We start from the raw sequence: 57,243 nt of genomic DNA, 5'->3' as shown, positions 1-57,243 counted from the left end.
CGGATTGGCCGGGCCGGTCATTTTCCAGCGTGATCGGGGAGGTGGCATGGGCGGGACGGACGCTGGTGAGGGTGAACAGTGTGGCGAGCAGGAGCCCGGTGAGGGCGAGGCGGCCCTGCCGCTCCGGATTACATCCGCAAACGGTCAAAGTCTTTCACGTCCTTCTTAATGAACTCACGAAGCCGTTTGATGATCCGGGCCTCCAGCTGTCTGGTCCGTTCCTTCGTGATGCCATATTTGGCGCCCATATCCTCCAGCGTGAGCGGAGTTTCGGACAGGATGCGATTGCGAAGGATGTCTTCTTCCCGTTCGTCGAGGGTCTTGGTGAATTCTGCTAGTTTGCGCCGGAAGAGCGCCTTCAGTTGGGTATCGGCCAGGCGTTCGTCCGCCGGTTGCTCGTGCGCGGGCAGGATGTCCATCAGTGTGCCGTCGTGCTCCTGGCCGATGGGTTGGTCGAGGGACAACTCCCAACTGCCGAGGCGCTGATCCATCTCGATGACATCGCGTTCGCGGACGTTGAGGCGATCAGCCAGCAGTTTGCTGTCCGGAACGAATCCTTCCCGTTCGAGTTTCGCCTTCTCCTTTTTCAGGTTGTAAAAGAGTTTGCGTTGGTCCTGCGTCGTGCCGACTTTGATCAGCCGATAGGTATTCAGCAGATAGCGGAGGATGTAGGCCCTCGACCACCAGGCCGCATAGGCGTAAAAGCGCACGTTTTTCGTCGGATCAAATTTCTTAATCGCCTGCAGCAGGCCGACGTTCCCTTCTTGGATCAGGTCCATATGGTCGGCGCCGGTGTGCAGGTATTCGGAGGCGATGGAGACGGACACGCGCAGATTGGCCAGGATGAGCTTCATCGCTGCATCACGGCTTCCATACCGCTGATATTCCTCGAAGAGGCGTAACTCTTCTTCCTTGCTGAGATAGGGGTAGCGGCGAATTTCCGTCAGGTACTGCTGCAGGGTGGTGACGGGGACCAGGGACGTGCTCAATGGCGCGGACGACGTCTCCTTCGACGGGTGCCGGTCGGCCGCGTCATGCTCTTCCGTGACCTCCTCGTCCGTCGGCTCCAGGACTTCGGGTTCGAGCGCGTCGTCGTCCAGTTGTGCCTCGATGTCGGAATCTTTCTTGTGTTTCGGCTGTGCCATAGCGTGTCGATTTGCGCGGTTCAGGGCTGACTATACCAGATGTCGGGTGTCAGGCAACAAGGAGACGTGGCGAGACCCCCTGCGTCCCTTGCGTCTCCGAAAGAACGCCTCGTATAGTGCGTGAACGTTGTGAGTGCGTCGACAGGTTCCGGTTGAGGCCGGCGGTGCCGGAGAATGTGTCGCCATGAGTCTGAATTCCGTCAAGGCAGCCCTTCGTAGCGGGCATTGGCCGACGTTGGTCGGCGCCTGGTTGCATCTGACCGTGAGTTTCATGGTGTGGTTGTTGCTCGGCGCCCTGGCCGTGGCGATTGGGGATGCGTTGCATCTGACCGCGGGGCAGCAGGGCGTGCTCGTCGCATTGCCGCTCCTGAGCGGGGCCATCCTGCGCGTGGTTGCGGGCTGGGCTTGCGATTGGTTTGGCGCCAAGCGAACCGGATTGCTGGTGCTGGGGCTTGAGCTGGTCGCGATACTCTGGGCTGCGCTCGGCGGGACGAGTTTTGTGGAACTGCTCGGCATTGCGCTGCTTTTGGGGGCCGGCGGGGCTAGTTTCGCCGTCGCCATGCCGGTCGCCGGTCGGGCCTATCCGCCGGCCCATCAAGGTCTGGTTCTTGGGTTGGTGGCATCCGGGAATATCGGGACCGTGCTGATCCTGTTGCTGGCTCCGCGGTGGGAGCCAATGTTGGGATGGCACGGGGCCTGCGGAATTCTGGCCTTCCCCGTTGCGATGGTCTTTGGTCTGTTTGCGTTCGTGGTCCAGGAAGTCCCGCGGGAAGGCTCTGCCGCAGGGGGAGGCTGGTGGCACGAGGCCTGGGGGATGATGCATGTGCGATCGGTGGCGTGGTTGTGCCTGGTTTATGCGATTACCTTCGGCGGGTTCGTCGGGCTGACTAGTTTTCTGCCCGTGCTCTTGCATGATCACTATGGCAGTGACCCGATTCTCGCCGGTAGCATGGCCGCGCTCTGTGGATTGGTGGGGAGCCTGATCCGCCCGGTCGGAGGGGCGGTGGCGGATCGATGGGGCGGGGTGCCGGTATTGGCCGGCGTCTTCGTGTTGCTGGCGCTGATCACGGCTCTTGCCGGATCACTGCCCGCGCTGCCCTGGGCGCTGGCGGTCTTGGTGGTGACGATTGCGGTGATGGGGTTCGGGAATGGCGTGATTTTTCAGATCGTGTCGGAGTGGTTTCCACGGGAGATCGGTTTGGCGTCGGGGCTGGTGGGTGCGGCCGGAGGGATTGGCGGGTTTCTGGTGCCGATCGGATTCGGCCTCTTGCGGGAGGGTACGGGGACGTTTGTGTTCGGTTTTGTGTGCCTGGCCGCGGCCAGCGTGATTGCGGCGATGACGGTGAGCCCTGTCCTGAGGTGGGGCCCACCGGGGGGCGCCCCGACACCTACCGTCGGCGGTTTTTCCCGTTGACAGGGGCGGTTTGAAAAGAGTTAGCTGGGCCACCCAATGCAGGCCGGTCCGTAGAGATTCGGGGGAATATGGCGACACCGTTCGATTCGATCGAAGACGCAATCAAGGATATCAAAAAAGGGAAGTTCATCATCCTCGTCGATGATGAGGATCGGGAGAACGAAGGCGATCTCGTGATGGCGGCCGGGAAGGTCACGCCGCAGGCCGTCAACTTCATGGCTAAACATGCCCGCGGCCTGATTTGCCTGGCGCTGACGCCGGAACGGGTGGAAGAGCTGCAGCTGGCCCCACAAGCGGTGGAGAATACGGCCACGTTTGGGACGGCGTTCACGGTCTCCATCGATGCCCGTAAGGGAATTACCACCGGCATTTCAGCGGCTGACCGCGCCACGACGATCCATGTCGCAATCGACCCTCGCTGCACACCGGCGGACTTAGCGCGGCCCGGGCATATCTTCCCCCTCAAGGCGCAAGTGGGTGGGGTGCTCAGGCGGGCGGGGCAGACCGAGGGGTCGGTCGATCTGGCTCGGTTGGCGGGGCTGTATCCCGCGGGCGTCATCTGCGAGATCATGAATGAGGATGGCACGATGGCCCGCGTGCCGGAGTTGGCCAAGTTTGCCAAGTGTCACAAGTTGAAGATGGTCACCATCAAGGCCTTGATCGAGTACCGGATGCATCGCGAGACCTTCGTGCGGCGGGCGGCCAGCGCCTTCCTGCCGACGACGTTCGGCGACTTTGAAGCGATCGCGTTCGAGAATGACATCGACGGCGCGACCCATATCGCCCTGGTGAAGGGCAAGGTGGATCCGGACACCCCCATGCTCGTGCGGGTCCATTCCGGCTGCCTGACTGCGGACGTATTGGGGTCGCTGCGTTGCGATTGCCGCGAGCAGCTCCATCGGGCGATGGAGATCATCGAAAAAGACGGCCGTGGAGTGTTGCTCTATCTCAACCAGGAAGGGCGTGGAATCGGTCTCTTGAACAAAATCCGAGCCTACGGATTGCAGGATTCAGGAAGCGATACGGTGGAGGCGAATCTCCAGCTTGGCTTCAAGGCCGACTTGCGCGACTATGGTGTCGGCGCGCAGATTCTGGTGCAACTCGGGCTGCATCGAATTCGCCTGATTACGAACAATCCACGCAAAATCGTCGGCATTGAAGGCTATGGCCTGAAGGTTGTCGAACGGGTGCCGATCGAGATCCCTCCTCGCGCCGCCAATGAAAAATATCTCCGCACGAAAAAGGCCAAGCTCGGTCATCTGCTGAAAAAGGTCTAGCCTGTCGCTGCGTCTCGTTCCCCGCCGCTCTCTCTAGAAACCGACGACCTGATGCGGCCTGAAACGAGTAGCCATTTGGGGATGATTCCAGGTATGATCCCCCTCTTTCTTCGACACACGCAGAGTCCATGAGACGTCTCACTCGGTGTTGCATTCCATGAAGCTTCGTAAAGGCTCCCAAGACGCGACAGGCCTGGCGGTCGGCCTCGTGGCGAGCAAGTTCAATAAGTTCGTCACCAGCCGGTTGTTGACCGAGTGTGTGAAAGCCTTGAGGAAAGCCGGGGTGGCGGACGACGCTGTGGAGGTTGTCCGGGTACCGGGTGCGTTTGAAATTCCCTTGGTTGCCCGACAGCTGGCTCGGTCTGGTCGGTTCGATGCCGTCATTTGTCTCGGTGCCGTGATTCGCGGCGATACGCCCCATTTCGAATACATCAGTCGTGAGGTCACTCGGGGCATTCTCCAGGCCTCCATGGAATCGAATGTGCCGGTGATTTTTGGCGTGCTGACGACCGACACCGTGGCGCAGGCGCTCGAGCGAGCGGACCCGGAGAAACTGAACCGCGGGGCCGATGCCGCCAAAACGGCGATCGAAATGGTCAACGTGATGCGGTTGCTCAAAAAGGATGTGACCGGGGACGTGCCGCCTGCTGCTGTCTCCGCGCGACGGGTCGGGCGTTCGGCCGTGAGGGCGAAACGCTGACCAGCGTGGCACTATGGCCTCTCGACATCAAGCCCGGGAACGGGCCGTACAAATTCTCTTTCAATACGATATTCATGGCCGGCCAGGTCCATGGCTGGACGACTTTTGGGTCCAGTATCCGCTTACCGAGGAATTGCGGACGTTCGCGGAGCGGCTGGTGGCCGGCGTCCGAACTCATGTGAAGGAGTTGGATGCGCTGATCGGCTCGTATGCGACCAATTGGAAAGTGGACCGCATGCCGATCATCGACCGGAACATTTTGCGCCTGGGCTGTTTTGAGTTGCTGCATGTCCCTGAGGTGCCGGCCAAGGTCACGCTGAATGAAGCGATCGAACTGGCGAAATGTTTCGGTGATGAGGAAGCGTCGAAGTTTGTGAACGGGATTCTCGACAAGGTGTTGGGGAAGGATGCGCGATTGGAACGAAAACGTGCCTTCCCGGAACTGCCGGTGGTGGGTTCCGACAGTGATGTGACGCGTGAAACGTGAAACGTCGTTCGCGGGGATTTCCCCTTTGGACTTCTTGACCGAACGACGCTTCACGAGCGACGAATAACGAGGAAGAGATGATCGATCGATATACTCGCCCCCGGATGAGCGCCATCTGGGATCTGAGGCATAAATATGAGATTTGGTTGGAAGTGGAACTACAGGCCTGTGCCGCATTTGAGTGGGCCGGTCAGATTCCGCGAGGTACCAGCGCCAAGATCCGTAAAAAGGCCAAGATCGACGTGGCGCGCATCGCCGAGATCGAAAAGGTCACGAAGCATGATGTGATTGCTTTTCTCGAATCGCTCATGGATTCCGTCGGGCCCGAGCATCGGTTTCTGCACATGGGGCTGACTTCGTCCGATATCGTGGACACGTCCCTTGCGGTGCAAATGACCGAAGCGCTGGACCTGATTCTCGAAGATCTCGACGAGTTGATTGCGGTTTTGAAGAAGCGCGCGCTGGAGCACCGCCATACGGTCATGGTGGGCCGGTCACATGGCATCCATGGCGAGCCCGTCTCGTTCGGCTTCAAGTTGGCGATTTGGTACGAAGAGGCCTGCCGGCACCGGACGCGGCTGCAAGCGGCGAGAAAAGACATTGCCGTCGGTAAACTGTCCGGTGCGATGGGAACGTTTGCGCATCAAGGCCCTGAAATCGAAGAGTATGTCTGCGCCAAGATGGGGCTGGCCTCAGATCCTGTTTCGAACCAGATCGTGCAACGCGACCGGCATGCGGCCTATGCCTCCGCACTGGCGTTGCTGGCCGCCACCATTGAGAAGATCGCAACCGAAATCCGCCACTTGCAGCGGACGGAGGTGCTGGAGGCGGAGGAGTACTTTTCAGAAGGGCAGAAGGGGTCCTCGGCGATGCCGCACAAGCGCAATCCGATTGCGTCGGAGAATCTGTGCGGTCTGGCACGTCTCGTACGCGGCAATAGTCTGGCGGCGCTCGAAAATGTGGCGCTGTGGCATGAACGGGATATCAGCCACTCTTCAGTGGAGCGGGTGATCATGCCTGATAGCACTATTCTGGTCGATTACATGTTGGCTCGCGTCACGGACCTGGTGAAGAACCTGGTGGTGTACCCTGAGCGCATGCAGCGGAACCTCGACTTGACCGGGGGACTGGTGTATTCGCAACGACTCTTGCTGGCCTTGATCGACAAGGGGGCGCAGCGCAAAGAATCGTACGAGGCGGTGCAACGCAATGCCATGACCGCCTGGAAAGGCGGGGTTGGATTTCAAGAATTGGTTCGGCGTGATCCGTTCATCACGACTCATTTGAAGCCGACCGAGATCACCGCCTGTTTCGATCCCATGTATTATCTGCGGCATCTCGATCAGGTATTCCGCCGGGTCTTCGGCGCCCGTGCGATTCCGGCGAGGCGACGCCGAAGGAGGCGCTCATGATGCCCAGGCCCATGATGAGAATAGTATTAATGGTGGCGCTGATGTTCGGGGCGACCGCCTTGCCGGTTCAGGCGACCGATCGGGATGCTTTGTTGACCCAGCCTGGTATCTACGGCACCTTCGCCGCGTTCCAGATGGATCACGACTGGTGGGATCTCACTGGCGAAGCGCGTGTCATCGCCGTGTCTGAGGTCAAGGGATTGATCGAGCAATTCTCGCATAAGATCGTGATCGAATCGTATCTGCTCCGCGGCCTCTCTGACCATGCCGACTTGATGTTCCGCGTCCATGCGCATGCCTTGTCGGATACGCAGCAATTTCTCGCCTCTCTGCTGGGTACCCGCTTCGGGCGACATCTGGTTGCCACGAGCTATTTGCACGGTTTGACCAGGAAGGCGACCTACGTGCCCGGGTTTCCTGAGGACATGAAACAGGAATTGCTGGCGCCAGGCGAGGGCGGCACCAAATCCTATGCGATCGTCATCCCGATCAGAAAAGATGCTGATTGGTGGGCCCTCGATCAGGTGAGCCGTGGAGCGCTCATGCAGGAGCACACGCAGGCAGCGCTGCCGTATCGCGCGACGGTGAAACGAAAGCTGTATCACTCGAGTGGTCTCGACGATTTCGACTTCATCACCTACTTTGAGACAGACAAGCTCGAAGACTTTCAGTCTCTGATCCGTTCGCTGGAGCAGGTGAAAGAGTATCGGCATGACCGGCGATTCGGTCATCCGACGTTGTTGGGCACGATCAGGCCGCTGGATGACATCTTGGAGTTGTTCGCGCGGTAGTAGGTGGAGGAGCGGAGATGGCTGGCGAACCAACGGGGACCATGATTTACGAAGGCAAGGCTAAGAAGATTTTCGCGACCGAGCGGCCGGATCAGGTGTTGCAATATTTTAAGGATGACGCGACGGCCTTTAATGCGCAGAAACGCGGGACCATCGTCGAGAAGGGCGTGGTCAACAACAAGGTGTCGGAGCGCGTGTTCCGACTCCTCGAACAGCATGGCATCGCGACCCATTTCATCGAACGTGTCAGCGATCGCGAGATGCTCACCAAGAAAGTCACGATCGTACCCGTTGAGGTCGTGGTTCGGAATGTGGTCGCGGGCAGTTTGGCCAAGCGGCTGGGGCTGAAGGACGGCGCGGCGATCGAGCCGGCCATCATCGAATTTTATTACAAGGATGATGCGTTGGGAGATCCGTTGGTGAACGACGATCATCTGCGCCTGCTGAATGTGGCCACTCCGGCGGTGCTGCGGGAGATGCGGGAGTTGGGCCACAAGATCAACGCGGTGTTGCTGCCGTTTTTCAAAGAACGGCGAATGCTCTTGGTTGATTTTAAGCTGGAGTTCGGCGTGTTTCACAATCGCCTGATTCTGGCCGACGAAGTGTCTCCCGACACCTGCCGGTTCTGGGATCAGACTACGAAGGAATCGATGGATAAGGACCGGTTCCGCAAGGACTTGGGAAAGATCGAAGAGGCCTATCAGGAGGTGTTGAAGCGGGTGTGTGGATGAGCCGGTTCCTGCAGCTCTTCCTGAATTACGGCTTAGTGCTGGCGATTTTGGTTTGGGCCGCCACGGTTGCGATGATGGCCTACCATCTCGAGGAGTCGCCCTGGCGTTGGGCGTTCATTCTGCTGTCGCTGGCGGGGCTCGGGACAGTGGGCGTCATTTTCTGGATACGCAGATACGTGAAGAGCAGTATGAAGGCACTGCAGCAGGCGGGAAAGATACAATGAAAGCCAAAATTCATGTGACGTTGAAGCAGGGAATCTTGGATCCGCAGGGGAAGGCCATTGAACACGCGTTGGACTCGCTCGGATTCACGCATGCCGCAAATGTGCGGGTAGGCAAGTACATGGAAGTGGACCTGAATGAGCCGGACCGCGCCAAGGCCGACGCGCAAGTGAAGCAGATGTGCGAGCAGTTGCTTGCGAATACGGTCATCGAGGACTATCGATACGAGCTCCAGTGACATTTCCGGATGGAAAGCGTGGGCTGCCGCTCGCGCGGCGGATGGCTACGGAGGCTATGCGTGCGAGAGGCGCGGTGCGAACGCGGTTCGTGGCCTCGGTGCAAGAATTGGTGAGGTAGGTGGGATGAACATCGGCGTCGTGGTATTTCCCGGCAGCAATTGTGATCACGATTGCGCGTACATCTTTAAAGATGTTTTGGGCCAGTCTGTGGAGATGGTCTGGCACAAGGAAACGCTGTTGTCAGGGCTTGATGCGATCGTGTTGCCGGGCGGGTTTTCGTACGGAGACTATCTGCGAACAGGTGCGATTGCGCGATTTTCTCCGGTGATGGGAGCCGTCAAGGCATTTGCCAACAAGGGCGGCCTGGTGATCGGCATCTGCAACGGTTTTCAAATTCTCCTCGAGGCCGGTTTGTTACCCGGTGTGATGCTGCGCAACACGTCCCTGAATTTCATCTGCAAGGATGTATATGTGAAAGTGGAAAATGCCGCGACCCGGTTCACTCACCGGTGTGAATCCGGTCAGGTGTTGAAGCTCCCAATCGCTCATGCCGACGGCAACTACTATACCGATCCGGTTTCGCTCGGGGGCCTCAAAGCCAATGCGCAGGTGCTGTTCCATTATTGTACTGAAGACGGGAAGGTGACGTCCGCGGCAAATCCGAACGGCTCGTTGGATAACATTGCCGGTATCATGAATGCCGATGGAAATGTGCTGGGAATGATGCCTCATCCGGAGCGAAACGCAGAAACGATCCTGGGCAACGAAGACGGACGGTTGATTTTCCTGTCCATGTTGAGTGCGTTCGGCAAGTCCGAGTTACAGAGCAGGCTGGTTCGGGCCTGATAGGCCTGCGGATGTGCCGTGACCCCGGACTCGCCGTAACCCTCTATCCTTGAGCATGTGTAACGTATGAAAGCCTTTGTTGTGACGCCGGCCATCCTCGAGCAGCATAAGCTGAGCGAGGAGGAATACAAAAAAATTCTCAGCATTCTCGGACGTGAACCCAACTGGACCGAGCTGGGTATGTTCTCCGCAATGTGGAGCGAGCACTGTTCCTACAAGAGCTCGCGCATCCATCTGAAGAAACTCCCGACGACCGGGCCGCGAGTTGTGCAGGGACCGGGGGAAAATGCTGGCGCGGTCGATATTGGTGACGGCCTCTGTGCGGTGTTCAAGATGGAGTCGCACAACCATCCGTCCTTCATCGAGCCCTATCAGGGAGCGGCGACCGGGGTCGGAGGGATTCTGCGCGACATCTTTACGATGGGGGCCCGGCCCATCGCGCTGTTAAATTCTCTGAGATTTGGGGCGTTGGATACTCCAAACACGCGCCATCTCCTGAAGGGGGTCGTGGCGGGCATTGCGGGCTACGGGAATTGCATGGGAGTGCCAACGGTGGGAGGCGAGATCGTCTTCAACGACATTTATGCACTGAATCCGTTGGTGAACGTGTTTTGCCTGGGCATCGCGAAGAAGGACAAGATTTTTCTCGGAAAGGCGGCCGGCGTGGGCAATCCGGTGATCTACTTCGGATCGAAGACCGGACGGGATGGGATTCACGGCGCGACCATGGCCTCGGACTCGTTCGATGATGCGGCTGCACAGAAGCGACCGACCGTGCAAGTCGGCGATCCCTTCACGGAGAAGCTGTTGTTGGAGGCGTGCCTGGAACTCATGGCCGGTGATTGTCTGGTCGGGATTCAGGACATGGGCGCTGCGGGTTTGACGAGTTCCGCTTGTGAAATGGCTTCCCGAGAGGGGACCGGCGTTGAATTGGAGTTGGCGCACGTGCCGCGCCGTGAGCCGGGCATGACTCCATACGAGATCATGCTGTCGGAATCGCAAGAGCGCATGCTGATGGTGGCCAAGGCTGGTCGTGAGGAGGAGGTCATCACGGTTTGTCGTAAGTGGGACTTGGACGTCGCCGTGATCGGCCGTGTGACCGATACGGGCAAGGTTGTGCTGAAAGAGAATGGGCAAGTGGTGGCGGAGATTCCAGCTAAGGCTCTGGCCGATGACGCTCCACGATACGACCGGCCCAGCGCGCCACCAGCGTATCAGGATATGTTGCAGGCGCTGAATTATGACGCACTACCTGACGTGAAGGATGCCAACGCAGCATTGCTCGCCCTCTTGGCCTCGCCCAGCATTGCCAGCAAGCGCTGGGTGTACGAGCAATACGATCACATGGTGCGTACCAACACCATGGTGCGTCCAGGATCGGATGCAGCGGTCTTACGAGTGAAGGGCACGAACAAAGCGTTGGCGCTATCGGTCGACTGCAACGGTCGATACTGCCTGCTGAATCCGTATGAAGGCGCCAAGATCGCCATCGCAGAGTGTGCGCGCAATCTGGCCTGTTCGGGAGCGGAACCGATCGGTGTCACGGATTGCCTGAATTTTGGTAATCCTCAGCGGCCGGAAGTCATGTGGCAGTTGGTGCTGGCCATTGAAGGTCTTAAGGATGCCTGCGAGGCGTTTGGTGTGCCCATCGTCAGTGGAAACGTGAGCCTGTACAATGAGACCAACGAGCTGTCGATTTATCCCACCCCGATGATCGGCATGGTGGGTTTGATCGAAGAGGCTGAACGCACGGTGACGCAGTGGTTCAAAACTTCCGATGACGTGATCCTTTTGCTGGGACGGACGCGTGAAGATTTGGGTGGGACGGAATATCTCAAAGTAATGCACCATCGCGAACAGGGATCGCCGCCCCTGCTCAATCTTCAGGAGGAGCAGGCGGTGCAGGCTTGTACGATTCGCCTGATCCGCGCAGGGTTGCTGCAGTCAGCTCACGATTGCTCTGATGGAGGACTCGCCGTCGCCCTGGCCGAATGTTGTATGTCAGGTCCGAATGGGAATTTGGGGGCTATGGTACAATTGTCAGTTGATGGTTTGCGCCGCGATGCCGTGCTCTTTGGAGAAAGTCAGTCTCGCATAGTGCTGTCGGTCAAACCGGAACAGGCTGAAACGGTCTTGAATCAGATCTGGGATGCCGGTGTGCCTGCCGCCAGAATCGGCACCGTGGGCGGCAGTCGATTTGTGCTCCGTGTGGAGGGTGATCAACGCACAGAGGGCTGCACCATCGACCTTTCTCTGAACGACCTGCATGATCGTTGGGCGTCAGCTATCCCTCGCGCGTTAGGTCAGGACTAGGATACCGCGTCATGGCCAAAGAGTTACCGATGTTTGCTTCAGACAAGCTTCACGAGGAATGCGCCGTCTTCGGCATCTACGGTCATAAGGAAGCCGCGAACCTCGCCTATCTTGGCCTCTATGCGCTTCAGCATCGGGGGCAGGAAGCGTCCGGCATCGTGTCGAACGATGGCGAACAGTTTCACATTGAAAAAGGCCAAGGGCTTGTCGCCGATATCTTTTCGCAACAGGCGTTGTCACGGTTGCCCGGCACGATGGCCATTGGGCACAACCGCTATTCGACGGCGGGTGGCGCAGGGTTGAAAAATGTCCAGCCCCTGAGCGTCAACTTCGCCTTCGGGAATCTTGCGGTGGCACACAACGGCAATCTCATCAATGCCACCATGCTCCGCAGTGAGCTGGAAGCCTATGGTGCAATCTTCCAATCGACATCAGACACCGAGGTCATCATTCATCTGATTGCTCATTCGCGGGCGGACACGCTTCTTGACCGGGTGATCGATTCGCTCACGCAAGTCCGCGGCGCATTCTCCGTGGTCATCATGACGGATCAGGGAATTGTCGCAGCCCGGGATCCCCATGGGTTTCGGCCGCTCTGCTTGGGACGTTTTCGCGATTCCTGGATCGTGGCCTCCGAGAGTTGTGCATTTGATTTGCTTGATGCCGAATACGTGCGAGAGATAGAGCCTGGCGAGTTGGTCGTGCTGGATCATCGGGGCGTGACGAGTTATAAGCCTTTTGCTCCGACCAAGCCGGCCATGTGCGTATTCGAGTTTGTGTATTTTTCCCGTCCTGATAGTCGCATTTTTGGTGGGGGGGCCGTGTACTCGATTCGTAAGGCTTTTGGGCGGCAGCTCGCACAGGAGTCTGGGGTATCGGCAGACATCGTGATTCCGGTTCCGGATTCGGGAGTGCCTGCCGCGCTGGGGTATTCCGAAGGGTCAGGTCTTCCCTTCGAAACCGGACTCATTCGAAATCATTATGTCGGGCGTACGTTTATCGAGCCGGAGCAGTCGATCCGTCACTTCGGGGTCAAGGTCAAGCTGAACGCGGTTCCCGAGGTGCTCCGAGGCAAGCGAGTCGTCGTGGTCGATGACTCATTAGTTCGTGGGACGACGAGTCGAAAAATCGTCAAAATGCTGCGCCATGCCGGTGCCAAAGAAGTGCATATGCGTATCAGCTCACCGCCGATCGTGTCTCCCTGCTTCTATGGCATTGACACCCCGACCAAGAAAGAACTGATCGCCTCCAGTCATACGAGGGAAGAGATCCGCAAGTACATCACTGCTGACAGTCTCGCCTATCTGAGCCTCGACGGCATGGTGAGCGCTGCCCCAGGTATCCCCGGGCAGTATTGCGATGCCTGTTTTACTGAGCGCTATCCCATTTCTTTTACCAGGGCCGAGGAACTTCAACTCGGGCTGTTTGAAACGTCGCGCTGACCGCATTCCTGGGTGTTTCAGAAGATCGTCTGGACTTCCTTCTATGCCTTGTTAGACTGAGGCATGCTGTTGTTCAGAAAATATCGACTGATCTTCGGCATCGGATTGGTCATGTGTGGAGTTCGACTAGCCTTGCGCTTGGTTAGTCTGAAACGGTTGCTCCATTGGCTGGCCTGCAAACCAGTGCCGGTATGCGGTAGCGAGACATCCATCGAGGATGTGGCCTACTACCTTGATCGGTGGCTTGGGATGTTTCCTTATCATCCCAAAGGGAACTGTTTCCCGCGTGCTCTTACCCTCTTCTTCTACGCTTGTCGCGCAGGAATTCCCGTTCAATTTCATTGTGGCGTGATGAAGCTTGATCACCACCTCGAAGGACATGCGTGGCTGACACTCAATAATCGTGATTTTCTCGAACCATCCCCTTACTGGAAAGCCTTCACGGTAACTCTCACGTTTCCCCGCTCGGTTTCCCCGGAGATCGACCAGGACTTATAGTCTGGTTGGTTTCAGTCCTCTCTCCGACAGCATCTGGTTGTCATCCGTTGCGTTGTGTGTTGCGAGGCTCGCGCTGCCAGCCAAGGTGAGCCTGGTGCCTTCTGGACTCACGCTACTCGCGGTGCAGGATGTGTCCCCCTCTAAAGTGCCAGCCAGCCATCCTCACTGGTAATAGAGAAGTCGTGAATGGCCAGATATCTTTGCAGTCGTGAAGAGGCATTTAGCGAGCCCTTTCTTGAGAATCAACATCTCGCTCGAACCGGTTCGGAAGAGAACCACCTGCATTGTCACGACGTGCGTTCTGCCGAACCCGCAGATACTGGAGGTGCACTATGTCTGTTGAGGTACCTATCTGTGTTGAGGATCAAGCCGATCTATCCCGCTTGTTTCCTGTGCATCACGAAGATGTGCACGGGGCGGTTCTTGATGGGGAGTGTGTGTTGCTCAATCTGAGCACAGGCCGCTACTACACGTTGAATGCTGTCGGTTCGTATGTGTGGGAACAATGTACTGGCAGTCATTCGTTAGCGCAGGTACTTTCTTCCATTTCTCAACATTTTGATGTGATGCCTGATCGGGCTCAGTCGGACGGCCTGGATCTGATTAACCAGCTTTGCCAAGAGGGATTACTTCATACTGAAAGGAGGTGAGTCGGATGGAGCAACAGAAGAAAGTGACGTACGTGCAGCCGCAACTTGTGAAACACGAGTTGTTGCGCGACGTAACGGCGATTCAATTATCGCGCGTAGTCGGACAACAGCCTGCGTAATAAGTCAGGCGTTTTGTGCGTGGCGGGGACTGGCCTGCAATTGCAGACAGTTCCCGCTACGACTGAAGGAGCACTGGGCGAGATGAACGTTTGATAAGGAGCGAGATCAATGTGTGCGATGTCGACAATGAATGAGATTCCGCTGTCTATTCATGACACGAAGATGACATTCACGACGAACTCACCTGAGTTGGCGCATTCAGTGGAGTCGTTCCTCCGGTATTTCAAATGCGAGACGCTCACGACTCAGCGCATGCTGATGCAGTTCGATGCAGTTCATCGACGAAGCGACATTCCTGTACGGATCTCCCCGGAAGCACAGTTGCTGCACAGCGGGTCCGGCCTCGTTATCGGTACAGGGAGTCAAACCACCTGGTTATGCGATGTCTATTCAGATCGCGGTGCGTTGATTGCTGACTTTCATGACGAGGGTCTCGTGGTGATCGATGGCCGCGCTCTCTCTGTGCAGGGGTATCTCGTGCGTCCTGAGATTATGGCGCCGGATATCCGGAATAGTTTCGTGCATTTCGCCATGACTGAACTATTGAAACGAAGGGGGGTCTTTACCTTCCATGCGACGGCTCTCGAATACAATGGGAACGGAGTGCTGATTCCCGGATTTAGTGGGCGGGGGAAAACGACTTCCTTCCTCTCGTTGCTGCGATCTGGATATCGCTACCTCTCCGATGATCATCCCTTCTTTCGGGTAACCGACACCGGCGTGGAACTACTTCCCTATCCGCTAAAAATTAACGTAACCAATCAAACCATCTCGTTTTTCCCTGAATTGCGTGATGCACCCTCTGCGGTGATCCATCCAGGAATTCCCAAAAGTTACTTCTACGCGGAGGATCTGTATCCCGGTCCGCTCGGGCAGCCCTGTCCTCCCAGAATTATTCTGTTTCCTTCCGTTATAGATGCTCCCCACAGCTGCCTTGAACCCCTACCGAAACCATTAGCTTTGGAGATGATTCTTCCGCATTCACTCCTTGTCTATGAGCCAGAGATCGCGCGGCAGGAATTCAAAGCATTGGCACGGCTTGTACAGCAAACTGACTGCTACCGGCTTCACTTCGGTCGTGACGTCATGGACTTGCCCTGGCTGGTGACGCCCCTCCTAGACAAACATTCAACGAAGAGGCCAAGCTGAAATGGGACAGCAGTCGGGGTCTGCATCCGTCAGTCGGAGATCGCTACGGATGGGGGTTGGTGGCCGTAAGGGAGGCGAGTCGTCGACAGCCTTATCTCGGATGCATGCGGAGGGGCGTTTGCTCGTCCTCTGTGCACGAACGACGATGAGTGAGTTCGCCCGCGTTGAAGTGGGGGACCTGGTTTCTGATGGCATCAATTGGGACATCATTTGGCAGCTTTCACGGGTGCATGGGGTAGCCTCGCTGGTGTATCGCAATTTGGTCACGATCTGTCCTAAGGCGGTACCCTCAACAATTCATGAGGCCTTTCGTCGGCGCAATCAGGCGAACGTGCTTCTGAACACGCTCCTAGCAAGAGAACTCGTGTCACTCGTCGATGCGTTAGCTGCCAAAGGCATACGAGCGATTCCCTTCAAGGGGGTGACACTTGCGCAGATAGCCTATGGCGATATCAGCCTGCGTGAGTGTGCAGACATTGATTTGATCGTGGAGCAGGAGGCGATTCCTCAGGCGAGAAAAGTTCTGTGGTCTCAAGGCTACCAGCTGACCAGCCGCGATACCGGGAAGGGAGAGGAGTCTGAAGAGCCCTATCATTTTTTTCAGAAGAGAAACGGTATTGTCGCCGTCGATCTGCAGTGGGTGATGGCTCGTCAACACTTTGGGTTCCGGCTTGACCGAGGAGAGTTCCGGGGAAGACTGAAGCCGGTACATTTGCCAACAAAATCGGTGATGGGACTGGCTCCTGAAGACTTGTTGATCCTGCTGTGCGTGCATGGGACCAAACATGCTTGGGAGCAGTTGAAGTGGATTTGCGACGTCGCCGAACTTGTGAGGCGCCGGCCGGCATTGGACTGGAGCCGGGTATTGTTTCAGGCAAGGGAGTGGAGGTGTCGACGGGCAGTATTACTCGGTTTAAGTTTGGCGCAGACCTTATTCGATACCGCGTTGCCACGTCTGGTGGCTCAAGAGATCGAGGCAGACAGGGATATACCCGCCTTGATGCAGACCATGCCCAAGCAGTTGCTGAAGAGTCCAGAGCAGGGCATTGATGAGAGCTGCGCAGAAGCTCTGTATATGATGGTCAAAGATTCTCGGTGGGAGCGCTGGAAGCTTGGTGTAGAGTTGTGTCGGGCCGAGACCGACGTGGTAAATCGCTCTTTGCCCTGGTTTCGCTACCAACATCAATTGAGTATCCTCTCCCACTGTCTCAAGCCAATTCAGCGACTCGTCGCCAAGTGGGTCCTTTTCGTTCGCATGCGAGAAGTGATTGTACGGTGGCTTCAGAGCTCCGGTTGATGGCACGGCGCCGATAACCCTCTTCCTATTCTGTGTCAACAGGTCTTCGGTTCTTCCTTCCGTAATGGTTGCTCCAGAAAAAAATCGCATGCTAGGATGCCTAGCATGCTGGGTAGTGCCTAGTGCCGCTTGGAATTGGGCAGTATCGCCTAGTTGGATACTTTGTATTTCTGCGAGGAAGGAGGCCCTGATGAAACGCGTTCTGATTGCCCTCACGATGGCACTGGTTCCGTTGTGGGCCTACCATGTAGCATTCGCTGCCGGGTTTTTCAAAGTTGGGGAGCCTGCCCCGGCATTTACGCTCACGTCTATCACTGGCGATGTCGTCTCGCTTGAGCAATTGCGCGGGAGGGTCGTGGTCTTGGGCCTGTTTCATATCTGTGACCCCTGCATGATGCAAGGTACGAATTTGCAGAAGGTGTATGAGGCGATGGCTGAGAAAAATATCGCGGTCGTCGGCATCAATTCATCGGGAAACTCGAAGCGAGACGTGGGTGAATTTTTGAGCGCGTTCCCTGTGAAGGTGACGTATCCCTACCTCCTTGATCCAAGTAAGACCACCGATAAGCTTTATGGCGGCGGCAAGTTTATCCCTAACGTGTATGTGATTGACCAGCGAGGAGTAATCAGATGGCAACGTGTCGGGAATATGGAACTGGCCGGTGCCGACGTCATTATTCAAGAAGTTGAAAAATTATTAGCTTCCGCCCCTATGGGGGGCGCAGGGGCGATGTAGTGGGGAGCAGGATTTATGGATGAATGGGGTGAAGGCAAGCAGAAGTTTCTTGAAGTCGTGAAGGGGCTTGATCCCTCCGTGGCTGTGGTGATTCCGACAAAGCCGACGAACAGTATGTTCCTTATTTCTTTGACCAAAGGTTCAAATCGGAAGTTTATCACTGTGTCGGAAGACGATATTATCGATCTCCCGGTTGAAGCCGGCATATGCGCGAAAGTTACGAAGACTTTGCAAGATGCGATGGTCGCTTTGTAGTTTGCCGGGGGGAAGGACGCACAAGTGAAACAGGTTCTGCCAGGGATTTGGCAATGGTCGTGGTTTTCCGAGGAGAAGCAGATTGATTTCAACGGGTTGTTTCTCAACGTGGGCGAGCATCGCGTATTGATCGATCCGCCGCTTCTGACGGCCGAGGCGAGTACGCTGATTCGGCGGCAAGGAGGCGTGGACTATATTATCGTTACGAATCGGGATCACCTGCGCGAGGCTGCTACCTATCAGGCTGAATTCCGCTGTCAGGTACAGGTACCTGAAGCTGATCTGGCTCAGATGGACATCAAGCCGTCCAAGACGTTTAAAGATGGTGAGTTGCTACCAGGAGGGATTTGGGTCGTACAGCTCAAAGATCAAAAATCCCCAGGTGAGTCAGCCCTATTTATTCAGCAGGGAAAAGGGGTATTGATTGTCGGTGACGCGCTGATTGGTAAGCCACCGGGCGCACTGAGTCTCCTGCCTTCCGAGAAATACAAAGACCCGCAGGCGGCTAAAGAGGGGCTCCGGCGCTTGTTAAAATATAATTTTGACTCGATTCTCGTGGGCGATGGAGCCAGCATCATATTCGGAGCCAAGCAGGCAGTGGAGCAGGTTCTCCAGGGATAAAGACCGATGCCTCTCCGCAACGGGCTCTCAGAAGAGCTAAACCGTCAAGGGAACGAACACTTTGCCCGTGGGCATTACACGGATGCCTATGCCTGTTATGCCAAAGCCTTGGAGTGCGACCGTTTGACCGGCGACCATCGTGCGTTGAGCGCCACGTTGGGCAACCTGGGCAATATTTGCGCCGTCAGTGGGCGTCGGGAGTCAGCACAGAGTTATTACCAGGAAGTACTTGAGTTACAAAAAGTATTAGGCGACGAGAAGGGTATCGGAACGACTCTGGCCAATTTGGGGAATCTGCGTGCAGACGCTGGAGAGTGGGATCGAGCACGAGCCTACTACCTCGAGGCTCTCGACATTATGACTCGAGTGCATGATGAACTGGGCAAGGCCGTGTTGTTTTCCGACCTCGGCCTGGTCGCACGAGAAACCGGGCAGTGTGAAGAGGCATTGCGCTTCTACGAACAGTCGTTGGTGCTCATGCGGCGTTTGAGCAATCAGGGTGGTGTGGCGGATGCCTGGCGAATGATGGGGCGAACGTTCGCCATTCAGAAGCGCTACGAAGATGCCATCGCCTGCTGCCAAACTAGCCAATCGATCGCGGAGCGCAGCCACGATGAATTACGGGTGGGTGGCGCACGGTATGTGCTGGTTCAATGTTATGAGGATCTGGGGCAACTAGAGATTGCTGCTGAGTTAATGGAGCACGTCGTACGGATGGATCGTAAATACAACCTGCCTAAGTTGGGCGAGAACGTGACTCGACTGGAGTGTCTTCGTGCCCGCCTGAAATCCGAAGGCCCCATCTCTCAACCGAGGCGGTCACAGGCATGAATGCTTCGTCAAGCAAAGGTTGGGAGGACATTCGGGCTAGACTGCGTGAGACCATTCCCCAATTTTACGAGTTGGAATCTGGCGGTGCACTGGCCCTGGATTTGGGGGACGACGGGTGGCTAGTGGAGGTAAAAGCAAACGGCCAATTCCTCTGCCAGCACGGGATCGCCATGGATGACGTCAAAAGTTTGATGTGTGATGGCACGACCGAAGATCTTGGCACCGATGAAGTCGCGAAGCAGGCCAAGTATTTTTTGGGTCCGGCGGTATCCAAGAAGCGTCCGGCTCTTCTCAAGGCAGGATTCGCAGAGCAGACAGAGATGAATGACGAATACGTTGCGATTACTTTCCTCAAGCTGCTCGATTTTCAGCGATTTGATGAGGTTCTTGCCACTGTACGTTGGTGCCAGACGCTGTTTAAGTCATCGCATTAGTGCGAGCCGAAGCGGTCAGGCTATCTGTGAGCATTTCCCCCATTACCAGTCTTGAAGCGTTTCGTGCCGCACTTGGCGCGTACCGCTTCCCACGAGTCATCCTGACGGCCCTCGAGCTCAAACTCTTCACCGTCATGGGCCGGAAGACGTGGTCTATCCCCAAACTGGCTTTGGCCCTCAGCGTGAGCACTCGCGGATTGGAGATTCTGTGTCGAAATCTCGCGGCCGGCGGACTCCTGGAAAAACGTGGCGGAGCCTATCGCGCGACTTCGTTTGGGGCAACAGTATTAAACGCGGCCCATCCTCAGTATCGGGGGGCCTATCTTGAGCTGCTCACAAGCCATTGGGAGGATTGGTCCCATCTGACTCAGACTGTACGTAGCGGCCGTCCACTGGATGGGGATGAGCCTGATACTCCGGCTTCCCGACGCCGATTCACCTGGGCCATGCACGATCGCTCCTTCGACGTGGCCTCAAGGATCGCCGCACAGATCGATTTACACAAGGCCAGGACGTTGTTGGATCTCGGGGGAGGGCCTGGTACCTATGCCATGGCCTTTCTCGCCAGGAATCCATATCTCACGGCGACTGTCTGTGATCGTGCGGCAGCGCTGGCGGTGGCCAGGAGGATCGCGAAGAGGCTGAACGCAAGAAAACGACTGTCGTACCTGGCGCTCAATTTTATGAAAGATGTGTTGCCGGGGCAGTACGATGTCGTCTGGTATTCCAACGTGCTGCATATCTATTCCGCAGAAGAAAACCGAGCATTGTTCAGGCGAGTGCATGCGGCCCTCGTCCCCGGTGGCCGCCTTATCATCCAGGATGCATTTCTTCAGGATCCTCAGGGGTTATATCCACAAGAGGTCAGTCTTTTTGCCGTGAGTATGTTGTTGTTTACAGAGCGAGGCAATACCTATTCGCGTCGTGAGACGGTTGAGTGGCTGAGAGAGGCGGGATTTGTGAAAATCAGGCCTATGAGGGCGAAGAAGGGAAGTGAAGATTGGGATGGGGGGCTCTTGGAGGCTGTTCGTTCGGTTGAAAGGTCAGTGCGTAACGCCCGCCGAAGACCATGATGAGGAAATTCAAAAGACTACTTCCTGCCGTGAGAAGGACGATCGTTGTGCGAGGGGCGGTCTGACTGACTTCTTGAACAATGGTGGCCAAATCCAGGGCCAAAGCAATCGTGCTGTACATCACGGCTGCCATTACGATCCAATGTTTTCGGACTATGATGAGTCCGCCTATCAGCAGGGCCGGGACCCCGAACAAAAATCCTAAGAGGACCCCATCACGGATGGTTGCCACTGAAGCAGGAGACTGCAACAGAAAGAGAATGATCTCTAGTGCGGTCAATAAGACGAATAAGACGATTACAGAACGCGGTTCATTGTTCATGATCGCACTATAATCCTAGCCTTCGCCTGCCGCAAGCTACCGTCTTGCGTTCGATGTCCCAAGACAATCTGTTGCTACCGACGTGTTGACTGGAGAGGGCTTCCGATCGACGAACCGACGAAGCGTGGGTTCTCTAATGGCTATGGAGTGACGCTATTGGAGGATGGGGGCAGATTTTTGCCATCTGCTCACTCGAGCCAGGGGAGTTTGGCGCAACGGAATTCCTTCTCGCGACCGATCTGGTTTGCTCCAATCAGGTATCCAATAAGTCTGTTCCCACCGTTCGAGGGGCCAGCTAGACCCGCCGGGTGATTTACCAAGGTTGTGTCACTGGGAGAAAATTCGCCTCTCATCAGGGAGGCACAAGTGATCTTGCAAACACTGTGGGGAAGGACGGTAAGTTCGTTTGTGGACCTAGAACGTTCCGCGGTACCGCGTCCCTCTCACCATAGAGTTTCCAAACGACGGTTATGCATCCTGCTTGCCTCTGCGGTTGCTGCTTGCTTCGCGCTCGGTTCTCCCATCGCTGCATCAGGAGAGATGTCCATCCACCACGTCCGGGGTTCTGCTCCTGTTATTGAACCAGCTGATCCAACTCCTCGCGCCCATGCCGAGGTGCTGGCGGCAGGCTTTGGGTTTCAGGCTGCCGGGGCTTCGGTCATCATGGTTAGGACATACGATGCCTTGACCGGTGTCGTTTTGACTGATGACTCTTTTGATGTGAGTGTCAAAGAGGAAGGCGGTGTTGAGGCGGAAGCAAAGAACGGACGTATCTTTGCCGGGGGAATCGGGGTTGATCCAAGCGGGAATTCCAAATTCATGTTGAGCGTGTATGATGCAGAAAGCGGGAGGTTTCTCTGGGAGGGCCAACTGAATTTGCTCAAAGTCGACGATGAAGGCGTCTCGCAAGTGAAGGCCAGTATTACCTCGATCCGCCCCTCCGTCCTTCAGGTCGCAGGCAGCTCTCCGGCGGCCTTTGACACGATCTTTTCCCTGCGAGCGGTCAATCCTGTCACGGGAAGCCTCGTTTGGCAGGATCAGTTTGCTCCGGGCAGCAGGCGGCGAGGGCGAGCAGAGAGGGTGTCGCTCAGTGCCTCACTCCTGAAGCCGACCAATAATCCCATCGCTCACATTTTTGATCTGATCGTGCGAACGTACGATCAGCGTTCAGGAAGACTACTCTGGGAGGATTCGTTTGAACAACTGGATCAGATCGAGGAGTCAAGCGGGCGGCCGGACACAGATACTCAGCCGCAGAGTATTCCATTCCGCCGTTCCCTTGACGGTTCTGCGGCGACTGCGTTCAAGGCGGTCCTTCGCTAAGCGTTACGATTTTGCCGGAGACACTGTCGCCCCAAGGCTTTCTGCCCATTGCTGCTGGAAGCTCTCGTAGGAAAGCAGCAACCGGTCCTGCATTGCTGCCGCAATCGTTTGCCTGGCCTTGAGGTGGGCGAGAACCTCCTGAATCTTGTGCATGCCGAATCGTTCAATCAGGTAATGGGTGGCGCCGTTGGCTTCGTTGTAGGCCAAGCTCACTTTGTCGGCCGGGAGATTTTCCCAACTCCCCTCAAGCACCGCTAATGGAACCAGATGGTGTTCTCCTTGCGGCATACTCGTGATGTCTTGCCATGGATCACCGGCGAGCTGCATGGCTAATCCTTCGTTCAGCCAAGTGGGAATTGATCCAGCGGTTGCTCCTAATTCTTCCTGAATCAATGCGTGAACGAATTCATGGCGAAGGACTCTCGCGAGCCAGACTCGATCTGTTCCAGCACCCTGGGTGGGAATCTGAATGCGCCCGAGAACGGGATCGAACAGCCCATCTGCCCAATTCGGACTTCCGGTGGCACCTTGAAACTGGTTCTTCGTGTGAAGCACGACTATGATTGGCCTTGATGGGAAGAAGTTGAACTTCTGGCCGATGTCCCGGTACGCTTCCTCAAGAATATCGAGAACGGCCGTCCACGTTTCAGGATCCTCGGTTCCATCATATTTGACGGTGAAGTGGACACTCCTGTGCGTGGAAAACTTCTCCTCCGCCTTTTCTGTCCGGTGGACCTTTGCAGTCACTGTTTTGACGTACGACTGCAATCCAGGGTCTTTCTTCAGTCGATCCTTGGCTTGGGCTAGATGTTTCCCCGCCTCTGAAAGACGATCCTTTTCCTGGAGGAGATCGGCGAGTGCCACATGTGGGAACGGCTCCTCGGGAGTCAGGGCCACGACCTTCTGTAGAAACTCTTCGGTAAGCGCCGGGTCTCGCAGGCCCCAGTAGGCGTGGGCAAGATTGAGATGCGCCACCGGGTTTTGAGGATCGAGGGCGACGGCCTTTTTGAAGGCTTTGACGGACACTTCAGTTCCGCCGGTTTTTTCCTGCAGAATTCCCAGGTTATTCCATAAAATTGCGACATGGCGCTTGGTGGCAGACTCGGTAAGGATCGAGGCGGGCAGTTCTGCGAGTTTTGCCTCTGCTGCGCTGATATTGTATTTCTCCAGTTCCTCATGAATCGCGCCGAGCAGATCGGAGTGTCGAGGGACTGGAATGCTCACAGGATCGATCGTTCGGGATCGCTTGATCTCTCCCAGTGGTGCAACTTGTGGTGGTGCCACCGGGGCCGTGGGGGCCGTTGCGCCATCTTCTGCCACGATTTGTGGCGGCAGGGCTGGAGTGTCGTGGAAATATCGAGGTTTGAGCCATGACTGATAGAAAATGAAGATGGCGATCAGCACAGCTAATGGCCCGAGAATATGCTTGATATTGCGTCGATACATAGGTGTCCTTCCATCAGTCCTACACGAAACCACTCTAGCATTCAGCGGAGGGAGGTCCAAGGAAAGTCGGAAAAGCCGTCGTGCGTCGGTGATCGGCCACCGGCTTGGGGGGTGAGGCAATCGTTGAGCAGTCGAGAAGGCTGTGATACCATCACGCCCCAGGATGCCACGTCCTGATTCTTCCGATGTCCACGACCCCCTCCGAGCATTCCTGCATCGTGTGATTCGGCCCATCGAGTTTGCCTGTCGCGATGCCCATGCCCATCTTCCAAACGTCAAGAACCTTGACCGTTTCGTCTCGGAACAGGTGATCGGCGCACTCGGCGAGCATCTCTATCCTCGACCAATCGAAGTCGAGCTACTTTCGTTACGAAATCTGTTTGTAGACTTCTACGCGCAACTCTCGCCAGCCGAGCAGCGGGAACGTTTGACGCAAGCACTTGCCCTCCTTCGCCGCCTGCAAGACGGGCCACTGCGGACACAGCCGTTGAGAAGCGTCTCCGAGAAGCAGCCGCTCCCTTCGGCTCCCTCGGGTACCGATTCGGCAAGGCACCTGTGGGACCTGCCGATTCAGTTTGTGAAGGGGGTTGGTCCGAAGCGAAGCCTCTTGTTACAGCGATTGGGAATCATCACGGTCGAAGAAGCGTTGTGGACGTTACCCTGGCGGTACGACGATCGCTCGGTCATCACGCCGGTGGCTAAACTGGTTCCCGGCGATACCTCTTGCGTGTGCGGGAAGATCATTCGAGCGAAGATGACCCGTGCGCGGTCGCGTCGCCTGTCGATACTTGACGTGGCGGTTCAGGACGCAACCGGTACGGTACACACCGTGTTTTTTAACCAGCCCTATTTAGAAGAGGTCTTGAGGGAGGGGGTGCGGGTAATGATTGCCGGCCGGGTCGTTGCCGGTCGACAGGGATGGATGGATCTGCGGTTGGAGGCCGCGCAGTTCGAAGTGCTGAGTGGGACGGATGATGAGTTGCTGCATGTTGGGCGGATCGTGCCCATCTATCATGAGACGAAGGGCTGGACGTCTCGCCAGATGCGGATCCTCTTGCACAGCCTCCTGGCTGAGCACGGAGCTCAGTTGGAGGAAGTGCTGCCCCGATCGGTGCGGGCGCGGCATCGATTGCTTCCGATCGGTGAGGCGATACAACAGGTGCATTTTCCGTCACCAAACACCGACCTTGCGGCCCTCGATCATGGTGTGACTGGCGCCCATCGCCGGCTGGCATTTGAAGAGCTCTTTCTCCTGCAGGCTGCGATGGCGCTTCGCCAGCGGGAGTTGAAGGAAGAACCCAAGGCGTTCCGATTCAACCCCCAGGTGGAATCCTTGAGAGAGCTTGCCCGGCTGTTGCCATTCACGCTGACTGCCGCGCAGGAGCGGGTGTGGCGGGAGATCCAGTCGGATATGGTGACGTCCAGGCCGATGAATCGGTTGGTGCAGGGAGACGTCGGGTCGGGAAAGACCGTTGTCGCCCTGCATGCGTTGGTGATGGCGTGCGGCTCAGGTTGTCAGGCGGCGCTCATGGTACCCACGGAAATTCTGGCAGAGCAGCATTACCTGACGCTCAAACCGCTCCTGGAGTCTGTTGGCCTCAACGCGGTGCTGTTAACCAGTAGGGGGACAGCACCGGCCCGCCGCGCCGTGTTGAAGCAGCTTGCATCGGGTGAGGCGCAGGTGGCGATTGGTACCCATGCGTTGATTCAGGAGCGGGTGAAATTTTCCAGCTTGGGGCTCGTGGTCGTCGATGAGCAACATAAGTTTGGCGTGTTGCAGCGTAAGACATTGCTCGATAAGGGGTATCGACCGGATGTGCTGGTCATGACGGCCACGCCGATTCCACGCACATTAGCCATGACGGTCTATGGAGATTTGGATGTGTCGGTGATCGACATGCTGCCCCCTGGTCGCAAGCCGGTGCGCACCATGCTGTATACGGAGGGGCAGCGCCACAAGACCTGGCAACTCGTGAGAGACGAACTCCGAGATGGTCGCCAGGCGTATATCGTGTATCCGTTGGTCGAGGAATCTGAGAAGGTCGATGTGAAAGCTGCGATGCAGGGCGCGGAACAGCTGCAGCGCGAGGTCTTCCCGCAGGCGCGGGTGGGGTTGCTGCATGGCAGAATGTCGGCGACTGACAAGGAGCAGACGATGGCGGCCTTCAAGGCCGGCGCCATCCAGATCCTGGTGGCGACGACCGTGATTGAGGTTGGGGTAGACGTACCCAATGCCACGGTCATGGTCATCGAGCATGCTGAGCGATTCGGGTTGGCACAATTGCATCAGTTACGGGGGCGAGTTGGCCGAGGCGCACATCAGTCCGCGTGCGTCCTGATGGCCTCGTACCTTCCGCGAGAGGCGAGGCCGCGGCTTAACCGTGACGGAAGCCCGGAGGCCGATCGTTCCAACGCGCAGCAGAGGTTGGCCGCTCTCGTTCACTCGCAGGATGGGTTTGTCATCGCCGAAGAGGATCTTCGTATCCGTGGACCGGGTGAGTTTCTGGGGTTGCGCCAGTGGGGCATGCCGGAGTTTCGCGCGGCCAATTTGATACGGGACACACACTTGTTGGAGCTGGCCAGGCAGGAGGCGTCTGCGTTGCTGGAGCAGGATCCTGGGTTGACGCTGCCGCAACACCAGACATTCAAAGCAGCCATGCTGCGTCGTTGGAAAAGCAAGCTTGCATTGGGGGCTGTCAGTTAGACCGCTGACATGCGGCCGACCTGCATAGTGGAGGACCGATGGGACTGCTGCAACGATTGACTCACGATCTTCGCGCCGGATGGGTGACCTTACGGCATGGCACGGCGAAGGCCGCGACACGGGCATTGGAAGAAGGCGAACTACTTCGCTACCGACTGGAACTGCGCAAGGTGGAACAACAGTTGAGCGATCTTCACGCCGATATCGGTGAGCGCACTATTGAGTTGCATGGTCGTGGAGAAGTGGCTGAGCGCATCCTGTCCGACGGCGAGATTACACGTATGATGCAACACGTGCGGACATTGCAGGATGAACATACGAAGCTGCTGCTGGAGATGAATGACATCGCGGTGGATGGAGAGTGAGCACCATCCGATGAATGCCCACCAGACGTCCTCCCCTCGGATTCTAGCCGGCATCGATATCGGAACTTTGACCTGTCGTCTGCTCATTGCCGAACTCGCGCCCTCAGGGACGTTGCGAGAGGTGCGATCTGACCGGCGTATTCTGCGGCTGGGGCAGGGAGTCGATCGGGATCGCATGCTGCGGGGCGACGCCATGGCACGAGTTGCGGAGACGCTGAAAGAATGGTGCACCCTCATGGAGGGGTACCAGGTGGATGCATCGATCGCTGTGGCCACGAGTGCGGTGCGCGATGCCGGAAATCGCGAGGAGTTCGTGCGGCTCATTCACCGGCAGACAGGGCTTGAGATCCAGATTCTCTCCGGAGAAGAGGAAGCGCGACGGACCATCCTCGGGATTCGGTCCGGTCTGCCTGCCGGCGTGAGCGATGTGTTGGCGTTGGACATTGGTGGGGGGAGTACGGAATTTATTCTGGACCGACCAGGTCAGACACCGATGATGCGCTCGGTCGATATCGGCGTGGTTCGCCTGTGCGAGCGCCTGTTGCGCCACGATCCTCCCACCAGCGAGGAAATCCATCAGGCGCGTGAGTGGGTGAGAGCCGAGACGGTGGCGGCAGTGGGAGAGATGACGTTGCCGGTCGGACTCACCTTTGTCGGGACCGCAGGAACGATCACGTCCCTGGCTGCCATGGCACAGCAGTTACCGACCTACGAACCGGCTCGCATTCACAATTATCGACTTGCGCGGACGGTCGTGGAGGAGTTGGAATCGACGCTACTGGCCCGCACGAAGTCTGAACGAGTGGGTTTGCCGGGATTGGAAGCGAATCGAGAGGAGGTCATCGCTGCCGGCGCGATCATCCTACGGACGGTGATGGAGACGGTGAGGATACCGAGCCTTCTCGTCAGCGATCTCGGTCTTCGCGAAGGGGTCTTGCTGGATCTGGCTACTCGATTGGACGAGGATCACACCTAGCCACCTACGTGAGAGATGCTCACTCAACGCGTTCTTTTTCCTGAGGGACCGGCGAAGCGGAGAGGGCTCTCTCTCCCTGTGGAAATTACCGTTGGGAATACCAGCGGAAACCGCCCTTTTGTTCAGTGAAATTGGGCTGTGGGATTCCCCCTGGTTTTTCCAGGAGTAAGACCTTGAAGTCGATGAGGCCGAACCATGCCGGATCGGCGATGTCGTGATAGTGGCAGCCTTGGAGTTTCGGGAGGACGTCGCCCAGCGTCTTCGTGAGCTCAGGTTCGGTGTACGCTCTCACGGCAAAATGTTGTCCGAGTCCCTGGCAAAAGCGCTGAATGGTATAGGCCGCGCCGGTGCACAAGACCTTCGTGTCCGGTTTGATCTGCAGAAATTGTGGCAGCGACAGATACCGCTCCTGAAAACCCAGCCAGCGCACGGCTTGCCGCAGGTGGCTGTATTGCACTTCGTACTCGGTGTGATGTGGAAGTTTGACTGCCGCGGGCCAGCCTTCCTCAATGCCGAATTCCGTCAAGAATGCACGCCCTCCGGGTTTGAGCACGCGCCACACCTCGGCCACGAATCGCATGGGTCCAAGATTGAAAATCACTTCGTCCGGCAGTTCGCTGTCGAGTGGTACGCGTAGTCGCCTGATCCAATCAAGCGCCTCCTGATGCTGGGCCGTTGTCCCGCGTCCTTCCGTGAGCTCCTGGCGGCTGAGTTTGACGGGTGTCATATCCGCCATGTTCTCATTGTCGAGAATGAGGTCGACGGAGTTATCTTTGAACGGCAGACATTCCCCGTTGGCATGGGTGCCGGTGACGGTCCACCCGCCGGACTTGGCTCGTTTCGTTTGGAGTTGCAGGAATGGACGGGTCACATCGAGCGAGATGTATTGGATACCCTGCTTTTCGAACGGCAGCAGTTCCTGGCCCAATTCGCGGGCGACGTAGCCGAGGCCGCCGCCGATTTCCACGATCACTTTCGGTTTTGGTTTGAACCACCCCAGCCGGCGCAATTGCCGCATCAGCAGGCGTCCGTAAGTCGTCCCGCCCAGCGCCTCGCAGGGTTCGCGGAACAGGTGGGAGACGGTGGTTTCAACGAGATCGAAATGGCCGTCCTCGAGGTCACTCTCTTTCAGTTCGTGGACGTGGAAGGCCTCAAGATGTTCCTCTCCTTCGAACTCCTGTTGCCCGGACCAACTTTCCCGGATCTGTTGCAGCAGCAGGTCCCATTTGGCCTTGTGTCGATGACCTCCCGGCGGTTCGGTTCCGAAATAGCAGAGCGAATAATTGGGGATCGACCACCGTTCCAGATGCCAGGCGCCAGGTTGCCCGTCGGGCCCGCAAATTTTGTCGCCGTATTTTTCCAGGAGTGCGCCGACGGTGATATGCCCGTTCATGGACGTGAGCATCTCGATCCCCACCCGGTTGAGACGAACGAGTGGAAAATCGTCGTCCAGGGGCGCCAGCCACCATTCGTCAAAGGCATGCTGGTAGGCGACCAGGTCGGGAATGCGCCAGGCGATGAGGTTGAGGACGTCGCCGCTCAGCGTGAGCGGTTGTTGAATGGCGGCGGCAGCTTTCATCGGAAACGGCAGTCCAGTATAAACGAGCAGCCGCAGCCTACACGAGGCTCACGCCGACCTGCAAGGACCTCGATCGTGTCCGTCTAGGTTTGGGAGGGAAGCATCGGCGAGTCTGTCACGATGATCATACCGCGCATGATGGGGTGGATGCGGCATTGATAAGGGTATCGACCGGGGGGGAGGCTGGGGATCGTATACGTGCCGCCCGGCTCGACCGCACCGGAATCAAAGGCGCACCGCCCGCTCTCCTCAAAACAGCCGTCATGGGTGACCGTGTGATGGGTGGGGGTCGGATTGTCCCAACGGATAGCGCCGCCCGTGGTGACAGTTGCGGCTGCCGGCACGTAGTAGGGTGAGCCGCTGTCCATCAGCACTTGGGTTGCCGGTGGGGTTGCGAACGAAGGCCAAGCCAGCACCATGCCCGTAACCAGGCCAAGGAATGTCACGTGCGAATTCATCGAGTCGTGGCTCCAGTGAATGGGTACACCTTCCATTATACATAGAGACAGCCCTGATGCGGAAGGATTCAACGCGGTGGCGCAGGCGAAGTGGTGATGGGTTGGCCCGGTGGCGAGTAGGATGGAGCCTGCGTCCCATACGGTTGCAAGAACCCGCTTGTTCATGCTAGATGGAGGCCGCTTTACCACCGACGTGCCACGCTGAAGACCTGAGAGGAGGACGTGGAATGGCAAAGAAGATCGTGAAGAAAAAGCGCCCCGCTGCCAAAGCTACACGGCCGAAAAAAACCGTGGCAAAAAAAGCAGTGAAGCCCAAGAAGGCTGCGAAGGCTCGGAAGCCTGCCAAGGCGAAAAAGACAACTCCAGCCAAGAAGGTGGCTGCCGGCAAGGCGTCCAAGAAGCCAGCGAAGAAAAGCGTGAAGGCCAAGGTTGCGGCGAAACCCGTGCGGTCCGGCAAGGTGAAGCCGGCGCCAAAAGCCGCAAAGCCTGCGGCAAAACCAAAGCCCAAGTCCAAGCCGGCAGCTCCAAAAGCGAAAACCCGGATCGAATCTCCGGTCGCGGTTCCGGACACGAAACCGGTGAAGCCCACTGCTCCGGAAGCGGCGCGGCCGGCTAAGGTGGAAGCCGAACCGCAGCAGTTGGACCTTGACGATGAAGAGGACATGGCGGAAGACTTGGATGACGTGTCGGAAGAGATCGAGGAAGAGGAGATGGAAGAAGAACTCGGACTCGATCGTGAAGACGACGACGACGTCGACTATCTGGAAAAATCGGAAGATCTGCTCGACGACGCAGACGAATACCGGAACAATTAGCGTAGGTGACTGTCGTGGCTTGCCGGATTGGGCTCAGGCAACACCTGATGAGCCTGGCGTCTCCCAGCCAGTGAAGGCTTCGCGGAATCTACCAGATGGCTGACCGTTCTTAACGTCCTCCATCGCTGCGCGGTTGGTGTTGATGATCTGGCCGAGCCACGGCGCGTCGCTGCTCTCAACCCTTCTTGTTTCTGATACCTTGCATGAGCCACTTTCTATTTATCGCCGGGGCGTTGCGCGAACGAAGCTCTCCGGACAGTGCCGAGCTTCAGCTCGGAGCCGGAATCTGGGGGCTCTGCACCGCCCTAATTCGCGACAATCTGCATAAGTTCCTGACGCCGGAGTCTCGCGGATTGGTGTATGTCCTCAAGGAGGGCATCCGTGCGGAATTCGCCATCATGTCGCCGGTCCAACCATTCCAAGCGCTGGACGATCTACTCAAGGACGAAGTCAGGACGGAGGCTCGCTATGGGTTTGTGCGAGTGACGCCGGTGCGACGGTGGCAGGCTCACGCGCCGGAATGTCAGGCGCTGCTTCAGCAGGTGCTCGCCATTGAAGAGCAGTCAGAACTGTCCCGACGGCTCAGTCTCGGCATGCATCGGCTGACGGATGTGGAATATCGGGCGATTGTCGATGGGTTGGGATCCGGGCAGTGACCGGGGCCTGACACATGTCCCTAGGGTGACTCGAGCGTGCCTCCGGTCATGAGATGGTAGGCTTCCTCGACCGTGCTGACTTCTTTGACCTCAACATTGAGTTCCCACGCCAGCCGGGTGAGGTTCCAACGCGGATCGTCGTGTTGGCCTTGAGGAATCAGGATGGTGCGATAGCCCTCGCGGGCTGCGGCTCGGATTTTATCGGGAATGCCTCCTACCGGACCGATCGAGCCATCCTTCGAGATGGTGCCCGTGAGCGCAATGCCGCGCCGGATCCGATCCCCTTTGAGCAGTGCGGCGAATCCCACCGTCATGACGCCTCCAGCGCTTGGTCCGTCAGTGCCGGTTGCGGCATACGCGATACCGACGACACTGACGGTGCCTGTATGGTCAATGGTCGGCGTATGCTCGACGGCATATTGAAAGGCGGTGATCATGGAGCCAAGATTCGTCGGTCCTTGTTCGATATTGCCGCCTTGCCACTGCAGCATAATTGGGGAAGGGGACGGTTGGTGATCCCAGCGTAGCAAGAGTACTTCGAAGACGCCGAGGTTGTTGGCGTGGATCGCAGCCAACATCGGCACTTCGACCACAGACTCTGCGGATGCCCAGGGAACGCTCGTGACCATCGAAGAAAAGCAGAGGATACATGGCCAGAGCAGGCGTAATGGTGGGTGCGTGCAGCGGCGAGCATTGGTGGTGACCATATGAGCGTGAGTCTAGCAAAGCGTGGGATGGTGTAAAGTGCGAGCACAGTTTCTTGCCGGCTGGTTCGGGCGTAGTCAGACCGATGTATCGTTGAAGGCCCGCAGTCGGTCGTGCCGACGTTCTGTCTGGGTGCTGAGCGTGGTGTTAGGGATCTGGTTGTTTCCGGTTTTGGCCCAGGCGGATTGCAAGGTTGAGACGGAAGGAACTACTGCCGCCACGGTGTTTACTCTGCATTTGAGCAAAACCTGCACAGAGGCGGAACGGGAAGCGCGTGCCGTTTCCGCGAAAGATCTGATGCAGGCGCTTGCAGCCGGGAAGGGCGTCGATCTATCGGGTGTAGTGATTCAGGGGGACCTGCTTCTTGATGAGTTGCCGGCACAGAAGGTCGCGGCGGTGAAGGGCCTGTCGTTGGAGGATCGTCGCCTCCTCGAAGGGCTGAACGATGAGGAGGTGCATGTCATTCGAGGCCCCTTCGTTATTCAGCATTCTCGGGTCAAGGGGCGGCTCGTCAACCGGCTCAAGCAGGGGTTTCTGCTGATCACCGGACCGGTGGTGTTGATTCATAGCGGGTTCTCCGGTGCCGTGGATCTGTCGAGAACAATATTTCTCGGCTTGGTGGATGGATCACACGCCAAATTCGAACAGGAAAGCTATTTTGTCCAGGATCGGTTCACGCAGGGCGCCATGTTTTCAGATACCCGATTTGGCCCCCATGCCCGATACCATCGCTCGATGTTTACCGGGCCGGCTATTTTTCGCGGCGCTGACTTTCCCGGTCTGACCGAATTCTTGGAAGTAGTCTTTGAACAGGATGCCAATTTTTCCCGCGCCGCGTTTCACATGGGGACCGGGTTCTCGGGTGCCCAGTGCCGGGCCAAGTGCGATTTCTCATCGACGCAGTTTGACCGGGAGGCGTTTTTTCTTTTTGCTCGGTTCGACCGTACTGTGACGTTTGCCTCGGCACGGTTTCAGGCCCAAACCGACTTTTCCGATGCGTCGTTTAAGGAAGCCGATGATCTGGCCCAGGCGACGTTCGTGCGCACCCCGGTGCTCACCAGAACCACCAGGGTGACGCCGGCCGTGCCAGGCCGTCCGGAGGCCGCTCCATTCTCTCAGGTTGGCACGGTTGCCTTGTTTGTCGCCGCTCTTGGACTGCTCATCTACGTCCTCAAGGCAAAGTGAGTGGGGAGAACCCCCAATATATAGTTTTGGCCTTGCCCCATTCCCCCATAAATTGGTATAAGATTGAAAATTTGTCCAAGGGAGCGACTGGTACCTGATGGACCAACCTGAACTGCCCTACCAAGTCAAGATCGAGAAGTTCGAAGGTCCGCTCGATCTCCTCTTGCACCTCATCAAAAAGAACGAAATCAACATCTACGATATTCCGATCGCGCTGATCGCTCAGCAGTATTTGGACTATTTGTCGGTGATGAAGGAGTTAAACCTTGCCGTCGCGGGAGAATTCCTGGTGATGGCGGCAACGCTGTTACACATTAAATCCCGCATGCTGTTGCCGGTGGACGAAGTTGCGGTGGATGAAGAAGATGGACCGGATCCTCGTGAGGAACTCGTCCGGCGATTGCTCGAATACAAGCAGTTCAAAGAAGCAGCGTCGCAATTGGATTATAAGGAGCGTCTCTGGCGGGATACGTTTGGTCGCGAGCCCGGTCCTCTGGTGGAAGTGACAAAAGATGAAAGCCTGCTCGATGAGATTTCACTGTTTGATCTAGTCGATGCGCTCCAGGGGGTGCTGTCGCGCCATCCGGGAAAACGTTTGGTCGAAATTATCCCGGATAATTTGACCGTCCGTACCCGCATGAGCGCTATTATCGAAGCGCTCGAAGTGCAGGATTCCATGCCGTTCACGGCGCTGTTCGACGCGTCGAGCCATCGGTTGGTCGTGATCGTCACGTTCCTGGCATTGCTGGAATTGATTCGCATTAAAGTCGTGCGCGTGTTTCAAACAGAGACCTTTGGAACGATTCTGGTTTCTCGTGCGTTTACGGCGGTGGCGGAAGGCGACCTTGTGGAGGAGTCTGAATGGAAGAACCCGTAAGTCTCAGCACCGAGGACGACATCGTGCAGTCTGCCGAAGCGCCGGAAGTGATTGCGGAGTCGGCCCTACCGACTGTCGACCAGGGCATGGACACGGCGCTTGATGCGTCCGCACCGGCCGAGCTGTCGGTTCCGACGGAAGTGTCCGCACCGGCGTCCGATCCTGCCTTGTCAGACGTCCGGGCGTTGAAGGGCATTCTGGAAGCCCTCTTGTTTGTGACCGCTGAGCCCATTCCCCTGACGCGATTGTTGGCGTTGTTGGGTGCTGTGACGAAACAAGAGGTGGAGCAGGCATTGGTGAGCCTTGGGCATGACTATGAGCAAGAGGGGCGAGGGCTTCAACTGGCCGAGGTCGCCGGAGGCTATCGCATCGTGACCAAAGCAGAGTTTGCTCCATGGCTCAAGCGGCTGGAGAAGGTGAAGGCTCCCTCGAAACTGTCTCGCTCCGCCTTGGAGTCTCTTGCGATCATCGCCTACAAGCAACCAATTGTCCGTGCGGAGGTCGAGCAAATTCGTGGTGTTGAGACCTCTGGTGTGATCCGGACGTTGTTGGAGCGCAAGCTCGTGCGCATCGTGGGTCGTAAGGAAGAGCCCGGACGGCCGATCATGTATGGCACGACCAAGACGTTCTTAGAGCATTTTGGTCTGCGGGATCTTTCGCAATTGCCCCCGCTCCGAGAGTTTAAGGAATTAGGCGAGTCGGAGCAGGCCATGTTGCCTATCGAGGAGTCCGAATCCTTGGGAGGGGACACTGTTATCCAGGCGACAGAAGTGCCGGAAGAGGCCGTCGCTGCAGTAGTAGCAGAGTCGCTCGAGGGGATTGAGATGAACGGTTACGGCGGGGCGGTGCCGGAAGATTCTCCCTTGACACCGGAGAGTGAAGCGCAGAATGACTTGATGGTTGCCGAGGTGGCCGAAGAGTCCTGACAACGCTCTCTCTGTGGTTCAACTCAGTCGCGATTGATTGAGTGCTGACAGGCGAAAGGCCTTCGGGTGGTCCAGCGGATCTGGCTGGCTCCCGAAGGCCTTTCCATTGTTGCGAAAGGCAGGCTACCGGCAGCCGATCGGAATGAAGCCTGCGCCGAAAATCCGTGAGAGCGCCAGATAGCGGGCATTGTCGTAGAAGGAGTAACTTGGCGCATACCAGTTTTGGGCGGTTGGGTTGCCGCCGTAAGACGGATCTGTTCCGAAGATGTGTCCCCCGCGGGTGTTTTGGTTCAGATGAAGCCATTCCGCGTACATGCTGCAGACTTCAGTCTGCACCGACCCGTTGCCGGCGTTTGCCGCATACCAGTCGCGTCCCGAATCGGGAATCTGCGAGAAGTTTCGTAAGGCTCCGATAGGGGTGTCGTACGCGAAGTCATTGGTTGCGGGGGACTGCTGAGAGGGGAAATTGCCGATGGAAGGCGGGAGCGGTAGATGCGGCAACGAAGGTACGACGGAGAGCGCCTGCAGGGCTTTCGGTTGGCAATTGGGGCGTTCTTTGTTGGTATAGAGCACCGTGCCTTCGGGGCCGGGGCATTCCCACATATCGACCGCCGCGGACTCAAATGCATGGACGTCGAGTTGGAGAGGGAGACTCATGGTGAGAGTCGCGAGCATCAGCCGTAATGACCACATGGTAGACCTCCGATTGGTTCGCCTTGCTCTAATGACGTGCGCCTAGTGTGACCGTCTGGAGTGCAGAGCCTATGATATTGGAAAGAAATGCGTCCATCCAGCTTAGGGGGTATGGAAGCCTACTGCCAAACCCTCGTGCTGGAGTGCCCGCATGACCGGCCCGCGAGCCTTGGTTCAGTGCGTGAAAACGGTCTTGGCACATGCCGCTCTTGCCTTGACTCCCTTCTTTTCGCTTTGTTAGACTCGCCGATCTAAGTTATTGAAACATCCGCCAATCTTCACCAATCTCGTATCACGAGGAACACCATGATCAAGGCTTGGCTGCTCGACGAAATGTTTCGGTTTGACCGACGGTATCTTGCCGTAGAAGGAAGTCAGAGCGAGTGGGGCGCCGGGGACTCCGTAGCCGAGGAGGATGAATTGCCTCCTGCGCCGACCGGGGTCGCTGCCAAAGCCGGAAATGGCCGGGTGATGATTACCTGGGATGCTGTGCCGGATGCGATGTATTACAACTTGTATTTCATGACCACCAAAGGCGTGCAGATCAAGTTTTCCGAACTTACACGCCCCATCGCCAGCGCAGAGGATTTTAAGACCGTCATCGGTGTGACAAAGGAAAAAGGAACCTGCATCGAAGGCGCTCAGTCTCCCTTCATGCATGACGATTTGGCGAACGGCACCTGTTATCACTATGTCGTCACGGTGGTGACTCAAAAAGGCGAAAGCCCTGAGTCGCAAGAGGTCATGGCGATTCCGGCGCCGTATCTGATTGCCAAGGTGATCGGTCAAGAAGGTGTCGATGACGGTGAGTTGAGTTCTCCGACTGGCATTGCGGTGGATAAGGACGGAAATATCTACGTGGCCGATACGGACAACCACTCCATCCAGAAATTCGATAAGGACGGAACGTTTATCGGGCGCTGGGGTGGAGAGGCGGGCAGCGCAGAGGGAAGCTACTATTACCCTCGCGGACTGACCACGAATAGCGACGGGCAGGTCTATGTCGCCGACACCGGCAACAATCGTGTGCAACGTCTCGATGTTGACGGCAATCCGATGAAAACCTGGGGGAAATTCGGGTTTGCCTGGCGCGGGGCCGATATGAATAAATTCGACGCGCCGTGGGGCGTGACAACCGACCAGGAAGGTAACATCTACGTCACGGACACCAACAATGCGCGGATTCAAAAGTTTAAAGGCGATGGCACCCCGTTGTTGAAGTGGGGGCGAGACGGGAGCTTCGACGGTGCATTTTTCTTTCCCCGCGGTGTGGCCGTCGATTTCGTCGGAAATACGTACGTTGCGGATGAAGGGAACAACCGGATCCAGAAGTTCGATACGCGCGGCAGCTTTTTGACCAAGTGGGGTCGCGAAGGTAGCGGTCCTGGGCAGTTCAAGGCTCCCTGGGGAGTGACGTGTGACGCCTTAGGAAATGTGTATGTCGTGGATCAGGGGAACCACCGCATCCAAAAGTTTGATGGGAACGGTACGTTCCTGTGCTCGTGGGGAAATCGCGGCAAAACCGAAGGGCAGCTCAACTTTCCCTCCGGCGTAGCGGTCGACAAGGAAGGCGCAGTGTACGTCGTCGATAGCGGCAATCATCGCGTCATTAAGTATGTGCCGACCGATGAAGAACTGAATCGTGGAAAGGAAGAACGCGAACGGGCGCAGCTGGTCAGCGAGTATCCCGCTCCGGGGAATCTCGCCATCAAGCCGGGCGATACGGAAACCTTCTTGAGCTGGCTGGATGTGCCGAAGGCGGTTTCCTATAACCTCTACTTCCATACCTCGCCGAATGTGACGCAGGAGGGCGGGACGAAGATTGAGGGCGTGACCAGCCCTTACAATCACAGCGGCCTCACCAACGACCAGGCGTATTTCTATGCCCTGACGGCGGTCTATGAGGACGGTACCGAAAGCACATTGTCGGAAGAAGTGTCGGCGACGCCGGTCCTGATCGACATTACGGCGCCCCAAACGCCCTATGCCGTGGTCAATCATGGGGCATTCATGACGAATTCGCCGGAAGTCGTGGTGACGATTTCCGCTACAGACCTCGATACCGGGGTTGCGGCCTATTACATTTCTGAAAATCCGATGACCCCAATGGCAGGAACCCCTGGCTGGGTTGAGGTTCCGCCGGCCATTAAGTTTGGCGCGACGATCCCCTTTATTCTTTCTCCGGCGGACGGACAGAAAACCGTCATTGTCTGGTTTAAGGATCTCGGCAACAACATCTCGACGCCGGCCAGCGCCAGCATTCTCGTCAATACGTCCGGGTACCTCTGCGTGTCGAAATGGGGTAAGCCGGGTCGCGGCGCATCCTTGTTGCACGGCGGCGAATTCATGGCGCCGATGTATGGACTGGCCATCGATCAGCAAGGGTCTATTTTTGTCGTCGACAATGGAAACAACCGTATTCAAAAGTTCGATCGTAACGGGAATTTCATTATTCTCTGGGGAAATTTCGGCGCCGCCAATGCGAACTTCCACAATCCGACCGGCATTGCCTGCGACGCCAAAGGCGATGTCTACGTGGTCGATACGAACAATCACCGCGTGCAGAAATTCGACGGCAAATTGGGCGGCTACCTCATGAAGTTCGGTTCGCGAGGAAACGGCGAAGGCCAGTTCAATGCGCCGTGGGGCATCGCCATCGACCGGGTGCGTGGGTACATCTACGTTGTTGATAGCGCCAATTTCCGCGTGCAGAAATTCGACATGAGCGGAGAGTTCATCATGTCGTGGGGGAGCTTCGGAAATGGCGATGGCCAGTTCTACTTCCCGCGTGGAATTGCCGTCGATCAGGCAGACGGCACCGTCTACGTCGTGGATATGGGCAATCACCGCGTCCAGAAATTCGATACGAGCACCAACGTGTTGCCGCAGTTGCTGACCAAATGGGGCGGCAGCTCCGAGGCCGGCCACGCCAGCAGCCCGTTGGCGCAGGAGGCCGGGCAATTGCGGTCACCCTGGGGCATTGCCGTCGATGGGCAGGGCGACGTGTACGTCACCGACACCGGCAATCATCGCCTCGAGAAATTTGATCGCGAAGGCAACTTCATCGCCCAGTGGGGTGGATTTGGCGGCGGGGACGGGCAGTTCAACTTCCCGTATGGCATTGTCGTCGACCCGCGAGGCAGTGTCTTTGCGGTCGACAGCGGCAATACTAGAGTGCAGCAATTCATGCCGGCCGAGGAAGGCAGCGAGCGGTTGCAGGAAGAAGCGGATGCCGCAGCAGAGCTGGGGCAGATGGATACTACCACGAAGGTCTAACGGGAACGGGCAAGAAGCCCGGGAGAGGGTGGCGACTGATGTTAGAGAAGGAGATTCGGCTCGGGTTGACCTATGACGATGTCGTCTTGGTTCCGGCTAAATCGCAGGTCCTCCCGACTGAGGTCGACACCCGTACCCGATTGTCTCGCAACATCCAGCTGAACATTCCCATCGTGAGTGCCGCCATGGACACGGTGACCGAAGCGCGCCTGGCCATTGCCATGGCACAGGAAGGCGGCATCGGCATCGTGCACCGGGTGTTGTCTCCGACGGATCAGGCGGCTGAAATCGATCGGGTCAAGAAGTCCGAAAGCGGGATGATCCTCGATCCCATTACCATCTCCCCGGATCAGACCATTCGTGATGCCCATGATTTGATGGCTAAGTATCGGATTTCCGGTATTCCGGTCACCAAGGCCGGGAAGCTGGTCGGCATTCTCACGAATCGTGACCTGCGCTTCGAGACGAGAATGGATCTGAAGGTTTCCCAAGTGATGAAGCGCGACAAACTCATTACCGCCCCCGAAGGGACCAGCCTGGAAAAGGCCCGCGAGATTTTGCATGAGCACCGGATCGAAAAACTGCCGGTGGTCAACAAACAATTTGAACTCAAGGGCCTCATTACGATTAAGGACATTGAAAAGCGGATTAAATACCCCAATGCCTGTAAGGACGCCCATGGGCGTTTGCGGGTTGGCGCCGCGTTGGGCGTCGGTCCTGATACGTCGGATCGGGTGGCCTTGCTCGTGAAAGCCGGAGTGGACGTCGTCGTGGTGGATACGGCGCATGGGCATTCCCAGGCAGTGCTCGATACGGTTAAGATGGTCAGAAAAGCCTATCCGCAGCTGGACATCATTGCGGGAAATATTGCGACCGCCCAGGCGGCCAAAGATTTGGTCAAAGCCGGCGTCGATGCCGTGAAAGTCGGAGTCGGGCCTGGCTCGATCTGTACGACACGGATGGTGTCCGGTGCCGGGATGCCGCAATTGACGGCAATCGGCGATTGTGCCAGGGCTTTGGCTGGTTCCAATATTCCGGTCATCGCCGATGGCGGGATCAAATACTCGGGCGATATCACCAAGGCCTTAGCGGCTGGTGCGTCAGTCGTCATGCTGGGAAGTTTGCTGGCAGGGACGGAAGAAGCTCCGGGAGAAACTGTGCTGTTCCAAGCCAGGACCTACAAGGTCTATCGTGGAATGGGGTCGATTGGAGCCATGGAACGGGGTGGTGGCGATCGATACGGACAGGGAGGGCGACCGACCCCGAAGCTGGTTCCCGAGGGTATCGAAGGCCGTGTCCCGTACAAGGGGCTCCTGGCCCCGCATATCTACCAAATGGTTGGTGGCGTGAAATCCGGCATGGGCTACTGCGGGTGCAAGACCATTCCTGAACTGCAGCAGAAGGCCACGTTCATTCGCCAGACATTGGCCGGCCTTCGGGAGGGACACGTCCACGACGTCATCATCACCAAGGAAGCACCCAATTATCGCACCGATTGGGAATAGCACGCATACAGGCGGGAGGTGAAGCTTCCCTTCCCCTGTTCTTCATCCCCCGCACTGAACCTCTAACGTGTTACATCTCACGCGCTTATGGAACTTTGGCACGATCGAATTCTGGTTCTTGATTTCGGCTCCCAATACACGCAGCTGATCGCACGACGCATCCGCGAAGCGCAGGTCTATTCGCAGATCCTGCCGTGCACGGTACCGCTCGCCACGATCCTGGCCTATCGTCCCAAGGGCATCGTGCTTTCCGGCGGACCCTCGAGCGTCTACGATAAGAAGGCGCCAAAGGTCCCCAAGCAGCTGTTCGAGCAAGGCATTCCGATTCTTGGCATCTGCTATGGCATGCAGCTGGTGACCCACCTTCAGGGTGGCGACGTGGAAAAGGCGCAGCACCGAGAGTTCGGCCGGGCTGAGCTGAGCCTCGATGATCGGTCGGACCTGTTCAAGGGCATTGGCCCGAGTGGTTCGACGATTGTTTGGATGTCGCACGGAGATCGCATCCAGCGGATGCCGCCGGGCTTTCGCTCCATCGCGCACACCGACAATTCTCCCATTGCCGCGATGAAGCGGCATGATGCCAAGCAACGCATTTACTGCCTGCAGTTCCATCCGGAAGTGGCGCACACGACCGAGGGCGCCATGATGCTGAAAAATTTCGTCTACGATATCTGTGGGTGTCGGCCGACGTGGACCATGCGCTCCTATGTCGACACGGCGGTAGAACAAATCAAACAGCAGGTAGGGACTGAGCGTGTGATCTGTGCATTGAGCGGCGGGGTGGATTCCTCTGTCGCGGCCGCACTCACACATCGTGCGGTCGGCGATCAGTTGACCTGCATATTCGTCGACAACGGGGTGCTGCGAGCCGGCGAGCGAGATCAGGTAGAAAAGACTTTCGCTTCCCAGCTGCATTTGAACATGCGGATTCTCGATCGCACCAGTCAGTTCCTCACGGCGCTGAAGAATGTGACGGATCCGGAGCGGAAGCGGAAGATCATCGGGCGCCTGTTCATCAAAAATTTTGAAGCCGAATCTAAGAAGTTCAAAGGGGTGAAATACCTGGTCCAGGGCACCTTGTACCCGGATGTCATCGAAAGCGTCAGCTTCAAAGGGCCGTCGGCGACGATTAAGACCCATCACAACGTGGGTGGATTACCGACGCGAATGAAGTTGAAACTGGTGGAGCCGCTTCGCGAATTGTTCAAGGATGAAGTGCGCGTGTTGGGTCATGAGCTGGGCTTGCCGGATGAGATTATCTGGCGGCAGCCGTTTCCCGGTCCGGGGTTGGCGATTCGGGTGCTGGGGGCCGTCACCAAGGAACGATTGGCGATCTTGCGGGGGGCGGAAACCATCGTCGATCAGGAGATCCGGGCCGCAGGACTCTACCGTGAGATTTGGCAGGCCTTCGCGGTCTTGTTGCCGATTCGAACCGTCGGTGTGATGGGCGATCAGCGCACATATGAGCATGTGATCGCGATTCGTGCTGTCACCAGCCTCGACGGGATGACTGCCGACTGGGCCAAGATCCCGAACGAGGTGTTGGGAAAAATGTCGAGCCGGATCATCAACGAAGTGAAGGGCGTCAACCGTGTCGTGTATGACATCAGCTCGAAGCCGCCATCGACCATTGAGTGGGAGTAAGTGCTGTCGGTGAACCATGCGTCTGCATCGCGAGAGCAGGCGGCATGTGTGACGAGATGCCAGGTGCGCGTCAGTAAAGGATGGTTGTGGAAATCAGACTGCAAAAGTTGATTGCGGGAACCGGCCTGGCCTCCCGGCGTAAGGCTGAAGAATTGATCACGTCCGGCCGCGTCACGATCAACGGCAGCGTGGTCAGAGAACTCGGCACGAAGGTCGATCCTGACCGCGACCATGTCAAAGTCGACGGCAAGCATCTGCGCGCCGCACAGCCCTATGTCTATGTTTTGTTGAACAAGCCGAAGAACGTGATGTCCACGCTTGAGGATCCCGAAGGCCGCCCGACCGTGAAAGATTTTCTGCGCGGCGTGTCGGTGCGCGTATTTCCGGTCGGCCGCCTGGATTTCGATAGTGAAGGACTCATGCTGTTGACGAATCACGGGGACCTCGCCCAGGCGCTTCTCCACCCACGGTACCATGTCCCGAAAACGTATCTGATCAAGGTCAAGGGTGTACTCGACGATGCCGAAATCGGGACACTGGAGCGGGGCGTTAAACTGGAAGATGGCCTGACGGCTCCGGCGAAGGTGCAGAAGATCAGTCGGGCGGAGAGCAATTCCTGGTTGGAAGTGACGATCCATGAGGGACGAAAACATCAAGTGAAGCGCATGCTCGAAGCCGTCGGTCATGCGGTGATCAAGCTGACACGTGTGCGAATGGGGCCGCTGCTGCTTGGCGATCTTGCCGCGGGAGAATACCGGTTTTTAACAGACCGAGAGGCGAACCGCTTGCGGGAACTGGTGGGGGATCGAATCGCCCGCGCCGAACGTCCGGAACTGGACGCGTCAGGAAAGCCGGTGCGCTGGACGCCGCCCACCGAGCCTGCGCCGCCAAGACCGCCGCAGCCTGCGCGAACAGGGCGAGGGCCACGAGTGCAGCGACCCGAACAAGGCCGCCGGCCGCAGCAGGATCGAGCGGAGCGGAAACCCTCACGTCCGGGGCTTGGCGGGACGAAACGTCCGATGAGTCACGGTGCGAAGTTTCGGCGTCGCACGACATTAACCGGAGAAAACCGGGTGCCTAAGCGGGAGGCCGGCGACGTCAATGGGCCTTCTTCAGGAGGGATACGGAAACCTCAACGCCCTCAGGGTGAACGAGGACCATCGTCACGACCCCAAGGTTCAGGTCGCGGTGCGGCCCCAGGTCGTCCGGGCGCAAGTCAAAAATTTCAACAGAACCGACGTGGCGGTCCTTCGGCGTCGCGTCAGGGAACACGGGGCCCTGCGAAACCATCGCGGAACTCGACGCGGAGAAGAGCATGAAGATCAGGACCCATCGATGCGGGGAGTTGACCAAAGCGCAGGTCGGTCAGCAAGTGGTATTGAACGGTTGGGTGCAACGGCGTCGGGATCACGGCATGGTGCTGTTCATCGATTTGCGTGATCGAACCGGACTGACGCAGGTCGTGTTCAACGCCGAGCGAAATGCCGCCGTTCATCAAGCTGCGCATACGCTCCGTAGTGAATGCGTGGTGTCGGTCACCGGCCAGGTCATGGCCCGTCCCGAGGAGTCCCGCAATCCGCATCTGCCGACGGGCGAGATTGAAGTCTTCGTCGATGCCGTGGAGATTCTGAACGAGGCGAAAACGCCGCCGTTCATGATCGAAGACGACATCGAAATCACCGAAGCGCTGCGGTTGAAATACCGCTATCTCGACCTCAGGCGACCCCGAATGCAACGGTTGCTGGGATTGCGGCACTGGATCATGCAGGCTGTGCGCGGGTTTTTGAATGCGGAGCAGTTCCTCGAAGTAGAAACGCCGGTGCTGACGAAGAGCACTCCGGAAGGCGCGCGGGATTATCTGGTGCCCAGTCGCGTCAATCCGGGGATGTTCTACGCGCTGCCGCAGTCGCCGCAGTTGTTCAAGCAGGTCTTGATGGTCAGTGGGGTGGATCGGTATTACCAAATTGCCCGCTGCTTTCGTGACGAAGACTTACGCAACGACCGCCAGCCGGAATTCACCCAGATCGATCTGGAAATGTCGTTCGTGGATCGTGAGCAGGTGATGTCCCTCATGGAGCGGATGATCGTCTCCGTCTTCAAGGATGCGGGCGGAGTGCAATTGCCGGCGCCGTTCCCACGGATGACCTATGCCGAGGCGATGGGGCGTTACGGTTCCGACAAGCCGGATCTGCGGTTCGATATGCCGTTGCATGATGTAACTGCCTTCGCCGCCAAGAGTGATTTCAAAGTCTTCAAAGACGCGGCGACGAAGGGCGGGCTCGTCAAGGCCTTGATCGTGTCCGGCGGGGCCACCATCGCCCGGAGCCGTATCGATGCGTTAGGGGAAACGGCCAAAAGTTTCGGGGCCAAAGGGTTGGCCTGGTTGAAGGTGACCGCGGAGGGGCAGTTGGAGTCTGTGATCGCCAAGTTTCTCGATGCCCAGGCCTTTGCAGCAGCCTTGCCGGAGGCAAAACCGGGCGACCTGGTGCTGTTCGGCGCGGATAAACCGGCCATCGTGCACGATGTGCTGGGGCGGATCCGTCTGCTGCTGGGGGAGGAATTGAATGTGATCGACAAGACCGCCTGGAAGCCGCTCTGGGTGACGGAGTTTCCACTCCTGGACTATTCGCCGGAAGAAAAGCGCTATGTCTTCATGCACAATCCCTTTGCGGCGCCGATGGATGAAGACGTCCCATTCCTCGACACCGAGCCATTAAAGGCCAGAGCCAAGGCCTACGATATGGTGCTCAATGGCAGCGAGATCGGCGGCGGCAGCATACGGAATCACCGCAGTGATATTCAGTTCCGGATCCTCGACCTGTTGGGCATCGGGAAGGATCAGGCGCAGGCGAAGTTCGGTTTCTTGCTGGAAGCCCTGGAATATGGCGCTCCTCCACATGGTGGAATCGCCTTCGGCCTCGATCGGCTGATCATGCTCCTGGGCGGCGCCGATTCGATCCGGGATGTCATCGCATTCCCCAAGACCCAACGCGCGCAGTGCCCCATGACCGAAGCTCCGTCGGCTGTCAGCGCCGATCAATTGAAAGAACTGCGCATCAAGCTCGATCTCGTCGAATAGCAGGAGCCATCCCATTCATGGCCGGCAATACGTTGGGCCGAGTCTTCACCGTCACCTCATTCGGCGAAAGCCATGGACCGGCTATCGGCTGCGTCGTCGACGGCTGTCCTCCGGGACTTGCACTCACGGCCGAAGATATTCAGCAGGATCTGGATCGGCGTAAACCGGGTACCTCCCGTCATGTCACACAGCGACAGGAATCCGACCGTGTTGAAATCCTCTCCGGCGTGTTTGAGGGCAACACCACGGGCACTCCCATCGCTCTCCTGATCCGGAACGAAGATCAGCGCAGCCGTGATTACGGCAATCTCATCGACACCTTTCGTCCGGGCCACGCGGATTACACCTATTGGCAGAAATACGGCATCCGCGACCACCGCGGCGGGGGACGATCCTCCGCTCGTGAAACAGCGGTGCGCGTGGCGGCGGCGGCCATCGCTCGAAAATGGTTGCGCGAGAAACATGGCATCGTCATCCGTGGGTATTTGAGTCAGCTTGGTCCCATCGAAGTACCGTTTCAGAGTTGGGATACGGTCGGGACAAATCCGTTTTTTTCCGCTGATGCCGCGGTGGTGGAGAAGCTCGAAACTTTCATGGACGAATTGCGGAAGGCGGGCGATTCTGTCGGCGCAAAAATTACCACGGTTGCGGAGCATGTGCCGGTCGGGTGGGGCGCTCCGGTGTATGCCAAGTTAGATGCGGATCTGGCCGGGGCCATGATGAGCATCAACGCCGTGAAGGCGGTTGAAATCGGGGCAGGTTTTGCCTCGGTGGCCCAGCGGGGATCCGAGCATGGCGACGAACTCACACCTGAGGGTTTCGTCACCAATCATGCGGGCGGCATTCTCGGCGGTATCTCCACCGGCCAGGATGTGGTGGTGACCATCGCCATCAAGCCCACCTCGAGTATTCGCGTGCCACGTCGGTCGATCGATAAGGCCGGACAGCCCGTTTTGGTCGAGACGAACGGCCGCCATGACCCCTGCGTCGGCATTCGTGCGACCCCCATTGCCGAAGCCATGATGGCGCTGGTGCTGATGGATCATGCCCTCCTGCATCGCGCGCAAAACGCAGATGTCACGACCGCAACCCCCAAAGTGGCTGGCTCGATCAAGAAATCTGGTTCTGTCCCCGACAAGAAATCTTCGCCGAAGATCAACGCCGATCCTGCAGAAGCGTAGTGGCGCGTGGCTTCCTGAAACCGCCTTCCGTGTTAACTCCCTGGGGAATGACGTGATCGACATCTATACAGATGGAGCCTGTAGTGGAAACCCCGGGCCAGGAGGCTGGGGCGTGCTGCTGCGTATTGACGGGGAGGAAACGGAACTCTGTGGCGGCGAGCCGGCAACGACCAACAATCGCATGGAGTTGCTCGCGGTGATAGAGGCGCTGCAGTGGTTCACGCAACCGGTGAAGGCCCGCGTCTACACAGATTCTCAGTATGTACAAAAGGGCATCAGCGAATGGATTCACAGCTGGAAACGCCGGGGATGGAAAACAGCCGGGAAGGAGCCGGTCAAGAATGAAGATTTATGGCGTCGTCTGGACGCACTGGCCTCCGGCCACACCATTGAATGGCATTGGGTCAGAGGACACAACGGCCATGTGGACAATGAACGAGTAGACGCATTAGCTCGTGCTGGACTTGAGCAGTCGCGTCGTGCTGGAAAGTCGATGACACATCCGGTTGCGACATCTGTTCCCGCTCCGCCCAAGGCGCTTCGACCTGCAGTCACCTGTCGTCCGGTTCTCGACATTCAACATGCGACTGTCTATCGAGGAGAGACCCGCGTCTTTTCCGATTTTTCCTTCGCTCTTCATGAAGGGGAACATGCGGCGATCGTCGGTCCTAATGGCGCCGGGAAGTCCACGCTGCTGAAGTTGTTATCCGGTGAAGTGCATCCTCTGGCTCTGGATGCCACCAAGGTCAATCTATTCGGCCAGGAGCGCTGGAGCGTCTGGGACGTTCGGAAGCAGCTGGGGATTGTGTCGCACGACCTGCAGCGGGACTACTTGATTTGCGCTGAAGGCCTGAATGTCATTCTGTCCGGCTTTTATGCCAGCAACGATACCTATGAGCACCAAACCTTCGACCTGGATCAGATCGACCGTGCACGAGAGGTGATGCGAGAATTGCGGATTGATCAGTTAGCCGGCCGCACCTTTGGCCATCTTTCGACGGGCGAACAACGGCGCTTCTTGTTGGGGCGTGCTCTCGTGCACGATCCGTCCGTGCTGGTGCTGGATGAGCCCACGAGCGGGCTCGACCTCAAGGCCTGCTTTCAATATCTCGACCTTCTTCGTGCGCAGATCCGCAAAGGGAAAACGATTCTTCTCGTGACGCATCATCTTCACGAAATTCCACCGGAGATCGAACGCGTGGTTCTGCTCAAGGACGGTGAAGTCGTCGCTGATGGTGCCAAGGTCAATCTGCTCACGGATGTGAATCTCAGCCGGCTCTTCGACCAGCCGGTGACGCTGGTGCGCGCCAACGGCTGGTATCAAGCCTTGCCCGTTTAGCAGAATAGCGAAGGCTTCTGCCGGCTTCAGGCTTCTCCAGTATGCCGGTACACCATTCCTGCGGCGTTCCTCCTTTCGATATGCAGAGGCCGCGCATCATGAACCGGTCGCGTGTCGCCACACCAGACGAGCGTCCTTCGCAGGCGATTATCCTCCTCCCAGTGTCACGGTAAACGTCAGGTTGGTGTCGATGCGACGGACTTTGACGCTCACTTGTTGGCCGGGCTTGGTTCGTTCGATCAAGTAGTTCTTCAGGTGCGCGGCATCCTGAATGTCGGTGTCATCCACGGCGATGATGATGTCGTGCTTCTCAATGCCGGCGGATTTGGCCGGTTCCAGCACATCCTTCACTGCCATTCTCCACCTGGTGCCGTCTTTTACGGCCACCATCTGGAGACCCATCTTGGAAAATGTCAACGGCTTGCCGTCCAGTGCGGCGGTCACGATGCGTTCGGCCAGAATAGCCGGGATGGCAAAGGCCATTCGACTGCAATGGGCGGTGGAGTCGTCGCGTTCCGTTTGGATGATCGCGTGCATGATCCCCACGACCTCACCCTTCTCATTGAAGAGCCCGCCACCGGAGTTGCCGCTGCAGGCTGCCACGTCGGCCTGAATCAGGCGGGTATCCACCGTCTGGAGGAAGGTGTTCGTGTTGCCCAGATGTCCGAACGACATCGTCGGCCCCCAGCCCATGGGATAGCCGACGGTGAACACTTCCTGCCCCGGCTGGACATCGCCGGGTGCAAAAGACACCGATGTCTGGAGTTTGGGGCGATGGGCTTCGGTCACGCGATACACCACGACATCCATGAATGCGCTGTCGCCCACGAGATCGGCCGTCAGTTCATGGAGATCTATCGTCAGGATGCGAATCTGTTTCTGAATGGTGGTGCCGGTCGTGACGTCCTGCTTTTCCGCTGCGTGGCGAGCGGTGACGATGTAGCCATCGCGCAAATGAAAACCGGTACCGCGCACAAGGATCTTGCCCGGTTTGTCCGGAGTGCGCTGGTCCTGTGTGTCTTCCAGGACTCCGATGGTTGCGAGTTTGGCGCGTTCCAGCTTGGCGGCTTCAATGGCGGCGGCTTCATCTGGACCCAGAGCTGTCATGAAGGCAGCGGTGGCCAGCACGAGTGCCGCACAACGGACGATCGGAGGCGAGCAACGAGAAGGCATACGCGACATAGAGGGCCGTTCCTTTCGATAGGGACACTGTCAGAATGTCAGTATAGACCAGTGCCGGGGTTGGAAGAAATGTCGTTGTCGCGGCGCCGTGTGGGCGATTCCACGAGGAGACCATGGTCGTAGTATCGTTCGTCGAGGTTCGTTATACTGGCTCTATGATGCGTGTTCTTCAGTGGATAGCCATTGGGTGCTTGATCACGACGGCCGGATGTGCGTCCACACGAGTCATCCCGGAAGCCTTGGAGTCGCAGGTTGAGAAGACCGTGACGTTTGAGCAGATTCTGGAATCCCCCGATTCGCATCGGGGCAAGGTGGTCCTGTTGGGCGGGGAGGTTCTCAAAGCCAAGGCCATGAAGGGCGGGACTCAATTGGAGGTGTTACAACTTCCCTTGGATGACGACCAGGAGCCCGACCTGGATCGCATGCACTCGAAGGGGCGATTTCTGGCGTTGCACAAGGAATTTCTTGATCCGGCGACCATTGTTGATGGTACTAGAGTGACCATTGTGGGAGAGGTCACGGGTGCAGTGGTCGAAAAGATGGACGAGGCCGATTACCGTTTTCCCACGCTGGAGGTGAGGCATCTACACCGCTGGGATCGCCGGCGAGAGGATCATCCTCGCGCCTCCGGCCCCTGGTGGGGCGTATTCGGTGGTGTCGGGTTCGGTGGTGGTGGGAGCCGCAGTGGCGGCGGCATCAGCATCGGCTTTTGAGAAACCTGTGCCAGCGATGCTCACGAGTATGTCGCAAGCTTGCGTGCGATGATCTTCACGATCCGGCAGGGTCTAGTGTGTCCCGCACGGTTTCTTCCGATTATTTCTTTCGGAACCCCATGAACAATCCGGCTGCGGCTGCACCGGCCGAGGGCAGGTAGCCGGCCAGAAACTGCTTGAGCCCGTGTGCCCCCTGTTGCAGCGCCGTGAGGCTGTGGGTGACATGCCGTTCGAGCGCTGCCCAATCGGTCGTCCACCAGCCGGCATTTTTCAGCAACGCGATCCCGGCGATGGCCACAGCCCCCATCACCATCACGAACATGACGAAACGACGGAAGGCCCAACCGATAAAAAACCCGGCGATATAGCTTCCGCCGAAGCGTGCCACCGCTGGAGAGATGATGTCAGAAATCCAGCCGGCTGTTCCTGCCAATGTGGCCATGCCAGTCGCCACGACGGTCTTAGCCTTCCAGGGAGGCTCTGGGGTGAAGGCGTCCTCTGCTGCAGCTCCGGCAGCGGATGAGAAAAGGCCGAGGAAGCTCACGTGCCTCCCTCTCTCCAAGTGAACGCCAGTCCTGAAACCAAGCCTTCGTTGATGTGCTGCGCCATGGCGTTATAACTGTCCATCGGTAAATGTGTCGCAGGCAGCGGGATCGCCGGATTGCAAACCACGCCGCAGCCAGGTTATCCGTTGTTCGGATGACCCGTGGGTCCAACTTTCCGGTTGCACATGGCCTTGTGACATCTTCTGCAGTCGGTCGTCACCGATCGCCCCGGCAGCACGCAGGCCCGCCTCGAAATCGCCTGGCTCGATGAGATTGCGGTTCTTCCTGGCATGGTATCCCCAGACTCCGGCAAAACAGTCCGCCTGCAGTTCTAGACGGACGGACAGCGCATTTCGCTCTGCGGCCGAGCCGCGCTGTTGCATCCGGGTCACCTTGTCGGCGACGCCCAACAGGTTCTGGACATGGTGGCCGATCTCATGGGCGATGACATAGGCTTGGGCGAAGTCGCCTGGTGCGCCGAGACGTTGTGCCAACTCTTGAAAGAACGACAGGTCGAGATAGACCTTGTGATCGCCCGGGCAATAGAACGGCCCGACCGCGGATGACGCCGTCCCGCACGCCGACCGCACCGCTCCAGTAAACAGCACCAGACGAGGATCTTCGTAAGATCGGCCCATGCGGGGGAGCAATGTTTGCCACGTGGCTTCCGTATCCGCGAGTACGACCGCGGCAAATTTGCCGAGTTCGTCCTGTGGCGCGCCGATCGGCCCTGGACGGTCCGGTTCAGATGGGACCGTCATCTCCTGGACACCGTTTAGCAAATTCAGCAGCGTGAGCGGATTGGTGCCGGTGAGAAAGCTGACCGCGAGGATGAGCACGAGACCGCCCAATCCGAGTCCTGCGCCGGATCGGGTGACGCCCATCCCTCGGCGGTCTTCGATATTATGGCTTTCCCGTTGTCCTTCCCATCTCATGAGGGAACTCCTTGGTGAGGGCCGTGAGTGGCATCGACTGTACTGTGCCGAATCAGGGCTCGATGGAACCACATTTTCCGTAGGCGAGCAAGCCTGGAAATCCCCACGGCGATCATCTCCACCTGCCTTTCCAGGCAGTTGTGACCTGCTCATCGCACGAAGGTCAACCGGATCTCACGTCATGCTGGTGACTGGTTCACGTGTGCGACAGTCGCAGCCGTGTGTGTGATCGAAGGCGATTTCCGGAGATTCTGACTAGACAGGTAGATGATGGCTTCGTTAGACTTGCCGTATGCGCACCACGTTGAGCCCCAGGCAGCTTGGACAGTCGGGATGGCAGGGCGCCGTTGCCCTGATGGCCCTGTCTGGAATCCTCGGGTTTGCCGGTTGCCAAACTGCACCAGGCACGCCGTTGCCCCCGACGTTGAAACCGAGTTTAGCCTGGCCGGACTGTCCCAAGTTGGGAGGCATGTACGAATTGCATGGCGAGGCGTTGCCGGGTACCGTGGGGTTCTACCGGAACCGTGAAAGCAAACTCACCTTAAATGCGATGCTGGGGGTGCCAGTGCCTGCGGAGGCCGCGCGAGAGGCCGTGCGGGTGGAATTGGTTCACGACGATACCTTGGAACTGGTGAATCGTTATGATGGCGCCATTACCGCTCATCAACTGGATTTACGGCCGGAAGATCGGGTGACGTGCCGTCAGAACCAGATCCTGATCCATCGGACACGGGCTGAAGGCGGTGTGGCGGAGGAGCCCCTTCGCAACATTTCGGAGTTTGCGCAAGAATTGACGGTGGAAGGGGACGGGAGCCTACTCGTCAAAACACGGATCGTCAATCAGAGCAAGTCGGCGTTTTTCAGTACGCCGATCCCGCCCGAAGAATATGCGGCTCGTTTCAGGCGGCTCGATTAGTTCGAGGCTTGAAGCATCGCGTCAGTCTCTTTCCCCAGTCACGTGTGGTGCCGCTCTGTTTCCTTCCACACACCCTGTGTCATGGCCGCGAATTGGTCGTCACGGGCATGTGAGTCATCCATGGTCATGACGCTGTCCCGCGTCGGTCGGACCCTCGCCTTGTACAAACCCTACGGCGTGTTGCCCTGTTTTACCGATCCTGAAGGGCGGCCTACGCTGAGCGCGTATGTCGATGTGCCTGACGTCTACCCCGCGGGTCGATTGGACTTGGACAGCGAGGGGTTGCTGTTACTGACCTCAGACGGCCGGTTGGCCCATCACGTTACCGATCCTCGACATCATCTTCCCAAGATCTATCTGGTTCAGGTTGAGCGCGTGCCTGATGCCGCTGCCTTGGCGCGCCTCGAAAGCGGGGTCGTGATTGCCGGAACCCGCACGCGGCCTGCGCAAGCCCGGCTGTTGGAAGCTCCCCCCTGTTTACCTGAACGGCCCGTTCCGATTCGATTTCGTAAGCATGTTCCGACGGCCTGGCTGGAACTCACGTTGCGTGAAGGGATGAACCGGCAGGTTCGGCGAATGACAGCTGCCGTCGGGCATCCGACGTTGCGGCTTGTGCGTGTGGCGATCGGACCGATCACCGTGGGAGATCTCCGGCCCGGTCACTGGCGGGATCTTACCGCGCAGGAGATGGCCGAACTCGTCGGTTCGTAAGGGCCAACATTGGTACTGCGGCTGGAAGGGGCAACCGATGAGATGCCGACGAAGAGGGAAGTGATGAGCGGTAACGGGCATGGGGCAGGTGGTCGCGCGCTGAGACGAAGTGAGGGCCTGTGTACTCGTCGATGGTTGCTCGGCGGTCCTTTCGGAGCCGTAGTCGAGATGGGGGGAAAGATCGTTGGAGAAAGGGTGGAATCGCGTGGGTAGCACCAATGATCCCCACGGCCCATACCGAGATGGAGGCGATTCGTGCCGCAGCCAGGCCATTGGGTTCATTCACTCGTGCAGGCGGTGATTTTTACACCAGTGCTCAACCGTGTCCGCTGTGTTGGGGCGAGGCCTATTGGGCGTGTATCGTTCGTGTGTAGTACGGAACCAGCGTCAAGGACACGGCTGCGATCGGTTGTGACGATGAGGTCTTTTCCCGACAGCGGACCTCCTTTCTGCAGCGGCGCAAGATCTCCGAGGTCCAGGTATGGCGAAGGAAGCTTGCGCGTGGTTGCGAGTATGACGCCATGCCTGGAATGATTCGGTACTGACCCGGGCGTGTGAAACCTGGAGCAGTTTCCGGTGGCGTCCTGCGTAGTCTCCCGGCTGCGTCGTGTGACCGATCCGAGCGGCGAACTAGATATGAAGGGCCTCGCTGAGGTATATCAGGCGAGACAACAGGCGGTAGACCTATTGCGGTGCCGTGGCGGGAGGAGATTGATCATGGGGAGACCTGTGGGTGTGATATGCCGATTGTCCGTGCTGATGCTGCTCGCGACCGGTGTATTACCTGCTCTGTCTGAGGCGCTCGCCAGCCCCGAGCTTGTTCCTGTGGCCGACATGCGGCACATCAAAAAGTTTGTCGCGGTTGAAGTTCAGACCCAAGGCACTGCCGAGAAGCTTGGCATCAGTGGTGCCGAGTTGACTGATGTGACCAGGGTGACCCTCCTTAACAAAGTGCCGGGGATCGCGCTCGAAGGCTCGAGTGGACCGGCTCCCGACGCGCCTGAACGTCTCAATCAACTCGGCTTCTTCACCTGCGAGGTGTGGACGGTGGGAGATCAATACATCGCCGCCTATCACGTCGATTGCAACGCAGGTTCCTATACGACCCAAAAGACGCCCGGCAGCCTCTGGAACCAAGCCATACTCGGCTACGGGCCGAAGGACGAAGTCTCCGACGCCGTGCGCAAGGGCGTGCGCGCCATGGTCGAGTTGTTTGCGGCCACCTTCGCCAGCGCACGTGCCGATGGCGGCGCGCGGTAGTGTCGCTCCGTCATTGAGCCATCCACTGCATATCGTTTCGTGAGTGTACCGCCTGTGCGTTGAAAGCTCCCGCCGATCGATCCCGCTTGAGCCCGGAGACTCGCTGTTTTCTTGTCTGCCTGGGGATGTATCCTAGAATACACGGACTCTGTCTGGTGCAGACTTGGTCCAGCGCGTAGCCCGATCCTACGGACTGTGGTTGCTTGGGTTGCTGCTACTCTTTCTATTTCATGTGCTGGCGCAGATGATTCAGTTGGTCGCGCCGGTGGCGGTGCTTCCTCCTTTCCATGCCTGGCAAAGCGGTGCGCTTCCGTACCCCGTCCTGGTTGGTGTGCAAGTCCTGATTCTGGCCGGTGCTGCCCGTGTGGTTTGGACCTTCTTGTCCGGTTCCCTGGTTCTCTCGCCCAAGCTCGGACGGCTGCTGCTAAGCATCGGCTGGGCTTATTGTGCTGTGATGGGCATCAGGCTCCTAATCGGGCTTGCCATTGCACCGACTCATTTCTGGTTTGGCGCAACCCTTCCAACCCTTTTCCACCTGGTATTCGCGTCGTTCCTGCTGGTCTGGGGGATGTTCCATGCGACCTACGGTGGGCGGCCTTCCCTCGATGTAGGAGGACCAGTTCGAGTTGTTGCCTTCATCCGGTATACGGCGTATCCGGTGGTCCTTCTGTCCTGCGTGATCGGAAACATGATGTTGTTGCGGGAGGGGGCAGGTGTACTGCTGGCAACCTATGTGCCTGTCACGGTGGGGACGCTCGTGGTCATGGGGTGTGAACGCACGCTGCCCTATCGCCCAGAGTGGCGGCCATCATGGCTGGAGGCCGCTCAAGATTCGAGGTATGTGGTTCGTGTGCATGTACTGCTTCCGAAGGCGTTGGGCGTTGCGGTAGTAGTCTTCCTGTTTGCATGGGTTGATGGACAACGTTGGCCGATAGCGTTCTGGTGGCCGAAGGATTGGCCGGTGTTGGCGCAGACGGTGCTGATGGTGGTGCTCGTCGATGGGGTCCGATATTGGTTGCACCGCCTGAGTCATGAGCAGGAGTTTCTCTGGCGATTTCATGCGGTGCATCATGCCTCGCAACGCTCTACACGCTGAACGTCGGACGGTTTCATCCGGTGGATAAGAGTCTGCAGTTTGTGTGTGACGCACTGCCGTTCTTCGCGCTCGGCGTTCAAAAAGACGTGTTGAGCGCGTATGTTGTCTGGTATGCCGTGAACGGATTCTTTCAACATTCCAACGTGGATGTGCGGCTGGGCTGGTTGAATTATCTGGTCAGCGGACCGGAGCTGCATCAATGGCACCACTCGGTTCACAAAGAGGAATCGAATCACAATTACGGCAATCATCTGATTGTTTGGGATGTTCTATTCGGCACGCGATACTTGCCAACGGCACGCGCGGTCGGCGCATTGGGATTGGTCAATCGAGCCTATCCGGACGGATTTGCAGCCCAGATGTTGGCTCCGTTCGTTCCCGGTTTTGATACACGCGCGAGGTGATCCGGCTTGGCCTCCTTCTTCACGGACCTCCCTCTGTATCTTTCCAGGGTGGTGACCCGGTATCGGGACTGGCATCCCTTCCTCGACAAGACGAACCATCCGGAGACCGCTCAGCGGGCGGTGCTCAAGCAGATCCTTGGCTCAAGAGGAGGCGTTCGGCACACGCTTGCTGGCCTACGACCTGTGCGAACCTGCGTTGATGTTCGGTCAAGCAGGTTGCCTGTCGGACGATTCGTGTTTCGAGCGGCCCGGTCTGGGTTTGATGGTACGTGTGCGAGATGAGGCTCGTGTGTCCGGAGTAACGTGAGGCGGGCATTGGGAGACGCGTTGAGGCCGTAGGGAATCTACAGGCTTTCCACGTCGGCAATAATTGTGTGTAATCCGCTCGAGCCGGCTGGTTGCGGCCTGATCAATTCGGCAATTTGTAGTTGGCCCTTGCTGTCAATGGCGCGGACGGCAACCTGATACTTGCCGCGTTTTTGTGGGCGCCACGTATAATTCCAGATGACCCATGAATAGGGTGACATGGGTGTTTCAATTTCGCAGGAGTCCCAGGTTCTTGCTGCATCCAGGCTGATTTCTACTCTGCTGATGGAGTTCGGTCCGCCGAAGGCGATGCCGCGGAATCGTTGTTCGGGGCCGCGCAAAGTTTGATAGTGGCCGGGCGAATCGATGCGGGAGAATGTCTTGATCGTGGCATCGTCCGTCCATCCTTTGCGCTGCCAATAACCTTTATAATCCCCGGCATACGCCTCGATTTCCACGATCCACTTCACGTTTTTGATGCCATACAGACCGGGTACGAGCAGACGGAGTGGAAAACCATGCTCTTTGGGCAATTTCTCGCCGTTCATTAAGAACGCGAGCATGACGTCATCCCGCATTGCGCGTGCGAGCGGAATGCTGTCGTCGTAGGCATCCGCGCCGCGAAACACGATATCGCGTGTCGTGTCTTCATCGACTTCCGCTTCTCGCAGCAATTTTTTCAGGGAAATCCCGCGCCAGCGCGCATTGCCGAGGCTGTCTCCACCGGGCAGCGTATCAATGCACATGAGCGTAGAAATTTGTTCGAAGTTTTCACGGTTTAACAATTCCCGCCAACCCAGGGACAGTGGTTTTTTCACCTCTCCCTTCACGGCCAATCTCCACTCGTCCTGTCTTAGGTCGCGAGAAACATTAAATGGCGAGTCTGAATAGTTCACAACGTAGAATTTTTTGTTTTCGGTAAAGTAATTTGTGTCGCGAGCGGGCACGGCAAACATCCGGCCGAAAAAAGATCCGACCCCGTCGCAGCCACCGATGAGGCCAGCGGTAGCCGCAATTCCAGTGAGCTTTAAGAGGCTGCGTCGTTTCAAACTGAACCAAGGTTCCATAAGAATTACTCTGCGATATTAAAAAGATCTTTTCAAGGCTTGACTCCGAAATTCCAGATTGGTATAAGAGTGCACGTTTGATCCAGCCTAGTGGCCGATGCGGTTGTAAGACCTGCGACGGATTCTCAGGAACCCCAGATCAAAAAATAAATCCTGACCCTCTTGACAAGGTCAGGCGCGCATAGTAAAGTGCGCGGCTCGCGTGGGGAACGAAGAAACGTTCCGAAGCGTGAAACGGTTCTTTGACAACTGAATAGAGCGAGAAATGAGTAAGGTAAGGTGTATTGAAGAGGTGGCCCTCGGGTCCAATTCAAGTAGAACCTTTATGAGAGTTTGATCCTGGCTCAGAACGAACGCTGGCGGCGCGCCTA

At 57.6% G+C, this 57,243-nt stretch carries 55 protein-coding genes and 2 pseudogenes (1 of these 57 only partly in view); 46 read left to right on the top strand and 11 right to left on the bottom strand.

The window, feature by feature from the left end:
- Positions 1–148, bottom strand: partial view of a hypothetical protein gene (locus tag JNL86_01445; protein MBL8041567.1) — the start only. Its footprint begins 1,412 nt before the window's first position; only the first 148 of its 1,560 coding nucleotides appear in the window; it begins with the start codon at positions 146–148; the stop codon falls past the left edge of the window.
- Positions 129–1,145 carry an RNA polymerase factor sigma-32 gene (locus JNL86_01440; protein MBL8041566.1) on the bottom strand — a complete coding sequence of 339 codons (1,017 nt, stop codon included), beginning with the start codon at positions 1,143–1,145 and terminating at the stop codon, positions 129–131. Before JNL86_01440 ends, JNL86_01445 begins: the two co-directional genes overlap by 20 nt.
- 184 nt (positions 1,146–1,329) lie before the next feature.
- Between JNL86_01440 and JNL86_01435 the strand changes: the two genes are divergently transcribed.
- From JNL86_01435 to JNL86_01325, 23 genes are all read left to right on the top strand, one after another.
- A complete protein-coding gene (locus JNL86_01435) occupies positions 1,330–2,559 on the top strand; it encodes a NarK/NasA family nitrate transporter (GenBank protein ID MBL8041565.1) in 1,230 nt (409 codons plus the stop codon).
- A 68-nt stretch (positions 2,560–2,627) separates the two neighbouring features.
- On the top strand, positions 2,628–3,836 hold the full coding sequence (locus tag JNL86_01430; GenBank protein MBL8041564.1) for a bifunctional 3,4-dihydroxy-2-butanone-4-phosphate synthase/GTP cyclohydrolase II: 1,209 nt from the start codon (positions 2,628–2,630) through the stop codon (positions 3,834–3,836).
- Between the two features lie 157 nt (positions 3,837–3,993).
- Complete coding sequence (locus JNL86_01425; GenBank protein MBL8041563.1) at positions 3,994–4,536, top strand: 6,7-dimethyl-8-ribityllumazine synthase; 543 nt, start codon at positions 3,994–3,996, stop codon at positions 4,534–4,536.
- Between the two features lie 13 nt (positions 4,537–4,549).
- Positions 4,550–5,023 (top strand): transcription antitermination factor NusB, encoded by a 474-nt coding sequence (gene nusB / locus JNL86_01420; GenBank protein MBL8041562.1) that lies wholly within the window; start codon positions 4,550–4,552, stop codon positions 5,021–5,023.
- Between the two features lie 77 nt (positions 5,024–5,100).
- On the top strand, positions 5,101–6,435 hold the full coding sequence (locus JNL86_01415) for an adenylosuccinate lyase (GenBank protein ID MBL8041561.1): 1,335 nt from the start codon (positions 5,101–5,103) through the stop codon (positions 6,433–6,435).
- Positions 6,432–7,226, top strand: a complete 795-nt coding sequence (locus tag JNL86_01410) for a chlorite dismutase family protein (protein MBL8041560.1) — start codon at positions 6,432–6,434, stop codon at positions 7,224–7,226. Before JNL86_01415 ends, JNL86_01410 begins: the two co-directional genes overlap by 4 nt.
- 17 nt (positions 7,227–7,243) lie before the next feature.
- Positions 7,244–7,957 carry a phosphoribosylaminoimidazolesuccinocarboxamide synthase gene (locus tag JNL86_01405; GenBank protein ID MBL8041559.1) on the top strand — a complete coding sequence of 238 codons (714 nt, stop codon included), beginning with the start codon at positions 7,244–7,246 and terminating at the stop codon, positions 7,955–7,957.
- The gene (locus tag JNL86_01400) at positions 7,954–8,181 is read left to right on the top strand and encodes a hypothetical protein (protein MBL8041558.1); all 228 of its coding nucleotides are present in this window, start codon (positions 7,954–7,956) and stop codon (positions 8,179–8,181) included. Before JNL86_01405 ends, JNL86_01400 begins: the two co-directional genes overlap by 4 nt.
- The gene (purS, locus tag JNL86_01395; GenBank protein MBL8041557.1) at positions 8,178–8,417 is read left to right on the top strand and encodes a phosphoribosylformylglycinamidine synthase subunit PurS; all 240 of its coding nucleotides are present in this window, start codon (positions 8,178–8,180) and stop codon (positions 8,415–8,417) included. The genes JNL86_01400 and purS overlap by 4 nt, the downstream gene beginning before the upstream one ends.
- A 124-nt stretch (positions 8,418–8,541) precedes the next feature.
- Positions 8,542–9,264 (top strand): phosphoribosylformylglycinamidine synthase subunit PurQ, encoded by a 723-nt coding sequence (gene purQ, locus JNL86_01390; GenBank protein ID MBL8041556.1) that lies wholly within the window; start codon positions 8,542–8,544, stop codon positions 9,262–9,264.
- A 66-nt stretch (positions 9,265–9,330) separates the two neighbouring features.
- Positions 9,331–11,577: a phosphoribosylformylglycinamidine synthase subunit PurL gene (gene purL, locus JNL86_01385; protein MBL8041555.1), complete on the top strand. Its 2,247-nt coding sequence runs from the start codon at positions 9,331–9,333 to the stop codon at positions 11,575–11,577.
- 11 nt (positions 11,578–11,588) lie between these two features.
- Positions 11,589–13,019, top strand: a complete 1,431-nt coding sequence (locus JNL86_01380) for an amidophosphoribosyltransferase (protein ID MBL8041554.1) — start codon at positions 11,589–11,591, stop codon at positions 13,017–13,019.
- A 63-nt stretch (positions 13,020–13,082) separates the two neighbouring features.
- Entirely contained in the window at positions 13,083–13,517 is a 435-nt protein-coding gene (locus JNL86_01375; GenBank protein ID MBL8041553.1) for a lasso peptide biosynthesis B2 protein, read from the top strand.
- A gap of 332 nt (positions 13,518–13,849) precedes the next feature.
- The gene (locus JNL86_01370) at positions 13,850–14,167 is read left to right on the top strand and encodes a PqqD family protein (protein ID MBL8041552.1); all 318 of its coding nucleotides are present in this window, start codon (positions 13,850–13,852) and stop codon (positions 14,165–14,167) included.
- Positions 14,168–14,539: 372 nt separating this feature from the next.
- A complete protein-coding gene (locus JNL86_01365) occupies positions 14,540–15,436 on the top strand; it encodes a hypothetical protein (GenBank protein ID MBL8041551.1) in 897 nt (298 codons plus the stop codon).
- A gap of 145 nt (positions 15,437–15,581) precedes the next feature.
- Positions 15,582–16,733, top strand: coding sequence for a nucleotidyltransferase family protein (locus JNL86_01360; protein MBL8041550.1), 1,152 nt, complete (start codon positions 15,582–15,584; stop codon positions 16,731–16,733).
- 190 nt (positions 16,734–16,923) lie between these two features.
- Positions 16,924–17,469: a TlpA family protein disulfide reductase gene (locus tag JNL86_01355; protein MBL8041549.1), complete on the top strand. Its 546-nt coding sequence runs from the start codon at positions 16,924–16,926 to the stop codon at positions 17,467–17,469.
- A 15-nt stretch (positions 17,470–17,484) separates the two neighbouring features.
- Positions 17,485–17,724, top strand: coding sequence for a hypothetical protein (locus tag JNL86_01350; protein ID MBL8041548.1), 240 nt, complete (start codon positions 17,485–17,487; stop codon positions 17,722–17,724).
- Between the two features lie 24 nt (positions 17,725–17,748).
- Positions 17,749–18,345 carry a hypothetical protein gene (locus JNL86_01345; protein MBL8041547.1) on the top strand — a complete coding sequence of 199 codons (597 nt, stop codon included), beginning with the start codon at positions 17,749–17,751 and terminating at the stop codon, positions 18,343–18,345.
- 6 nt (positions 18,346–18,351) lie between these two features.
- Complete coding sequence (locus JNL86_01340) at positions 18,352–19,176, top strand: tetratricopeptide repeat protein (protein MBL8041546.1); 825 nt, start codon at positions 18,352–18,354, stop codon at positions 19,174–19,176.
- Positions 19,173–19,610 carry a hypothetical protein gene (locus JNL86_01335; protein ID MBL8041545.1) on the top strand — a complete coding sequence of 146 codons (438 nt, stop codon included), beginning with the start codon at positions 19,173–19,175 and terminating at the stop codon, positions 19,608–19,610. The genes JNL86_01340 and JNL86_01335 overlap by 4 nt, the downstream gene beginning before the upstream one ends.
- A 26-nt stretch (positions 19,611–19,636) precedes the next feature.
- Positions 19,637–20,683, top strand: coding sequence for a methyltransferase (locus JNL86_01330; protein MBL8041544.1), 1,047 nt, complete (start codon positions 19,637–19,639; stop codon positions 20,681–20,683).
- An 862-nt stretch (positions 20,684–21,545) separates the two neighbouring features.
- Positions 21,546–22,328, top strand: coding sequence for a PQQ-binding-like beta-propeller repeat protein (locus JNL86_01325; protein ID MBL8041543.1), 783 nt, complete (start codon positions 21,546–21,548; stop codon positions 22,326–22,328).
- A 3-nt stretch (positions 22,329–22,331) separates the two neighbouring features.
- Here JNL86_01325 and JNL86_01320 read toward each other — a convergent pair whose 3' ends face one another.
- Positions 22,332–23,774: a tetratricopeptide repeat protein gene (locus JNL86_01320; GenBank protein ID MBL8041542.1), complete on the bottom strand. Its 1,443-nt coding sequence runs from the start codon at positions 23,772–23,774 to the stop codon at positions 22,332–22,334.
- 220 nt (positions 23,775–23,994) lie between these two features.
- On the opposite strand from JNL86_01320, the gene recG reads away from it, so the two are divergent.
- The 3 genes from recG to JNL86_01305 are packed head-to-tail and all read left to right on the top strand — an operon-like array spanning position 23,995 to position 27,819.
- Positions 23,995–26,478, top strand: coding sequence for an ATP-dependent DNA helicase RecG (gene recG / locus JNL86_01315; GenBank protein MBL8041541.1), 2,484 nt, complete (start codon positions 23,995–23,997; stop codon positions 26,476–26,478).
- A gap of 38 nt (positions 26,479–26,516) precedes the next feature.
- Positions 26,517–26,843, top strand: a complete 327-nt coding sequence (locus JNL86_01310) for a hypothetical protein (GenBank protein MBL8041540.1) — start codon at positions 26,517–26,519, stop codon at positions 26,841–26,843.
- Positions 26,818–27,819, top strand: a complete 1,002-nt coding sequence (locus JNL86_01305) for a Ppx/GppA family phosphatase (GenBank protein ID MBL8041539.1) — start codon at positions 26,818–26,820, stop codon at positions 27,817–27,819. Before JNL86_01310 ends, JNL86_01305 begins: the two co-directional genes overlap by 26 nt.
- Before the next feature lie 85 nt (positions 27,820–27,904).
- Here the strand turns inward: JNL86_01305 and JNL86_01300 are convergent, their stop codons facing one another.
- Both JNL86_01300 and JNL86_01295 read right to left on the bottom strand, forming a co-directional pair.
- Positions 27,905–29,398 carry a class I SAM-dependent methyltransferase gene (locus JNL86_01300; protein MBL8041538.1) on the bottom strand — a complete coding sequence of 498 codons (1,494 nt, stop codon included), beginning with the start codon at positions 29,396–29,398 and terminating at the stop codon, positions 27,905–27,907.
- Positions 29,399–29,481: 83 nt separating this feature from the next.
- Positions 29,482–29,856: a hypothetical protein gene (locus JNL86_01295; protein MBL8041537.1), complete on the bottom strand. Its 375-nt coding sequence runs from the start codon at positions 29,854–29,856 to the stop codon at positions 29,482–29,484.
- 227 nt (positions 29,857–30,083) lie between these two features.
- Here JNL86_01295 and JNL86_01290 point away from each other — a divergent pair, with 227 nt between their 5' ends.
- Together JNL86_01290 and JNL86_01285 are read left to right on the top strand one after the other, a co-directional pair.
- Complete coding sequence (locus JNL86_01290; GenBank protein MBL8041536.1) at positions 30,084–30,671, top strand: hypothetical protein; 588 nt, start codon at positions 30,084–30,086, stop codon at positions 30,669–30,671.
- A 203-nt stretch (positions 30,672–30,874) separates the two neighbouring features.
- The gene (locus JNL86_01285; GenBank protein MBL8041535.1) at positions 30,875–31,327 is read left to right on the top strand and encodes a hypothetical protein; all 453 of its coding nucleotides are present in this window, start codon (positions 30,875–30,877) and stop codon (positions 31,325–31,327) included.
- Between the two features lie 20 nt (positions 31,328–31,347).
- Here the strand turns inward: JNL86_01285 and JNL86_01280 are convergent, their stop codons facing one another.
- Positions 31,348–31,956, bottom strand: coding sequence for a hypothetical protein (locus JNL86_01280; protein ID MBL8041534.1), 609 nt, complete (start codon positions 31,954–31,956; stop codon positions 31,348–31,350).
- A gap of 115 nt (positions 31,957–32,071) precedes the next feature.
- Between JNL86_01280 and JNL86_01275 the strand changes: the two genes are divergently transcribed.
- The 3 genes from JNL86_01275 (at position 32,072) to scpB (ending at position 35,020) form a co-directional block, all read left to right on the top strand.
- Positions 32,072–33,217: a pentapeptide repeat-containing protein gene (locus JNL86_01275; protein MBL8041533.1), complete on the top strand. Its 1,146-nt coding sequence runs from the start codon at positions 32,072–32,074 to the stop codon at positions 33,215–33,217.
- Between the two features lie 97 nt (positions 33,218–33,314).
- Complete coding sequence (locus tag JNL86_01270) at positions 33,315–34,094, top strand: segregation/condensation protein A (GenBank protein MBL8041532.1); 780 nt, start codon at positions 33,315–33,317, stop codon at positions 34,092–34,094.
- A complete protein-coding gene (scpB, locus tag JNL86_01265) occupies positions 34,079–35,020 on the top strand; it encodes an SMC-Scp complex subunit ScpB (GenBank protein ID MBL8041531.1) in 942 nt (313 codons plus the stop codon). The genes JNL86_01270 and scpB overlap by 16 nt, the downstream gene beginning before the upstream one ends.
- A gap of 123 nt (positions 35,021–35,143) precedes the next feature.
- Here scpB and JNL86_01260 read toward each other — a convergent pair whose 3' ends face one another.
- Positions 35,144–35,713, bottom strand: a complete 570-nt coding sequence (locus JNL86_01260; GenBank protein MBL8041530.1) for a hypothetical protein — start codon at positions 35,711–35,713, stop codon at positions 35,144–35,146.
- Positions 35,714–36,019: 306 nt separating this feature from the next.
- Between JNL86_01260 and JNL86_01255 the strand changes: the two genes are divergently transcribed.
- The 8 genes and pseudogenes from JNL86_01255 to JNL86_01220 all read left to right on the top strand — a co-directional run bounded on the left by JNL86_01255 (position 36,020) and on the right by JNL86_01220 (position 47,737).
- Positions 36,020–38,989, top strand: coding sequence for an SMP-30/gluconolactonase/LRE family protein (locus JNL86_01255; GenBank protein ID MBL8041529.1), 2,970 nt, complete (start codon positions 36,020–36,022; stop codon positions 38,987–38,989).
- Between the two features lie 38 nt (positions 38,990–39,027).
- Positions 39,028–40,494, top strand: coding sequence for an IMP dehydrogenase (guaB, locus tag JNL86_01250; GenBank protein ID MBL8041528.1), 1,467 nt, complete (start codon positions 39,028–39,030; stop codon positions 40,492–40,494).
- Between the two features lie 87 nt (positions 40,495–40,581).
- Positions 40,582–42,138, top strand: coding sequence for a glutamine-hydrolyzing GMP synthase (gene guaA / locus JNL86_01245; protein MBL8041527.1), 1,557 nt, complete (start codon positions 40,582–40,584; stop codon positions 42,136–42,138).
- Positions 42,139–42,218: 80 nt separating this feature from the next.
- A complete protein-coding gene (locus JNL86_01240) occupies positions 42,219–43,457 on the top strand; it encodes a pseudouridine synthase (GenBank protein MBL8041526.1) in 1,239 nt (412 codons plus the stop codon).
- Complete coding sequence (gene aspS / locus JNL86_01235) at positions 43,454–45,217, top strand: aspartate--tRNA ligase (protein ID MBL8041525.1); 1,764 nt, start codon at positions 43,454–43,456, stop codon at positions 45,215–45,217. The genes JNL86_01240 and aspS overlap by 4 nt, the downstream gene beginning before the upstream one ends.
- 17 nt (positions 45,218–45,234) lie before the next feature.
- Positions 45,235–46,326 (top strand): annotated as a pseudogene (gene aroC, locus JNL86_01230) (chorismate synthase).
- Positions 46,327–46,450: 124 nt separating this feature from the next.
- Positions 46,451–46,894: pseudogene (gene rnhA, locus JNL86_01225) on the top strand (ribonuclease HI).
- Complete coding sequence (locus JNL86_01220; protein ID MBL8041524.1) at positions 46,892–47,737, top strand: ATP-binding cassette domain-containing protein; 846 nt, start codon at positions 46,892–46,894, stop codon at positions 47,735–47,737. Before rnhA ends, JNL86_01220 begins: the two are co-directional and overlap by 3 nt.
- A 147-nt stretch (positions 47,738–47,884) precedes the next feature.
- Here the strand turns inward: JNL86_01220 and JNL86_01215 are convergent, their stop codons facing one another.
- Positions 47,885–48,919, bottom strand: coding sequence for a trypsin-like peptidase domain-containing protein (locus JNL86_01215; protein MBL8041523.1), 1,035 nt, complete (start codon positions 48,917–48,919; stop codon positions 47,885–47,887).
- A gap of 113 nt (positions 48,920–49,032) precedes the next feature.
- Between JNL86_01215 and JNL86_01210 the strand changes: the two genes are divergently transcribed.
- A complete protein-coding gene (locus tag JNL86_01210; GenBank protein ID MBL8041522.1) occupies positions 49,033–49,632 on the top strand; it encodes a Slp family lipoprotein in 600 nt (199 codons plus the stop codon).
- Positions 49,633–49,732: 100 nt separating this feature from the next.
- Here the strand turns inward: JNL86_01210 and JNL86_01205 are convergent, their stop codons facing one another.
- Positions 49,733–50,176, bottom strand: coding sequence for a hypothetical protein (locus tag JNL86_01205; protein ID MBL8041521.1), 444 nt, complete (start codon positions 50,174–50,176; stop codon positions 49,733–49,735).
- Between the two features lie 69 nt (positions 50,177–50,245).
- Positions 50,246–51,112 (bottom strand): zinc metallopeptidase, encoded by an 867-nt coding sequence (locus tag JNL86_01200; GenBank protein MBL8041520.1) that lies wholly within the window; start codon positions 51,110–51,112, stop codon positions 50,246–50,248.
- A gap of 292 nt (positions 51,113–51,404) precedes the next feature.
- Between JNL86_01200 and JNL86_01195 the strand changes: the two genes are divergently transcribed.
- The 6 genes from JNL86_01195 to JNL86_01170 all read left to right on the top strand — a co-directional run bounded on the left by JNL86_01195 (position 51,405) and on the right by JNL86_01170 (position 55,499).
- Positions 51,405–52,028, top strand: a complete 624-nt coding sequence (locus tag JNL86_01195; protein MBL8041519.1) for a hypothetical protein — start codon at positions 51,405–51,407, stop codon at positions 52,026–52,028.
- 126 nt (positions 52,029–52,154) lie between these two features.
- Positions 52,155–52,739, top strand: coding sequence for a pseudouridine synthase (locus JNL86_01190; protein MBL8041518.1), 585 nt, complete (start codon positions 52,155–52,157; stop codon positions 52,737–52,739).
- Positions 52,740–52,957: 218 nt separating this feature from the next.
- A complete protein-coding gene (locus JNL86_01185; GenBank protein MBL8041517.1) occupies positions 52,958–53,113 on the top strand; it encodes a hypothetical protein in 156 nt (51 codons plus the stop codon).
- Between the two features lie 379 nt (positions 53,114–53,492).
- On the top strand, positions 53,493–53,999 hold the full coding sequence (locus JNL86_01180) for a hypothetical protein (GenBank protein MBL8041516.1): 507 nt from the start codon (positions 53,493–53,495) through the stop codon (positions 53,997–53,999).
- 163 nt (positions 54,000–54,162) lie between these two features.
- The gene (locus JNL86_01175) at positions 54,163–55,095 is read left to right on the top strand and encodes a sterol desaturase family protein (GenBank protein MBL8041515.1); all 933 of its coding nucleotides are present in this window, start codon (positions 54,163–54,165) and stop codon (positions 55,093–55,095) included.
- 20 nt (positions 55,096–55,115) lie between these two features.
- On the top strand, positions 55,116–55,499 hold the full coding sequence (locus JNL86_01170; GenBank protein ID MBL8041514.1) for a sterol desaturase family protein: 384 nt from the start codon (positions 55,116–55,118) through the stop codon (positions 55,497–55,499).
- Between the two features lie 344 nt (positions 55,500–55,843).
- On the opposite strand, the gene JNL86_01165 is transcribed toward JNL86_01170, so the two are convergent.
- On the bottom strand, positions 55,844–56,872 hold the full coding sequence (locus tag JNL86_01165; protein MBL8041513.1) for a molybdopterin-dependent oxidoreductase: 1,029 nt from the start codon (positions 56,870–56,872) through the stop codon (positions 55,844–55,846).
- Positions 56,873–57,243: the final 371 nt, after the last annotated feature.

The sequence above is a fragment of the Nitrospira sp. genome (genome assembly GCA_016788885.1).
GTDB lineage: Bacteria > Nitrospirota > Nitrospiria > Nitrospirales > Nitrospiraceae > Nitrospira_A.
This window is presented reverse-complemented; position numbering and strand designations above follow the sequence as displayed.

Excerpts from the sequence above, each read along its gene's own strand:
- JNL86_01325 (MBL8041543.1), top strand. The coding sequence starts at position 21,546 with ATGTCCATCCACCACGTCCGGGGTTCTGCTCCTGTTATTGAACCAGCT.
- JNL86_01410 (MBL8041560.1), top strand. The coding sequence starts at position 6,432 with ATGATGCCCAGGCCCATGATGAGAATAGTATTAATGGTGGCGCTGATG.
- purQ (MBL8041556.1), top strand. The coding sequence starts at position 8,542 with ATGAACATCGGCGTCGTGGTATTTCCCGGCAGCAATTGTGATCACGAT.
- JNL86_01355 (MBL8041549.1), top strand. The coding sequence starts at position 16,924 with ATGAAACGCGTTCTGATTGCCCTCACGATGGCACTGGTTCCGTTGTGG.
- JNL86_01280 (MBL8041534.1), bottom strand. The coding sequence starts at position 31,956 with ATGGTCACGAGCGTTCCCTGGGCATCCGCAGAGTCTGTGGTCGAAGTG.
- JNL86_01220 (MBL8041524.1), top strand. The coding sequence starts at position 46,892 with ATGACACATCCGGTTGCGACATCTGTTCCCGCTCCGCCCAAGGCGCTT.
- JNL86_01360 (MBL8041550.1), top strand. The coding sequence starts at position 15,582 with ATGAGTGAGTTCGCCCGCGTTGAAGTGGGGGACCTGGTTTCTGATGGC.
- JNL86_01435 (MBL8041565.1), top strand. The coding sequence starts at position 1,330 with ATGAGTCTGAATTCCGTCAAGGCAGCCCTTCGTAGCGGGCATTGGCCG.
- JNL86_01300 (MBL8041538.1), bottom strand. The coding sequence starts at position 29,398 with ATGAAAGCTGCCGCCGCCATTCAACAACCGCTCACGCTGAGCGGCGAC.
- JNL86_01290 (MBL8041536.1), top strand. The coding sequence starts at position 30,084 with ATGGCAAAGAAGATCGTGAAGAAAAAGCGCCCCGCTGCCAAAGCTACA.
- JNL86_01340 (MBL8041546.1), top strand. The coding sequence starts at position 18,352 with ATGCCTCTCCGCAACGGGCTCTCAGAAGAGCTAAACCGTCAAGGGAAC.
- JNL86_01440 (MBL8041566.1), bottom strand. The coding sequence starts at position 1,145 with ATGGCACAGCCGAAACACAAGAAAGATTCCGACATCGAGGCACAACTG.
- JNL86_01405 (MBL8041559.1), top strand. The coding sequence starts at position 7,244 with ATGGCTGGCGAACCAACGGGGACCATGATTTACGAAGGCAAGGCTAAG.
- JNL86_01255 (MBL8041529.1), top strand. The coding sequence starts at position 36,020 with ATGATCAAGGCTTGGCTGCTCGACGAAATGTTTCGGTTTGACCGACGG.
- JNL86_01295 (MBL8041537.1), bottom strand. The coding sequence starts at position 29,856 with ATGAATTCGCACGTGACATTCCTTGGCCTGGTTACGGGCATGGTGCTG.
- JNL86_01270 (MBL8041532.1), top strand. The coding sequence starts at position 33,315 with ATGGACCAACCTGAACTGCCCTACCAAGTCAAGATCGAGAAGTTCGAA.
- JNL86_01240 (MBL8041526.1), top strand. The coding sequence starts at position 42,219 with ATGGTTGTGGAAATCAGACTGCAAAAGTTGATTGCGGGAACCGGCCTG.
- JNL86_01400 (MBL8041558.1), top strand. The coding sequence starts at position 7,954 with ATGAGCCGGTTCCTGCAGCTCTTCCTGAATTACGGCTTAGTGCTGGCG.
- purS (MBL8041557.1), top strand. The coding sequence starts at position 8,178 with ATGAAAGCCAAAATTCATGTGACGTTGAAGCAGGGAATCTTGGATCCG.
- JNL86_01310 (MBL8041540.1), top strand. The coding sequence starts at position 26,517 with ATGGGACTGCTGCAACGATTGACTCACGATCTTCGCGCCGGATGGGTG.
- JNL86_01320 (MBL8041542.1), bottom strand. The coding sequence starts at position 23,774 with ATGTATCGACGCAATATCAAGCATATTCTCGGGCCATTAGCTGTGCTG.
- JNL86_01415 (MBL8041561.1), top strand. The coding sequence starts at position 5,101 with ATGATCGATCGATATACTCGCCCCCGGATGAGCGCCATCTGGGATCTG.
- guaB (MBL8041528.1), top strand. The coding sequence starts at position 39,028 with ATGTTAGAGAAGGAGATTCGGCTCGGGTTGACCTATGACGATGTCGTC.
- JNL86_01375 (MBL8041553.1), top strand. The coding sequence starts at position 13,083 with ATGCTGTTGTTCAGAAAATATCGACTGATCTTCGGCATCGGATTGGTC.
- JNL86_01305 (MBL8041539.1), top strand. The coding sequence starts at position 26,818 with ATGACATCGCGGTGGATGGAGAGTGAGCACCATCCGATGAATGCCCAC.
- JNL86_01190 (MBL8041518.1), top strand. The coding sequence starts at position 52,155 with ATGACGCTGTCCCGCGTCGGTCGGACCCTCGCCTTGTACAAACCCTAC.
- JNL86_01335 (MBL8041545.1), top strand. The coding sequence starts at position 19,173 with ATGAATGCTTCGTCAAGCAAAGGTTGGGAGGACATTCGGGCTAGACTG.
- JNL86_01380 (MBL8041554.1), top strand. The coding sequence starts at position 11,589 with ATGGCCAAAGAGTTACCGATGTTTGCTTCAGACAAGCTTCACGAGGAA.
- scpB (MBL8041531.1), top strand. The coding sequence starts at position 34,079 with ATGGAAGAACCCGTAAGTCTCAGCACCGAGGACGACATCGTGCAGTCT.
- JNL86_01425 (MBL8041563.1), top strand. The coding sequence starts at position 3,994 with ATGAAGCTTCGTAAAGGCTCCCAAGACGCGACAGGCCTGGCGGTCGGC.
- nusB (MBL8041562.1), top strand. The coding sequence starts at position 4,550 with ATGGCCTCTCGACATCAAGCCCGGGAACGGGCCGTACAAATTCTCTTT.
- JNL86_01260 (MBL8041530.1), bottom strand. The coding sequence starts at position 35,713 with ATGTGGTCATTACGGCTGATGCTCGCGACTCTCACCATGAGTCTCCCT.
- JNL86_01365 (MBL8041551.1), top strand. The coding sequence starts at position 14,540 with ATGCTGATGCAGTTCGATGCAGTTCATCGACGAAGCGACATTCCTGTA.
- JNL86_01215 (MBL8041523.1), bottom strand. The coding sequence starts at position 48,919 with ATGTCGCGTATGCCTTCTCGTTGCTCGCCTCCGATCGTCCGTTGTGCG.
- JNL86_01185 (MBL8041517.1), top strand. The coding sequence starts at position 52,958 with ATGATCCCCACGGCCCATACCGAGATGGAGGCGATTCGTGCCGCAGCC.
- JNL86_01165 (MBL8041513.1), bottom strand. The coding sequence starts at position 56,872 with ATGGAACCTTGGTTCAGTTTGAAACGACGCAGCCTCTTAAAGCTCACT.
- guaA (MBL8041527.1), top strand. The coding sequence starts at position 40,582 with ATGGAACTTTGGCACGATCGAATTCTGGTTCTTGATTTCGGCTCCCAA.
- JNL86_01210 (MBL8041522.1), top strand. The coding sequence starts at position 49,033 with ATGGTCGTAGTATCGTTCGTCGAGGTTCGTTATACTGGCTCTATGATG.
- purL (MBL8041555.1), top strand. The coding sequence starts at position 9,331 with ATGAAAGCCTTTGTTGTGACGCCGGCCATCCTCGAGCAGCATAAGCTG.
- aspS (MBL8041525.1), top strand. The coding sequence starts at position 43,454 with ATGAAGATCAGGACCCATCGATGCGGGGAGTTGACCAAAGCGCAGGTC.
- JNL86_01430 (MBL8041564.1), top strand. The coding sequence starts at position 2,628 with ATGGCGACACCGTTCGATTCGATCGAAGACGCAATCAAGGATATCAAA.
- JNL86_01285 (MBL8041535.1), top strand. The coding sequence starts at position 30,875 with ATGAGCCACTTTCTATTTATCGCCGGGGCGTTGCGCGAACGAAGCTCT.
- JNL86_01350 (MBL8041548.1), top strand. The coding sequence starts at position 17,485 with ATGGATGAATGGGGTGAAGGCAAGCAGAAGTTTCTTGAAGTCGTGAAG.
- JNL86_01370 (MBL8041552.1), top strand. The coding sequence starts at position 13,850 with ATGTCTGTTGAGGTACCTATCTGTGTTGAGGATCAAGCCGATCTATCC.
- JNL86_01200 (MBL8041520.1), bottom strand. The coding sequence starts at position 51,112 with ATGAGATGGGAAGGACAACGGGAAAGCCATAATATCGAAGACCGCCGA.
- JNL86_01195 (MBL8041519.1), top strand. The coding sequence starts at position 51,405 with ATGCGCACCACGTTGAGCCCCAGGCAGCTTGGACAGTCGGGATGGCAG.